The organism is Bacillus sp. ISL-51, from assembly GCF_018613535.1.
GTDB lineage: Bacteria > Bacillota > Bacilli > Bacillales > Bacillaceae > Bacillus.
Genome location: NZ_JAGGQB010000006.1, coordinates 1 through 57,067, shown reverse-complemented (window position 1 = coordinate 57,067; position 57,067 = coordinate 1). Strand labels below are relative to the sequence as shown.

General features: G+C 45.7%; 57 protein-coding genes, 5 pseudogenes and 1 other annotated feature (1 of these 63 cut by a window edge). Of the genes and pseudogenes, 21 read left to right on the top strand and 41 right to left on the bottom strand.

Annotation, left to right across the window (positions count from 1 at the left end; all coding sequences use genetic code 11):
* Window positions 1–1,574, bottom strand: the 5' portion of a protein-coding gene (gene ezrA, locus J7E26_RS08945; RefSeq protein WP_214803984.1) for a septation ring formation regulator EzrA. Its footprint begins 118 nt before the window's first position; the window shows 1,574 of its 1,692 coding nt (coding positions 1–1,574); it begins with the start codon at window positions 1,572–1,574; the stop codon falls past the left edge of the window.
* Between the two features lie 196 nt (window positions 1,575–1,770).
* Here ezrA and hisJ point away from each other — a divergent pair, with 196 nt between their 5' ends.
* Window positions 1,771–2,583 carry a histidinol-phosphatase HisJ gene (gene hisJ, locus J7E26_RS08940; RefSeq protein ID WP_214803983.1) on the top strand — a complete coding sequence of 271 codons (813 nt, stop codon included), beginning with the start codon at window positions 1,771–1,773 and terminating at the stop codon, window positions 2,581–2,583.
* Here hisJ and refZ read toward each other — a convergent pair.
* Window positions 2,573–3,196 (bottom strand): forespore capture DNA-binding protein RefZ, encoded by a 624-nt coding sequence (refZ, locus tag J7E26_RS08935; protein ID WP_214803982.1) that lies wholly within the window; start codon window positions 3,194–3,196, stop codon window positions 2,573–2,575. The genes hisJ and refZ overlap by 11 nt on opposite strands.
* A gap of 126 nt (window positions 3,197–3,322) precedes the next feature.
* Between refZ and J7E26_RS08930 the strand changes: the two genes are divergently transcribed.
* The gene (locus tag J7E26_RS08930; protein ID WP_214803981.1) at window positions 3,323–3,805 is read left to right on the top strand and encodes a GAF domain-containing protein; all 483 of its coding nucleotides are present in this window, start codon (window positions 3,323–3,325) and stop codon (window positions 3,803–3,805) included.
* Window positions 3,806–3,843: 38 nt separating this feature from the next.
* Here J7E26_RS08930 and J7E26_RS08925 read toward each other — a convergent pair whose 3' ends face one another.
* The gene (locus J7E26_RS08925; RefSeq protein WP_214803980.1) at window positions 3,844–5,586 is read right to left on the bottom strand and encodes a sensor domain-containing diguanylate cyclase; all 1,743 of its coding nucleotides are present in this window, start codon (window positions 5,584–5,586) and stop codon (window positions 3,844–3,846) included.
* A 293-nt stretch (window positions 5,587–5,879) separates the two neighbouring features.
* On the opposite strand from J7E26_RS08925, the gene rpsD reads away from it, so the two are divergent.
* Window positions 5,880–6,482: a 30S ribosomal protein S4 gene (gene rpsD, locus J7E26_RS08920; protein ID WP_214803979.1), complete on the top strand. Its 603-nt coding sequence runs from the start codon at window positions 5,880–5,882 to the stop codon at window positions 6,480–6,482.
* A gap of 354 nt (window positions 6,483–6,836) precedes the next feature.
* Here rpsD and hmpA read toward each other — a convergent pair whose 3' ends face one another.
* The 4 genes and pseudogenes from hmpA to J7E26_RS08900 all read right to left on the bottom strand — a co-directional run bounded on the left by hmpA (window position 6,837) and on the right by J7E26_RS08900 (window position 9,424).
* Window positions 6,837–8,027 (bottom strand): NO-inducible flavohemoprotein, encoded by a 1,191-nt coding sequence (gene hmpA, locus J7E26_RS08915; RefSeq protein WP_214803978.1) that lies wholly within the window; start codon window positions 8,025–8,027, stop codon window positions 6,837–6,839.
* A gap of 262 nt (window positions 8,028–8,289) precedes the next feature.
* Window positions 8,290–8,463 carry a hypothetical protein gene (locus J7E26_RS08910; protein WP_214813257.1) on the bottom strand — a complete coding sequence of 58 codons (174 nt, stop codon included), beginning with the start codon at window positions 8,461–8,463 and terminating at the stop codon, window positions 8,290–8,292.
* Window positions 8,464–8,799: 336 nt separating this feature from the next.
* Window positions 8,800–9,105 carry a DUF2568 domain-containing protein gene (locus J7E26_RS08905; RefSeq protein ID WP_214804038.1) on the bottom strand — a complete coding sequence of 102 codons (306 nt, stop codon included), beginning with the start codon at window positions 9,103–9,105 and terminating at the stop codon, window positions 8,800–8,802.
* A 42-nt stretch (window positions 9,106–9,147) separates the two neighbouring features.
* Window positions 9,148–9,424, bottom strand: a pseudogene (locus J7E26_RS08900) (putative quinol monooxygenase).
* 410 nt (window positions 9,425–9,834) lie between these two features.
* On the opposite strand from J7E26_RS08900, the gene J7E26_RS08895 reads away from it, so the two are divergent.
* Window positions 9,835–10,110 (top strand): hypothetical protein, encoded by a 276-nt coding sequence (locus J7E26_RS08895; protein WP_214803977.1) that lies wholly within the window; start codon window positions 9,835–9,837, stop codon window positions 10,108–10,110.
* A 443-nt stretch (window positions 10,111–10,553) separates the two neighbouring features.
* The gene (locus J7E26_RS18460) at window positions 10,554–10,682 is read left to right on the top strand and encodes a hypothetical protein (RefSeq protein ID WP_285289002.1); all 129 of its coding nucleotides are present in this window, start codon (window positions 10,554–10,556) and stop codon (window positions 10,680–10,682) included.
* A gap of 61 nt (window positions 10,683–10,743) precedes the next feature.
* Here J7E26_RS18460 and J7E26_RS08890 read toward each other — a convergent pair whose 3' ends face one another.
* Window positions 10,744–11,544, bottom strand: coding sequence for an SGNH/GDSL hydrolase family protein (locus J7E26_RS08890; RefSeq protein ID WP_214803976.1), 801 nt, complete (start codon window positions 11,542–11,544; stop codon window positions 10,744–10,746).
* A 255-nt stretch (window positions 11,545–11,799) separates the two neighbouring features.
* Between J7E26_RS08890 and J7E26_RS08885 the strand changes: the two genes are divergently transcribed.
* On the top strand, window positions 11,800–12,033 hold the full coding sequence (locus J7E26_RS08885) for a hypothetical protein (protein WP_214803975.1): 234 nt from the start codon (window positions 11,800–11,802) through the stop codon (window positions 12,031–12,033).
* 36 nt (window positions 12,034–12,069) lie between these two features.
* Here J7E26_RS08885 and J7E26_RS18615 read toward each other — a convergent pair.
* The 4 genes and pseudogenes from J7E26_RS18615 to J7E26_RS08870 all read right to left on the bottom strand — a co-directional run.
* Window positions 12,070–12,144, bottom strand: a pseudogene (locus tag J7E26_RS18615) (hypothetical protein); the annotation flags it as partial.
* Between the two features lie 257 nt (window positions 12,145–12,401).
* Window positions 12,402–12,950 (bottom strand): GNAT family N-acetyltransferase, encoded by a 549-nt coding sequence (locus J7E26_RS08880; RefSeq protein ID WP_311379534.1) that lies wholly within the window; start codon window positions 12,948–12,950, stop codon window positions 12,402–12,404.
* A 278-nt stretch (window positions 12,951–13,228) separates the two neighbouring features.
* Entirely contained in the window at window positions 13,229–13,555 is a 327-nt protein-coding gene (locus J7E26_RS08875) for a hypothetical protein (protein WP_214803974.1), read from the bottom strand.
* A 111-nt stretch (window positions 13,556–13,666) separates the two neighbouring features.
* Complete coding sequence (locus tag J7E26_RS08870) at window positions 13,667–14,539, bottom strand: cation diffusion facilitator family transporter (RefSeq protein ID WP_214803973.1); 873 nt, start codon at window positions 14,537–14,539, stop codon at window positions 13,667–13,669.
* Between the two features lie 228 nt (window positions 14,540–14,767).
* Here J7E26_RS08870 and J7E26_RS08865 point away from each other — a divergent pair, with 228 nt between their 5' ends.
* The 3 genes from J7E26_RS08865 (at window position 14,768) to J7E26_RS08855 (ending at window position 16,699) form a co-directional block, all read left to right on the top strand.
* Window positions 14,768–15,574: a TrmB family transcriptional regulator gene (locus J7E26_RS08865; protein WP_214803972.1), complete on the top strand. Its 807-nt coding sequence runs from the start codon at window positions 14,768–14,770 to the stop codon at window positions 15,572–15,574.
* Window positions 15,575–15,647: 73 nt separating this feature from the next.
* A complete protein-coding gene (locus tag J7E26_RS08860) occupies window positions 15,648–16,379 on the top strand; it encodes an AzlC family ABC transporter permease (protein WP_214803971.1) in 732 nt (243 codons plus the stop codon).
* The gene (locus J7E26_RS08855; protein ID WP_214803970.1) at window positions 16,376–16,699 is read left to right on the top strand and encodes an AzlD domain-containing protein; all 324 of its coding nucleotides are present in this window, start codon (window positions 16,376–16,378) and stop codon (window positions 16,697–16,699) included. The genes J7E26_RS08860 and J7E26_RS08855 overlap by 4 nt, the downstream gene beginning before the upstream one ends.
* A gap of 67 nt (window positions 16,700–16,766) precedes the next feature.
* Here the strand turns inward: J7E26_RS08855 and sr7p are convergent, their stop codons facing one another.
* The 3 genes from sr7p to acsA form a co-directional block, all read right to left on the bottom strand.
* A complete protein-coding gene (gene sr7p, locus J7E26_RS18455; protein ID WP_285289001.1) occupies window positions 16,767–16,892 on the bottom strand; it encodes a small protein SR7P in 126 nt (41 codons plus the stop codon).
* 117 nt (window positions 16,893–17,009) lie between these two features.
* A complete protein-coding gene (gene tyrS / locus J7E26_RS08850; RefSeq protein WP_214803969.1) occupies window positions 17,010–18,275 on the bottom strand; it encodes a tyrosine--tRNA ligase in 1,266 nt (421 codons plus the stop codon).
* Between the two features lie 49 nt (window positions 18,276–18,324).
* Window positions 18,325–18,557: a binding site (T-box leader), on the bottom strand.
* Window positions 18,558–18,608: 51 nt separating this feature from the next.
* A complete protein-coding gene (gene acsA / locus J7E26_RS08845; protein ID WP_214803968.1) occupies window positions 18,609–20,327 on the bottom strand; it encodes an acetate--CoA ligase in 1,719 nt (572 codons plus the stop codon).
* Window positions 20,328–20,486: 159 nt separating this feature from the next.
* Between acsA and J7E26_RS08840 the strand changes: the two genes are divergently transcribed.
* Genes J7E26_RS08840 through J7E26_RS08830 form a run of 3 tightly spaced genes read left to right on the top strand, consistent with a single transcriptional unit; the run spans window position 20,487 to window position 22,953 of the window.
* Entirely contained in the window at window positions 20,487–21,119 is a 633-nt protein-coding gene (locus J7E26_RS08840) for a GNAT family N-acetyltransferase (RefSeq protein ID WP_214803967.1), read from the top strand.
* Between the two features lie 26 nt (window positions 21,120–21,145).
* The gene (locus tag J7E26_RS08835; protein WP_214803966.1) at window positions 21,146–21,790 is read left to right on the top strand and encodes an acetoin utilization AcuB family protein; all 645 of its coding nucleotides are present in this window, start codon (window positions 21,146–21,148) and stop codon (window positions 21,788–21,790) included.
* Window positions 21,787–22,953 (top strand): acetoin utilization protein AcuC, encoded by a 1,167-nt coding sequence (locus J7E26_RS08830; protein ID WP_214803965.1) that lies wholly within the window; start codon window positions 21,787–21,789, stop codon window positions 22,951–22,953. Before J7E26_RS08835 ends, J7E26_RS08830 begins: the two co-directional genes overlap by 4 nt.
* A 13-nt stretch (window positions 22,954–22,966) precedes the next feature.
* Here the strand turns inward: J7E26_RS08830 and motS are convergent, their stop codons facing one another.
* From motS to J7E26_RS08770, 12 genes are all read right to left on the bottom strand, one after another.
* Window positions 22,967–23,659, bottom strand: coding sequence for a flagellar motor protein MotS (gene motS / locus J7E26_RS08825; RefSeq protein WP_214803964.1), 693 nt, complete (start codon window positions 23,657–23,659; stop codon window positions 22,967–22,969).
* The gene (motP, locus tag J7E26_RS08820) at window positions 23,649–24,464 is read right to left on the bottom strand and encodes a flagellar motor protein MotP (RefSeq protein ID WP_214803963.1); all 816 of its coding nucleotides are present in this window, start codon (window positions 24,462–24,464) and stop codon (window positions 23,649–23,651) included. Before motP ends, motS begins: the two co-directional genes overlap by 11 nt.
* A 70-nt stretch (window positions 24,465–24,534) precedes the next feature.
* The gene (gene ccpA, locus J7E26_RS08815; protein WP_214803962.1) at window positions 24,535–25,539 is read right to left on the bottom strand and encodes a catabolite control protein A; all 1,005 of its coding nucleotides are present in this window, start codon (window positions 25,537–25,539) and stop codon (window positions 24,535–24,537) included.
* Window positions 25,540–25,818: 279 nt separating this feature from the next.
* A complete protein-coding gene (locus J7E26_RS08810; RefSeq protein ID WP_214803961.1) occupies window positions 25,819–26,895 on the bottom strand; it encodes a bifunctional 3-deoxy-7-phosphoheptulonate synthase/chorismate mutase in 1,077 nt (358 codons plus the stop codon).
* A gap of 235 nt (window positions 26,896–27,130) precedes the next feature.
* On the bottom strand, window positions 27,131–27,457 hold the full coding sequence (ytxJ, locus tag J7E26_RS08805; protein WP_214803960.1) for a bacillithiol system redox-active protein YtxJ: 327 nt from the start codon (window positions 27,455–27,457) through the stop codon (window positions 27,131–27,133).
* Between the two features lie 24 nt (window positions 27,458–27,481).
* Entirely contained in the window at window positions 27,482–27,895 is a 414-nt protein-coding gene (locus tag J7E26_RS08800) for a YtxH domain-containing protein (RefSeq protein WP_214803959.1), read from the bottom strand.
* Between the two features lie 32 nt (window positions 27,896–27,927).
* Entirely contained in the window at window positions 27,928–28,350 is a 423-nt protein-coding gene (locus tag J7E26_RS08795) for a DUF948 domain-containing protein (protein WP_214803958.1), read from the bottom strand.
* Window positions 28,351–28,505: 155 nt separating this feature from the next.
* Window positions 28,506–29,804 (bottom strand): UDP-N-acetylmuramate--L-alanine ligase, encoded by a 1,299-nt coding sequence (murC, locus tag J7E26_RS08790; protein ID WP_214803957.1) that lies wholly within the window; start codon window positions 29,802–29,804, stop codon window positions 28,506–28,508.
* Window positions 29,805–30,045: 241 nt separating this feature from the next.
* On the bottom strand, window positions 30,046–32,655 hold the full coding sequence (locus J7E26_RS08785) for a DNA translocase FtsK (protein WP_214803956.1): 2,610 nt from the start codon (window positions 32,653–32,655) through the stop codon (window positions 30,046–30,048).
* A 168-nt stretch (window positions 32,656–32,823) separates the two neighbouring features.
* Complete coding sequence (ytpR, locus tag J7E26_RS08780) at window positions 32,824–33,429, bottom strand: YtpR family tRNA-binding protein (protein WP_214803955.1); 606 nt, start codon at window positions 33,427–33,429, stop codon at window positions 32,824–32,826.
* Window positions 33,430–33,443: 14 nt separating this feature from the next.
* Complete coding sequence (locus tag J7E26_RS08775) at window positions 33,444–34,253, bottom strand: DUF1444 domain-containing protein (RefSeq protein WP_214803954.1); 810 nt, start codon at window positions 34,251–34,253, stop codon at window positions 33,444–33,446.
* Window positions 34,254–34,268: 15 nt separating this feature from the next.
* Window positions 34,269–34,592: a thioredoxin family protein gene (locus J7E26_RS08770; protein ID WP_061523137.1), complete on the bottom strand. Its 324-nt coding sequence runs from the start codon at window positions 34,590–34,592 to the stop codon at window positions 34,269–34,271.
* 201 nt (window positions 34,593–34,793) lie between these two features.
* On the opposite strand from J7E26_RS08770, the gene J7E26_RS08765 reads away from it, so the two are divergent.
* Window positions 34,794–35,240: a YtoQ family protein gene (locus tag J7E26_RS08765; protein ID WP_214803953.1), complete on the top strand. Its 447-nt coding sequence runs from the start codon at window positions 34,794–34,796 to the stop codon at window positions 35,238–35,240.
* Between the two features lie 35 nt (window positions 35,241–35,275).
* Here J7E26_RS08765 and J7E26_RS08760 read toward each other — a convergent pair whose 3' ends face one another.
* Complete coding sequence (locus J7E26_RS08760; RefSeq protein WP_214803952.1) at window positions 35,276–36,349, bottom strand: M42 family metallopeptidase; 1,074 nt, start codon at window positions 36,347–36,349, stop codon at window positions 35,276–35,278.
* Window positions 36,350–36,507: 158 nt separating this feature from the next.
* Between J7E26_RS08760 and J7E26_RS08755 the strand changes: the two genes are divergently transcribed.
* Window positions 36,508–36,825 carry a PepSY domain-containing protein gene (locus tag J7E26_RS08755; RefSeq protein ID WP_214804036.1) on the top strand — a complete coding sequence of 106 codons (318 nt, stop codon included), beginning with the start codon at window positions 36,508–36,510 and terminating at the stop codon, window positions 36,823–36,825.
* 54 nt (window positions 36,826–36,879) lie between these two features.
* On the opposite strand, the gene J7E26_RS08750 is transcribed toward J7E26_RS08755, so the two are convergent.
* The 3 genes from J7E26_RS08750 to trmB form a co-directional block, all read right to left on the bottom strand.
* Window positions 36,880–38,577, bottom strand: coding sequence for an NAD-dependent malic enzyme (locus J7E26_RS08750; protein WP_214803951.1), 1,698 nt, complete (start codon window positions 38,575–38,577; stop codon window positions 36,880–36,882).
* Between the two features lie 78 nt (window positions 38,578–38,655).
* On the bottom strand, window positions 38,656–39,501 hold the full coding sequence (locus J7E26_RS08745; RefSeq protein WP_214804035.1) for a YtnP family quorum-quenching lactonase: 846 nt from the start codon (window positions 39,499–39,501) through the stop codon (window positions 38,656–38,658).
* 58 nt (window positions 39,502–39,559) lie between these two features.
* Window positions 39,560–40,213 (bottom strand): tRNA (guanosine(46)-N7)-methyltransferase TrmB, encoded by a 654-nt coding sequence (gene trmB / locus J7E26_RS08740; RefSeq protein ID WP_214803950.1) that lies wholly within the window; start codon window positions 40,211–40,213, stop codon window positions 39,560–39,562.
* Window positions 40,214–40,396: 183 nt separating this feature from the next.
* On the opposite strand from trmB, the gene J7E26_RS08735 reads away from it, so the two are divergent.
* Window positions 40,397–40,675 carry a YtzH-like family protein gene (locus tag J7E26_RS08735; protein WP_214803949.1) on the top strand — a complete coding sequence of 93 codons (279 nt, stop codon included), beginning with the start codon at window positions 40,397–40,399 and terminating at the stop codon, window positions 40,673–40,675.
* Here J7E26_RS08735 and J7E26_RS08730 read toward each other — a convergent pair whose 3' ends face one another.
* The 4 genes from J7E26_RS08730 to thpR all read right to left on the bottom strand — a co-directional run bounded on the left by J7E26_RS08730 (window position 40,676) and on the right by thpR (window position 44,209).
* The gene (locus J7E26_RS08730; protein WP_214803948.1) at window positions 40,676–41,473 is read right to left on the bottom strand and encodes a phosphotransferase family protein; all 798 of its coding nucleotides are present in this window, start codon (window positions 41,471–41,473) and stop codon (window positions 40,676–40,678) included.
* Window positions 41,474–41,716: 243 nt separating this feature from the next.
* Window positions 41,717–42,646: a YegS/Rv2252/BmrU family lipid kinase gene (locus J7E26_RS08725; protein ID WP_214803947.1), complete on the bottom strand. Its 930-nt coding sequence runs from the start codon at window positions 42,644–42,646 to the stop codon at window positions 41,717–41,719.
* 52 nt (window positions 42,647–42,698) lie between these two features.
* Entirely contained in the window at window positions 42,699–43,631 is a 933-nt protein-coding gene (locus J7E26_RS08720; protein ID WP_214803946.1) for a hypothetical protein, read from the bottom strand.
* A 26-nt stretch (window positions 43,632–43,657) separates the two neighbouring features.
* On the bottom strand, window positions 43,658–44,209 hold the full coding sequence (gene thpR / locus J7E26_RS08715; protein WP_214803945.1) for an RNA 2',3'-cyclic phosphodiesterase: 552 nt from the start codon (window positions 44,207–44,209) through the stop codon (window positions 43,658–43,660).
* 96 nt (window positions 44,210–44,305) lie between these two features.
* Here thpR and cysK point away from each other — a divergent pair, with 96 nt between their 5' ends.
* The gene (gene cysK, locus J7E26_RS08710) at window positions 44,306–45,271 is read left to right on the top strand and encodes a cysteine synthase A (RefSeq protein WP_214803944.1); all 966 of its coding nucleotides are present in this window, start codon (window positions 44,306–44,308) and stop codon (window positions 45,269–45,271) included.
* Between the two features lie 37 nt (window positions 45,272–45,308).
* On the opposite strand, the gene pepV is transcribed toward cysK, so the two are convergent.
* The gene (gene pepV / locus J7E26_RS08705; RefSeq protein ID WP_214803943.1) at window positions 45,309–46,700 is read right to left on the bottom strand and encodes a dipeptidase PepV; all 1,392 of its coding nucleotides are present in this window, start codon (window positions 46,698–46,700) and stop codon (window positions 45,309–45,311) included.
* A 95-nt stretch (window positions 46,701–46,795) separates the two neighbouring features.
* Between pepV and J7E26_RS08700 the strand changes: the two genes are divergently transcribed.
* A complete protein-coding gene (locus J7E26_RS08700) occupies window positions 46,796–48,100 on the top strand; it encodes an NCS2 family permease (protein ID WP_214803942.1) in 1,305 nt (434 codons plus the stop codon).
* A gap of 34 nt (window positions 48,101–48,134) precedes the next feature.
* Here J7E26_RS08700 and J7E26_RS08695 read toward each other — a convergent pair.
* Window positions 48,135–49,291, bottom strand: a pseudogene (locus J7E26_RS08695) (ABC transporter permease).
* Window positions 49,288–49,993, bottom strand: a pseudogene (locus J7E26_RS08690) (ABC transporter ATP-binding protein). The pseudogenes J7E26_RS08695 and J7E26_RS08690 overlap by 4 nt, the downstream one beginning before the upstream one ends.
* Window positions 49,994–50,273: 280 nt before the next feature.
* On the opposite strand from J7E26_RS08690, the gene J7E26_RS08685 reads away from it, so the two are divergent.
* Window positions 50,274–50,495: a DeoR family transcriptional regulator gene (locus tag J7E26_RS08685; protein ID WP_214803941.1), complete on the top strand. Its 222-nt coding sequence runs from the start codon at window positions 50,274–50,276 to the stop codon at window positions 50,493–50,495.
* A 133-nt stretch (window positions 50,496–50,628) separates the two neighbouring features.
* On the opposite strand, the gene J7E26_RS08680 is transcribed toward J7E26_RS08685, so the two are convergent.
* Together J7E26_RS08680 and J7E26_RS08675 are read right to left on the bottom strand one after the other, a co-directional pair.
* Window positions 50,629–51,348, bottom strand: a complete 720-nt coding sequence (locus J7E26_RS08680; protein WP_214804234.1) for a pseudouridine synthase — start codon at window positions 51,346–51,348, stop codon at window positions 50,629–50,631.
* A 57-nt stretch (window positions 51,349–51,405) separates the two neighbouring features.
* Window positions 51,406–53,043, bottom strand: coding sequence for a putative polysaccharide biosynthesis protein (locus tag J7E26_RS08675; RefSeq protein ID WP_214804233.1), 1,638 nt, complete (start codon window positions 53,041–53,043; stop codon window positions 51,406–51,408).
* Window positions 53,044–53,246: 203 nt separating this feature from the next.
* Between J7E26_RS08675 and J7E26_RS08670 the strand changes: the two genes are divergently transcribed.
* Both J7E26_RS08670 and opuD read left to right on the top strand, forming a co-directional pair.
* Window positions 53,247–54,512, top strand: coding sequence for a BaiN/RdsA family NAD(P)/FAD-dependent oxidoreductase (locus J7E26_RS08670; RefSeq protein WP_214804235.1), 1,266 nt, complete (start codon window positions 53,247–53,249; stop codon window positions 54,510–54,512).
* A gap of 178 nt (window positions 54,513–54,690) precedes the next feature.
* Entirely contained in the window at window positions 54,691–56,229 is a 1,539-nt protein-coding gene (opuD, locus tag J7E26_RS08665) for a glycine betaine transporter OpuD (RefSeq protein WP_214804232.1), read from the top strand.
* A 33-nt stretch (window positions 56,230–56,262) separates the two neighbouring features.
* Here the strand turns inward: opuD and J7E26_RS08660 are convergent, their stop codons facing one another.
* Complete coding sequence (locus J7E26_RS08660) at window positions 56,263–56,445, bottom strand: sporulation protein Cse60 (protein ID WP_214804231.1); 183 nt, start codon at window positions 56,443–56,445, stop codon at window positions 56,263–56,265.
* A 243-nt stretch (window positions 56,446–56,688) separates the two neighbouring features.
* Here J7E26_RS08660 and J7E26_RS08650 point away from each other — a divergent pair.
* A pseudogene (locus J7E26_RS08650) lies at window positions 56,689–57,062 on the top strand (family 4 glycosyl hydrolase); the annotation flags it as partial.
* Window positions 57,063–57,067 lie beyond the last annotated feature (5 nt).

The following is a 57,067-nucleotide window of genomic DNA, read 5'->3' as shown; positions in this document are numbered from 1 at the left end:
GCTTCTTTCAGCTGTTCTGATAATATGTGATTCTGGCTTCGGAAACGATTGCCGAACTGGATGATTCGTTCAATGAGTTTTACCTGAATCACAAGTTCTTCCGCTTCCTTGCTGACCTCAGTGACGATGTTTTCCGCCTGCTCCAGATGTCTGCCGGCTTCCTCCATATTTAACGGAAGCTCTTGCAGCTGGTTTATGGTTTCTTCTATGTGAAGATGTGCCGTCTCCAGCTTGTCTTTCACATGTTCGGGGATGCCCGGAATATTGCTTTTTTGCAGCATCCTTGACGTGTCAGAAATGATTTTCCGCAGCCGCGTGAGCGTCTCTCTTGCCTGCAGCTCCTCTTTCCTGAGCGCCTGAAGATTTTGGCGGTATTCGGCATGTTCTTTCTGAACCTCTTCCATCTGCTTCTCTATGGCGTCAACTTCTTCTATTAACAGGGAGTAAGCGACATGCTCCCCGTCCAGCTTTTCTCTCGCCTGCTCAAGGAGCCGGCCGATTGTTTCCATACGCTTTTCAAACGCATTTTGTTTGCTGAGCTCTCCCGCTGTCAGCTGATAGCTTTCCTTAACAAGCTCCGTTTCGGCTTTGGTGCGGTCCTTTTCTTCCTCCAGCTTCTCATATGCAATGATCAGCTCCGGCATTTTGCTTAATACCGACTGCCCTGCCTCCACTTCGCCTTCAAGCTGTTCATACATGGACTGGATCGTTTCATCAATCAGCTGAAGCACGGACGATGCTTCATCGACGTCCAGCTCCTCTAAAAGCGCGTTCTCCGCCCGTTTTAATTGATTTGACAGTGTATCCAGTTCTTTTTCAATTTGAATATGCTCCAGTTTGTAGCCTTTTTCCGTCATTTCACGGTAGCCGTCTTTCAGCTTGGCAATTTGGTTCGGCACGGTCTGCTTACAGTCCGCGAGCAATTTCGGAACGTCATTTATGTATGTTTGAAGCTGATCGAGCCTGCGGTCCTGTTCAAGCAGCACTTTTCTCGCCGCAATATAATTTCCGCCTTCCGTCTCTTCTTCGAACTGTTTTATTCCGCTCCAAATCTCATCCAAATCTGTCTCAAGGCTGTTATAAAGCTCTCCGTAGAGATGGCTGTATGCCAGAAGGTTTTTCCGCGCTTTTGAATACTGCTCGCGCACCTGTTCGATCTCTCCGCGGCTTTTTTCCTCGCTTGTCACAAGGTCGCTGATCTCGCGAAGAATGCCTTCTATATTCGATTCGGCCGCGGTCAGGAGATCATCAATATGGACAAGGACCTGGTTCGCTTTTTTAAAACGGTATTTGTCCGCGTTCTCCTCGGCATCGTAAAGGAGCTCTTCAACTTTCGGCAAATGGGCTGTCACAATTTCATCCCACTCATCGCGCCATCTTTCAAAGAATTCTTCCGTCTGCCCGGTCATTTTTAGATGTTTAATCTTGGACATTTCTTCCACAATCGAACGGTTTAAAATTTCAATTTTCCATGACTCCAGCCGATCAATTTCCGTATAGATTTTTTTCCTGAAAAAGTAGCCCGCCGCAAACAGAACGAGCAGTATAATCAATAACCCAATGACTAACTCCATAATGAGCCCCCTTGTTGTTCAACTTAATCTGTCAGGGTGTTTTATGTATTCAGAAAGATTTCAATATATGTATTGAGAAAATCTGTCGTTTTCATTGTTATTATGATACCATGTAACCAACATTTTTTGACCAGAAATCAAAAACTTTTTGCATAATTTCGGCAGGATTCTGCAATTTTTAAACGGAGTGACATAAATGAAAAAACGAGACGCGCATATTCACACGCCATTTTGCCCTCACGGCTCGAAGGACGAGCTGGCACAATATGTTGAAAAAGCGATTGAAAAGGGCTTTGACTCCATCACATTTACAGAGCACGCCCCGCTCCCTCCGTCTTTCCAAGACCCTGTGCCGCTTCAGGACAGCGCGATGGCTTCAAGGCAGCTTGAAGCCTATTTAGATCGGCTTTCGCAATTAAAAAAGGAGTATAAAGGGCAAATCAGCATCCTTACCGGGCTTGAAACAGACTACATCACGGGTTATGAAGAGGAAACCGCGGCATTTCTTGACACATACGGCCCCTCTCTTGATGACAGCATTTTATCCGTCCATTTTCTGAAGGCGGGCCCGGCCTATTTCTGCCTCGATTATGATGAGCATACATTTAAAGAGCTGATTACGCGCTTTGGAAGCACAGAAGCCGTGTATGAACAATACTATCAAGCCGTTTATTCCTCAATTGTAACACCGCTTGGCCCCTATAAGCCAAAACGGGTCGGCCATATTACGCTTGTTAAAAAATTTGTGCGTCTTTTCCCTTACCGCATGTCACCGCATATAAAGGATCTCGTGTCCCGCTGCCTTGACGCTGTGAAAGAACACGGAATGGAGCTTGATTTTAATACATCAGGTCTCAGAAAAAAATTTGCCGGGGAAGCGTACATGGAAGATTGGATGGCGGATCAGGCGAAGCAAAAAAAAATCCCGCTCATATTCGGGTCGGACGCCCATCAAGCGGAAGATGTCGGCTATTCATATGAGACTTACAGAAGCACGGTTAATTCATAAGCGCGGCATCGTTTTGATGGAACACGCTTTTAATCCAAATTGTCACTTCTTCAAAATACCTTTTATAAAAATACGGCTCGTGAGGCTGCATATAGAGCACTTCCGTAATATATTGAGGCTGAAGATACGGCATCATCAGAAGAGATTTTAATTGCAGGATGAAATGCGGCACGGGCAGCGTCAGCCGTTCATGGCGTTTTTGCCCATCCTCGATCATCAGCTGCAAAATATATTTTTCTTTCATTAGATAAGTAGACATGATTTCCCTGATGAGCGTGGAATCAATCGTCACTTCCCGGTAAACAAACCGCGTTAATTGACGGTTGTCGTGCTGATAGGATAAAATATCGAAAATCACCCGCAGGATGCGCTCCTGTGTGTTTTCGCCGATCATACTGTCTGCGGCTTTTTCAAGCGTCTTGCTGTAGCCTTCGTAAAACTCGGAAACTAAATGTTCCATTAAGCCGCCTTTCCCTTTAAAATAGTAGGAGATGTGCGCTACATTTACATCAGCTGACTTTGCGATTTCACGGACGGACGTGCCGGAAAAGCCTTTTTGGTTAAAAAGCAGGACAGCAGCATTAATAATTTTGTCTTTGGTGCTTACTTTCATACGGCTCACCCCTTTATTACTTAACAATTCAAGCAGAAGGGCCCCGTTCCTGTAAGAACTTCTCGACAAATGCCGCCAGAACGGCCGGAACTTTGTTTTATATTATAGAAAAAGTGAGGGTTTTCCATGTTTCATGTCGAAAAACAATCCGAAGATAAAGAAAAAAGTTATCAGCTTCTGCTTAAACAGCTCGAAGCCATGACAGAAGACGAAACTGATGCGATCGCAAATTATGCAAACGCGTCTGCGCTTATATACCATTCGTTATCAGAAGTTAATTGGGCTGGATTTTATTTCGCCAAAGAAGGCGAGCTTGTGTTAGGACCGTTTCAGGGCCTTCCCGCTTGCGTGCGCATCCCGTTCGGAAAAGGCGTATGCGGGACTGCCTTCTCAGAAGGCGCCGTACAGCGGATTGCCGATGTGCACGCATTCCCGGGCCATATCGCCTGTGATGCTGCATCCCGGTCTGAAATCGTGCTCCCGATCCGCGTAAACGGTGAAGTTATCGGCGTACTGGACATTGACAGCCCCGTCAAAAACCGCTTTGATGAGACGGATGAAGCCTATTTAGCACAGTTTGTCGAAACGCTTGAAAAAAGATTAGGATAAAAAAAGGAGTTCGGCCATCAGGCCGGCTCCTTTTTTTGTCAGGGTGCTGTTTTATGGACGATCAGGCGGTTTTTGCCGGTCCGCTTGGCGGTGTAGAGCGCTTCATCCGCATGCTTGACCAGCATTTTTAACGGCATCGGCTCGGTCTTTGTCCAGCAGGAAACGCCGCATGAAATCGTCACCCGGGGCTCCGTATTTTCCCGCACGGCGCGAACGAGCCGCTTAGCGATGCGTTCTCCGGATGCCACATTGACATTCGGCAAATAGATGGCCAGCTCCTCGCCTCCCCAGCGCGCGGCGACATCATGTTCCCTGATATGGTATTTCATGACGGAGGCTACTTGAATTAATATAGAATCCCCCGTCTGATGCCCGTATGTATCATTAATGCTTTTGAAATTATCAATATCAACGAGAATCAAAACCCCCCGTTTATTAATTTTCATGCTGTATTGGATTTTCTCATCCAAGTATATTCTTGAATACAGCTCCGTCAGCTGGTCCGTCTGCACAAGATGCTCAAGCCGGTCACGCAGCATTGAATTCGTCACAGCCAATGTGGCGTGATGCATAAGCGCTTGGAACAGCTTGTACATTTCAAACGTAAAAGCATACAATTCCTTTTTCAGCAATATTGCGAATCCGAACACGGCATCGTTTTCTATCATCGGCACTGCCATCAGCGATCCGTAGCCGTCTTCGCCGAACAAAGCTCTGCCATTGCCGATAAACACACCTTTTTCTCCTTCAAAGAGCTTTTCTTTTACTGCATTGATGTACTTGTCTGCACAATCTGTCTCAAAAAAAGCCGTATGTCCCGGCAGGCGGTTTTGCGCTTCAAAATGATCTATATGAAAAAAAGCCACTTCTTCTGCGTGAAACGTTTGAGTCATAATGGCGGCGAGCTCCCGCATCGTATCCGTCAGCCTGAGCCGCTGATTAAGCTGGCGCGACGTTTCATTAATCAGTTCCAGGTTCGCAATGCTTTTTTTCGATTGCTCGTAAAGCTGCGCATTCTCAAATGCTTTTCCCGCGGCGCTAGCAAGCAGCAGCATTTCGCTCAGGTGGCTGCATGATAGCACGGCCTCCTGCATTCCTTCAGCCTTCAGAACCCCGTATGTCCCCTGCTGGCCTTTGATCGGCAAATATGCGGATGTTTTCCCCTTCCTCTGCATTCTGCCGGACAAATAAACCTTCAGGGCATACGGATCCGCATCCTTTCCTTCCATATGCAGTTCTTTTGCGAGAAGCTGTCTGTCCGTATCCTGATCCTGTGAGATGAACAGTAAAAAACGGAAGGACTGAAAAGCCGCGCTCAAGCTCGCCTGCAGTTTTTCAAGCACCTCATTTTGATCCAGCAAAGAATGGAACATTTCTGTCATCCTGTGAATTTTCCGCTGATGCTTTGTCTTCTCAAACAGTCTGCTCTGCCTCACAGATTGATTGATAAACTGGGTAATAAGCTCAGGCAGGCACTCAGGAATCGCCAGTCCGCTTTCCGAACAAAGAAAAAAACATCTGCCGGACGTTTGATTTTTTATGATAAACGATGTGTCACTCTCTTTTAGCGGAGCATAATTCGGTTCATCTTCTGATTTTATGGTGAAATGGGATGATTCAGCCGGTGAAAGGGTCAATGAAAGAGATGCAAAGCAGGATTCAAGAGCTGAGGCCAGCCATAACAGCGAGTCGGACAGTGAGACGGATTCAGATTTCGTTAAGAAGAACATCAGCATCTTCTGTTGAAAGGCCGTCACTTGATCGGTTGTTTGTTTTTTCATTTTTTATCACCTAAACATGTACTGCTCATTTTTTGTTCATTATATCATAAACCTTTACTCTTCATGGAGAAATGGTTGACGGCAGGAAAGAAAAATCATATAATGTTCTTTGTGTGAAATATTGCAGCCTTTTTGTTCAGCTTCTGTGTTTTCATTTTGTTCCTTAGCTGTAAGGTGTATCGTGTAACTCTCTGCTGCTGGAGCGAGGATACATGAAAACATAATGTGCACGGTCGAATAGAACAGACGGTTTTTATTTTCCACAAAAATAAAACCAAAGGAGGAGTCACATTATGGCTCGCTATACAGGTCCATCTTGGAAACTGTCACGCCGTTTAGGAATCTCTCTAAGCGGAACAGGTAAAGAATTAGAAAAACGCCCTTACGCACCAGGTCCACACGGTCCGGGACAACGTAAAAAACTATCAGAATACGGTTTGCAATTGCAAGAAAAGCAAAAACTTCGTCACATGTACGGTGTAAACGAACGCCAATTCCGCACATTGTTTGACAAAGCTGCAAAAATGACTGGTAAACACGGCGAAAACTTCATGATTCTTTTAGATTCACGCCTTGATAACGTTGTGTACAAGCTAGGTCTTGCGCGCACTCGCCGTCAAGCACGCCAATTGGTAAACCACGGTCACATTCTTGTTGACGGAAGCCGCGTTGACATCCCGTCTTACCAAGTAAAACCTGGTCAAACAATCGGTGTTCGCGAAAAATCAAGTAACCTTTCTATCATTAAAGAATCTGTAGAAGTAAACAACTTCGTTCCTGAGTACCTTACTTTCGACGCTGAAAAGCTTGAAGGTACATTCACTCGTCTTCCAGAGCGTTCTGAACTTGCTCCGGAAATTAACGAAGCGCTTATCGTTGAGTTCTACTCTCGTTAATTAAAATGCTCTTTAAAGAGCATTGAATTAAACCCTAGAAACGTTGTTATATCAACATTTCTAGGGTTTTTCTTTTGGGTTCTGATATGTATTTTCCCTTATATAATTGGGGGGAGATTTAAAAATGATGTTGTTACGTGAGTTACCAGCAGGAACCCCTCATGATCTGCCGGGTGGGCATCGGTGTAGGGCGTAAAATAAAATCAGCAGGTATGTAAAAACCCCTCTCTAAGGGACTGGGCCTCATGAGAGGGATTTTAACTTTATTTCAGTTTCAAGTTTTTCTTTTGTTTTCGGTCCCCCGAAAATCAAAAATACTTTTGGTGTTACGATGAGAGTGCTGAATTTAAACAATCATGCCATGCTCAGCTGAGGTTCAAATAATTCGTAATGAATTGATTCAGGTACGGCATTTAATTCAGAAATCAGTTTTTGCATTTGTTTAATAAAAGACGGTGACCCGCACAGATAATAATCAGCATCTTGATTTACGATCACTTCTTTTAAAAACTGTTTGTTAATCTGCCCTTCACGGAAACGAACATTACCTGAACGGTCTTTCTCGGATGGCTCACTATAAATAAAGACAGATTCAACTGATGAATGTTCTGCAGCTTCCTCTGCTTCATGCCGCAAAGCATGATATTCACTATTCTTCGCAGCATGGATAAAAAGAATGTTTCGTTGCGGTTGATTCTTAACAGCTGTTTTTAATAAGCTTATCATCGGCGTAATACCGACCCCGGCACTAATAAGAACTAAATCTTTTTCAGAAGACGAATCCAAAATAAAATCTCCGGCAGGCGCACTAATTTCTATTGAATCCTTCTCATTTAATTGATCATGCAAATATGAGGAAACGATCCCCTCTTTTTTAACTGAAATACGGTAATATTCCTTACCGGAAACATCTGATAAGCTATACTGACGAATATGGGTATAACCTGATTCCGGGATAAAAATTTTCACACTGATATATTGCCCTGCTTCAAACTCGGGCAGAGGTTGTCCATCTTTCGGCTTTAAATAAAAAGATGTAATTTCTTTACTTTCCTGAACCTTTTTCTCAATACTGAACGCCTTATATCCTTTCCATCCTCCTTTTTGTTTTTCTGCTTGTTCATACATTTCCTTTTCAATTCCGATAAAAGCATTTGCGATGACGCCGTATGCCTCTTCCCATGCCTGGATAATTTCAGGAGTTGCAGCATCCTTTAAAACATCCTTAATGGCAATTAATAAATATTTCCCCACAATTGGATAATGTTCAGGTTTAATTCCAATACTTCTGTGTTTATGACTAATTTGTTTCACAACAGGAATAATATTTTCCAGACGGTCAATATTAGCAGCGGCTGCAATCACAGCATTTGCTAAAGCAGTACGCTGCGTTTTTTTCTTTTGATTTGTTTGATTAAATATGTTCAAAAGCTCAGGGTGATTTTGAAACAACAGGTCATAAAAACGTCCTGTAATTTCTTCCCCGTGTTTTTCTAATACCGGTACGGTGCTTTTAATAATTTCAATTGTTTTTTCTTTCAGCATCCTGTTTACCCCCCAAAGATGTATATTGTATACATCTTTAAATTAACGCTTTTTCCGGACAAAAGATATATTTAAAATGAATCTTTAAAAGAATTGACACAAATTTGTTAATTAAATGGTATTTTCAACTCTTTTTTATAAAATTCCCTGTATAACAAGAGGCTAATCGACCCAATTTAAACCTTCAAAAAGAAAAATTTACAGATGATATCAGGATAAAAGCAACAAATAAACAAATAATAAAATTCGTTTAGTCATTCCTTTAAACCGCAGCGTTCAATCGGCACGACTTCAGCACGCCGTTTTTATCCGCGCTTCTTTCTGGATGCCCCTCACAGTTGTGACACTCTAAACAGATCATCTCACGCTTATCTTGATCAAATGCTCCCACATCGTAATAAAATGGTGAACCGTGTCCCGCGGCTCCGGCATTCACAACCCAAATAGCCGTCCCTGAACAGAACGGCTTTTCTTACTCGCTTCCAGCGTGCAGTATTATAGATGTTGTTTCATTCGTCTCGTTGTCTTGCCTAACTTATTCCCGATTCGGTTTAACCGAATAGACCGCACATGATATAAAGCGCAATAAACCATGACGCTGCCGCCGTACTCAAGCTGTTAACCGCCGATTGCACACCCCGAGATGTACCGGATGGAGTCTGCAAAGCACATAAAAAAGCACCCTGATAAAGAGTGCTGAATTTGTAATGCTCTATTGGTTTAAAAGCCATTTTATCCGCTCATGTGAAGCGATGCAGTGCAGCATGATAAGTCAAAAAAAGATGAAGCCGGCTAAATGACTAAAATACAGCGCAGCAGCAGCCGCTGCGAAAATCAATAACTTGATAATCAATCTAGTCATCCCGTTTACAGCTATTACAGTTTGACCGCTTCGGCTTGGATCATCGGGAACTGCAAACACGGGCCAGATAACCATTACCGCAATTGGCAGAACTAAAGTTAAAACAAGTCTAATATAACCATTGAAGTGAGTCCAAGTAAATAACACTAAGACGATCAGTGCCGCGACTTTAAGTGAGAATCTTAAAAGCAAATTAATTTGATTCAATGTTTTCAGCTCCTGCTGTATAAAAGCACCCCGCAGCATGGTTTTGTTTTTTTAATTCACGTTACTTTTAAATAACCATTCTACTTCCGTTAATTTTTGTTTTTGAACATTTTTTGTGAGGTTTGGTGAAATGGGCTTTAACAGCTTCTTCGTTCTCCCAAATCTCCCAAAGCATTATTTTTCTTTCTGATGGTTCAAGAGGATAAGCATGGAATGCAATACATCCTTCTTCTTTGTTAGTTGCTTCCTCAAGCTTTTTGAATTCCCCCATTATTTCATTAAGGCCCTTATCACTAATAATGTTCAAGCATGCAGTTATGTAATGCATCGAATCCCCCCTCTTTCAATTTCTATCTTTTCATTATACCGTTTCTTTGAACCACTTCAGTCATTTGCAGAATTTTCCGAACGATAGCAGTCCTTCATAAGGGTGACGGACTTCATACAAAAAAGCACTCCTTCGGTGACCTGTGTTACTTAACCCGCTCTCTAATATTATCGGTTACAAAACTTTTTAAAGTTTGTAAACCTTTTGACTTTCTTGGAGAGATTATCCCCAGTTTTTCTCCGTTATCAATCCACGGCTATAAAAAAACAATATATTAAAAGTTTTCCTTGTAATCTCAATTGGCTGCCTTCTTTTCGTGTTCACAAAAAATCAACATAAATTTACATAGACAAATTTAACAATATATGTAATAATACAACCGTATTAAAAAGGAAAAAGGAGTGTTTAAAATGAACTTCAAAAAAGTTTTAACTGGTTCCGCCCTGTCTCTGACATTACTTGTTTCTGCTGCTCCTGCTTTTGCTGCCGGTCCTGCTAATTCATCCATCACATCAACACAAGCAGAAGTTTCTGCACAATTGATTAAAGATTCTTTCACTCAAGATTTTGTTTACAGATCAAATATCCCCAACGTAACGATTAAAAACGGATATAAGTATTATCTTAAATCTGTAGAAGTTGTAGAAGGGTTTTATCGAGCGACTTATGAAGGCTGGATCGACTAAAGAAGGGGCTTCCCCCTTCTTTTTTTCAGAAACTTACTTCTCTCCTATATTTGCCGCAGCGCTTCTGAGTGCAGAGACAAGACATCAGATTAACCCCAGATCCCTTATGAGAGCAGGAGAACTGGGGTTTCTTTTTCATCGGCTATGTTTCTTGCTAGCAGATTTATAATAAAAAAGACTCATAGAGCAGGCTCTTATTCACTTCAGCGAAATATAAACTCCTGTTTGATTACGATCAAATGAAACTTGGTATGAATCTTGATCTGAAGTGACCCCCACCTATGTGGCCGCTGTAAGAATGATTTATCCGGCCAGTCACTTCCCCCCGAATAAAAAGTAAACAAAACACGATCGCTTAGACCTATTCTCCCCTTCATACAACATAAGTAAAATATATAAAGAGCTTGCGCTTTGGCTTTCCATTACATGAAGGGGGTCTGCTTGTGTGGATCATTATTTTGCTGCTAATCATTTTAATCGGTTTTACCGGAAATATTGTATCGCTTTTGAGAGCGCTAAGACATACCAATCAAAGAATCATGGAGCTTTTAGAAGAGAAGAAAAATAAGTGACCTCCCCAATGGGGGCTTTTTTTATTCCGGTTTTTGTCAATAAATTATTCATTCGCACTTCTCACCCGTAATAGTAAAAATAGTTTCTGCAGATTTCCTGAAAAATGATTTGGTGCCCTATTTCGTTCGGGTGAAGGCCTTCTGACATGCACATTTTGCGGAATGCCGGATTATAAGGGTCAATTAAATCTGTATAAAACAGGTCAGCATACGGCACGGAAAGCAGCGTGCAGGCTTCTTTTTGGGCATCCACATAGTCGGCCAGCGTCAGCCCTAATTTATTTTTATCGGTATCGCGCCGGACAATCTTTCCCTCTGAGATTTTCGCCTGCCTCGTAGCGGTCACGACAATGATGCTGCACCCTTTGTTTCTGCTGCGCAGCTGCTGAATGACTTGGCAGAACCCTCCGTAAAATGTGGTAATATCCTTTTCGTCTTTGCCAATGCCGATATGGTTGCACCAATCGTCATCCGTTCCCTGCACAATAATGACTTCATTGCCGGACGTCTTAAGCGCCTGCTGATAGATGTTATTTTTTCCGTTGTTGCTCATATTGACGCCGCTGACAGAAAGATTCGTAATCTCGGCCTTTGTCCGGTCTTTCAGAATATCAGCGAAGCCGTATTGTGCGCGCAGGCCCCGGGCGACGCTATCACCCAGAATAGCGATTTTCTTAGCGTTTCGGAGCCCGCTTTTTTGGATAAAGTCAATGCTTATATGCCCGCTGTCCGTGATATGTAAAAGCTGGCTGCTGATATTTGCATGGGCTGTTTCTGAGGAGAAGTGATTAATGGCTTCCTCTGTTTTTTCAAAGTTCGTATTGAGCGCTTCTTCTGGTAAATTTTTATTCAGATGAAACATAATATCATCCTTTCGTTTCTATGATCCGGCATAACCCCGGTCATTTATTTGGCCCTGAAAGCAAAAACGGACACCAAACAAACAGCGCAATGTTGTAAGTTCAGTGTCCGCAGGCTTTCCTTCCTGGAGTTTATTGGAAGTTCTTTCTTTATTCAATTATAGCAGATCACGTTCCTTATTCGCATCCGTTAAACATAGGAGATTCCATGTTTAGCATTTAAAACAGCGTTTGCGTGAAGAACGTTTTGTACGTTTATGGCTGCGAGAGCGGCGAGTGCGTCTCGTACGTCTGAAACTGCGGGAGCGGCAAGTGCGTCTCGAGCGTCTGAAGCTGCGGGAGCGGCGAGAGCGCCTCGTACGTCTGAAGCTGTGAGAACGGTGAGTGCGTCTCGTACGTCTGAAACTGCGAGAACGGCGAGTGCGTCTCGTACGTCTGAAGCTGCGAGAACGGCAAGAACGATGGGTGCGATGGTGCTTGCGCTTTTTTGAACGGCCCGAACTTTTTCGGGAAACCGGTTCTTGGTGTAAATAATCTCCTAAACCTTCTCTATGAGCAACAGCAACTCCCTGTTGAATATCGTTATGAGAAATACTGTTCATTACTTTCACCTCCTAGAGAAAAAGGAATTGTTTCCCTTTTCCCATAACATAACGTATGAATCCTCCCCCTCAGATGTATAAGCTACTTGCTGATTTCAAAAAAAATAAGTCATCTATATTAAGAGTCACAAGGATATCCGCCCTTAGTTTTACTTTATTTCAAAGAAATGTTGGTTCAAATCCGTTTGAAGATTTTGACTTGTGCTACCGCCGCAAAAAAAGAGACCCTCTTTGATGGGCCTCTTTTTAGGAATGTATTAAAATATCGAATACCAATACAGCACAGCTTCATTTGCATGTTTTTTTATCCCTTTATACAGGCAAAAGTCAAAACCGCCAATCTTAAAACCGCAGCTCTCATAAAATTGACAAGCCTTTACGTTTACATTTTGTGTTTCCAGCATGATGCCCGGCATCTTATGTTCCTTTGCCCATTGTATGACCCGTTCTATTAATGTCCTGCCGATTCCTTGGCGCCTGTGCTTTATATCGACTTTCATATCTTCAATATACGCATATTCATTCCAGTTGCGTTTTACCGTAACATACCCCGCAAGCTGATCGTCTATATACGCTGCATAAACCGCCTGATTCGGGTGATCAATATATGCCGGGAAGTCGGACGATTCTTCAAGCTGTTCGCCGTCCTTATAGCTTTTTATATAGCCGGGGATATTTTCAACCGTATACTGAATTTTATTTTTATCCATAGAGAGGACGAGAATCGAATCTACTGTAAACCTGTCATCAATTTCAATCAGCTGATCCTGATCCTCCTTTGCCATCTTTCTTATGGTCAGCTCCACGTATACTCTCCTCCTAGGAACATTGCTTGATTTTCAATTTGCGCTTGAGAGAGCGTCTTTTTTGAATTTTTATGATTGAAAACTCCTTCTGACTTATGTTCCTCCGCATGCCTGAAACTCCTCGGTATGAACAGTCCTGAATTTCTTAAGAGAGGCCGAAAGTATTCCATAACGGGATTGATGACATCTGTTTTCCTCTTATCTATCGTTCACCTCAAATAAAGTCAGCCTGACATCATGTCAACCGCGAATAAAAAACACCCCCGAGGGTGCCTTTATCAGTAAATTTTAATGATTTCTTTCAATTTATTTATTAAATAGTTGTTGTACTGGCTTTTTTTATAATAATTATGCAGCTCTTGATTGTATTTCTTTTCAAGCTCGTTTGCTTCTTCGGCCAAATCATCGTAATAAAAATGGGCCTTAAAGCCGTCTCTTTCCTCTGCTGCATACTCATTTGCTATCAGTTCCAGCATTTCTTTACGTGAATTTTTTTGTAAAAATTCCTTTTGAACCGCCTCGAATTTTTTTCGCAATCGTTCATTGCTTTCTTCAATTTCAGCAATCCATTTTTTAAACGTTTCGATTGATTCTGCAGCTTTCACTGCCTTTCACCCCCTGCCTTTATTATGAGTGAAAGGGAGTTGGCCAGGGAACGGTTTGCACATTTTGTCGAACGATTAAACACCGGAAACGGCTGTCCGGCGTCATCGCTTTCATTTTTTCCTTTCGCTTTCTGGCTCAGGATGAATCAGCACTTGAGCGTTTTTAAATTCATTTGTGATTTCCTTTTCGATACGGTCGCATAGGCCGTGCACCTCTTCTATAGTAAAGTGAGAGGATACGACTAAGTGGAAATCGATATACTCCTGCGGCCCTGAGCGCCTTGTACGAAAATCGTGTATTTCAATATATTCGCGCTTGAAGGAGGTAATAATCTTTAGGATTGTCTCCTCCTCCTCGCCGGATAAACGAGTGTCAATCAGCGGAGGGAATGCTTCTTTCATTAATTTAAAGGCTTCAAGCATGATGTAAACCGCAAGCACCAGGCCTATGACCGGGTCAAGTATGTACCACTCCGTTAAAGCAACAAACAGAAGGCTTACTGCAACGCCTAACGATGTGTACACGTCCGTCAGTAAATGCAGGGCATTTGATTTCATGGCCACGGAGTTGACCTTTCGGGCTTCTTTTCCCACCATTTTCGATACGATAAAATTAATGACCGCCCCTGCAAGCATCACAATGATCCCCAATACAGGCAGGTGAACAGGCTCCGGGTTCACCAATTTCTGCACGCATTCATAAATCATCCAAATACCCGCCGCAAAAATTAAAATCGTCTCAATGGTTCCAGATATATTTTCCACTTTTCCATGCCCGTACGGATGCCCGGAATCAGCAGGCTTTTTAGAAATCCTCACAGAAATAAAGGCGATAAAGGCAGCTATTAAATCTAAAAAAGAATGGATGGCCTCAGAAAGAATCGCGACCGAACCGGTTAATATTCCGACGGCTATTTTAAGAAATACGACCAAAGAATTGCTTACCACTGATAAAAAGGCAATTTTAGAGGTGTTTTCCACCATGATCCTCCTCTTCTGTTTCCATGAACATATCGTATCAAACCTTATTTGTTTGGGTCTACAGCAACGTTTTTCACAACAGCCATACATGTAACTCGCCCTAAAATATGTTGGAAAGCAACAAAAAATAGGCTTGCATCCATTCTGAAAGACCCTATAACACGGTCCCATTGACAAAAATAACCGCTTACATTATAGTGGTTTAATGAATAACCACTACGGAGGTTTTTTATGGAGGATGTACTGAAAGAATTACAAAAATTCGGTTTTTCTCAATATGAATGCAAGGCATATATCGGTTTATTAAAACATTCACCTATTACAGGTTATGAGATAAGTAAACGGTCTGGCGTCCCGCGCTCGATGATTTATGAGGTATTAGGAAAGCTGGTTGATAAAGGCGCTGTCCATATCGTGCCTTCTGATCCGGTTACATACGCTCCGTTAGCGGGAAGGGAATTAATTGACCGGCTGCGGCACGATTTCGAGAGCTCCTTCGGCTATCTTGAGGAAAAACTATTGGCGCTTGAAAGTGAGCAGGAAATGAACGTCATCCGCCGCATCAGCACCAATGACCATGTAATTAATGAAATGAAGGATATGATTGAAAAGGCAGAAGAAGAGCTGTGGCTGTCCGTTTGGGAGCAGCAGGTTCCTTTTATTCAAGAAGCCATTAACAAACGCGTCGCAGGAGAATTGCCCGTTTTTTCGATTGTATTCGGTCCTCCGGAGATGAAGCTCGGGCTTACGACACATCATAATATGTCTCCTGAAGTGGCTGAAAAACGCATGGGCGGGCGGTTAACAATTGCTGCCCGCGATAATAAAGAAGTATTGATCGCTAATTTTTCACCTCAGACAAATGCGTGGGCCATCAAATCAGAAGATCCCGCCCTCGTTCTCGTCGCCATGGAATATATGAGGCACGATCTGATGTTTGCGGAGCTTGTGAAAGAGGTTGGCGCTGAAAAGGTAGAAGGGCTGATGAAACAAAATCATTCCTTATTTCATGTAGTAACTGGAAATCGGTTCATATAAATGTGAACCGTATTTTCTTTGATTTTTTCATTAGTAGTTATCATTATAATCTCTAAAAAAAGGAGCTTACACAATGATTAACACGGAAGTTCAAAAAACGGTTTCACAGGAAATCAATGATGATAGTTTTTTACAAGGGGTGAAGGATTGTGTGCCTACATTGCTCGGCTATATGAGCATCGGCTTTGCTTTCGGCATTGTAGGCGTTTCCTCTCACCTTAGTATTTTGGAAATCTCTTTATTATCCTTGTGTGTATATGCCGGGGCTGCTCAATTTATTATTTGCTCGCTCCTTGTGTCCGGGAGCCCGATTTCAGCCATTATTTTAACGACGTTTATCGTCAATTTGCGTCATCTTTTACTGAGTCTGACCCTCGCGCCGTATTTTACGAAGTACTCTTTAACGAAAAACATCGGCTTCGGCATTTTACTCACAGACGAATCGTTCGGGGTGGCGATTAACAGGCTGGCTAAAAACGGCAAGCTTTATGACAAGTGGATGAACGGCCTTAATCTTACAGCTTATCTGTGCTGGGTGATCTCTTGCGTGCTGGGGGCGCTGCTCGGGCAGTGGATCTCCAATCCTGAAGCGCTCGGTTTAGACTTCGCATTGCCTGCCATGTTTGCGGCGCTGTTGGTGCTGCAAATGCAGACGTCCGCATCAGAAAAGCTGAAGCACAATCTTTCTTTGATTGTCTGCATGGTGATTTTTATGATCTTATTATCGTATGTTGTTCCGTCACATGTCGCTGTTATCGTCTCAACCGTGATCGTCGCAACTATCGGGGTGGTGACGGATAAATGAGCATCAGTATGCAAATGATCTGGATTATACTTGGCTGCATGATTGTTACGATCGTGCCGCGCATTCTGCCGTTTATATTTGTGCGGAACATCCAAATGCCGGAGCTGGCATTAAAATGGCTTTCTTTTATTCCGCTTTGCATCCTTACCGCCTTGGTAACCGAAGGCATGATCGTGAAAACAAATCACGCTTTGGGCTTTGATTGGAAATCAATCATTGTTCTTATCCCGACATTGCTATGTGCGATGTGGACCAAAAGCTTATCAGTCACTGTGATAACAGGAGTTGTGCTTATGGCCGCCGTCAGACTGATATGGTGATGGAATATATTCAATAAGCCCCCATTTCGTTAAATGGGGGCTTATTCTTTAAACGCTTACATACAGGTTATGACGTCGTCTCTTCCTCTTTTTGCTCCGGTTCATCTGCAGGGGTGTCGGCCATATTGTTTTGCTGCTTTTCCCAATAATCCCTTTGCAATCTTTCTTTAGCGATGGTGCACATGAAATTCACGGCGCAGCGCTCCTTCCCGATATTTGTTTATACCGTGTAATGTACTCATTTCCCGAAACGGTATTCACAAAACATAAAAACAGCCTGCCGCGGAAAACGGCAAGGCTGCTGTTCGTTTTAGTAAGTGATCAGGAAGTATTTTTTCTTTCCGCGGCGCAGAACAGTAAATTGATCTTCGATGCGGTCCTCTGCAGAAAGAATATGGCCGATATCTGTTTGGCGCTCGCCATTAATGTAAACGGCTCCGTTTTGAATGTCTTCGCGGGCTTGCCGTTTAGAAGGCGACAATTTCGATTCTACGAGCACGTCTACTAAAGCAGATTCTTCATTGCGGTCTTTTTCAAGCGAAGGCACGTCTTTGAAACCTACCTTGACGTCTTGAGCTGACAGTTCTTTAATATTGCCGCTGAACAGCGCTTGAGAGATATGAACGGCCTGCTCCAATGCTTCACGTCCGTGAACAAGAGCCGTTACTTCTTCCGCAAGGCGTTTTTGCGCTTCCCTTTTCTCAGGAGCCGTCTCGGTTTTTTCAGCGTATTCTTCAATTTCCTCTTTTGATAAGAACGTGAAGTATTTTAAGTATTTAACGACATCGCGGTCATCTGTATTGATCCAGAATTGGTAGAACTCGTATGGGGACGTTTTTTCTTTATCAAGCCAGATCGCGCCGCCTTCCGTTTTACCGAATTTCGTACCGTCTGCTTTAGTGACGAGCGGAATGGTGAGGCCGAATGCTTTCGCCCCTTCTTCTTCCGATTTTCTGATCAGCTCGAGGCCGGCCGTGATGTTGCCCCACTGGTCACTGCCGCCGATCTGCAGCTTGCAGTTCTTTTCTCTGTACAGATTTAAGAAATCGTAAGACTGCAAAATCATGTAGCTGAATTCCGTGTAAGAAATACCGGATTCAATTCTTGAGCTGACGGTATCTTTCGCAAGCATGTAGTTGATTCCGAAGTTTTTTCCGACATCGCGAAGGAAATCAATGATGCTCATTTTTCCGATCCAATCAAAGTTATTTGCCATTACGGCAGGGTTTTCCCCTGAATCAAAATCTAAAAATCGTGAAAGCTGATTTTTAATTTTTTGCGACCATTCCACAACGATATCCTGAGTATTTAACGTGCGTTCCGCTTTTTTTCCGCTCGGATCGCCGATCAGTCCCGTCGCGCCCCCTACAAGCGCAATCGGATGATGGCCTGCGAGCTGGAAGCGGCGCAGCGTCAAAATCGGCAAAAGATGGCCGATATGGAGGCTGTCAGCCGTCGGATCAAACCCTGAGTATAAACGGATTTTTTCTTCGTTCAGCTGTTTGTTCAGCCCTTCCTCATCTGTCATTTGCTGTATTAAGCCGCGGAAAGATAAATCTTCTAATAAGTTAGTCATTTTGTCTGCTCCTTTTTTTTATGAAATAAAAAACGCCCCTTCGTTTACACGAAGGGACGATATAATCGCGGTACCACCCTACTAATAAAAGCTTTTATAAGCCTCTATCACTCTTCTTGATAACGGACTGCGTCCGTTCTTTCACTACTGAAAGCCTTTAAGCGGCTTTGTTTGCAAAAGCGGTTCATGAGTGTATTCGGCATATCTTATGTGCTGATTTTCACCGGCCATCAGCTCTCTGGAACATTCGGATACCCTACTTGTCTCAATCTCAACCTTTTCCTATTTAACTTACTCATTTTTAACATAAATAAAATATGATGTCAACTGCCTTTAATCTTCCATCGTGGACAAGTCGCCTGCGGGTAAATTCAGCTCCCACGCCTTCAGCACCCGCCGCATGATTTTCCCGCTCCGTGTTTTCGGCAGCTTATCTTTAAATTCAATTTCCCGCGGCGCGGCATGGGCAGCGAGCCCCTGCTTCACAAAGAGCCTGATGTCCTCTTTCAGCTTATCTGACGGCTCATGTCCTTCTCTGAGTGCGATGAAGGCTTTAATGATTTCACCGCGGACAGGGTCGGGCTTACCGATGACACCTGCTTCGGCGATTGCCGGATGTTCCACAAGTTTGCTTTCGACTTCAAACGGACCGACCCGCTCACCCGATGTCATGATGACATCATCAACTCTGCCTTGGAACCAAAAATAGCCGTCTTCATCCATGTACGCTGAATCTCCGGAAACGTACCAGCCGCCCGGCATGAAATAAGAATCATACTTTTCCTTATTATTCCAAATGGAAGCCATCATGGACGGCCAGCCCTTTTTAATGGCGAGATTCCCCATGCGGTACGGCGGGAGCTCGTTTCCTTGGTTGTCGACGATTGCCGCTTCAACACCCGGGACCGGTTTTCCCATTGAGCCCGGTTTTATTTCCATACAAGGATAATTACAGATCAGCTGTCCGCCTGTTTCCGTCATCCACCACGTATCATGGATGCGCTTGCCGAATACTTTATGCCCCCACTTAATAACCTCCGGATTCAGCGGCTCACCGACACTCAGTACGTGACGAAGGGAAGTAAGGTCGTATTTGGCCGCCATTTCATCCCCCGCTCCCATGAGCATCCGGAAGGCCGTCGGGGCGCTGTACCATACGTTGACACCAAGCTTTTCAATCGTGCCGTACCAGTTTTCCGGGCTGAATCTTCCGCCGACGATCACATTCGCCGCTCCGTTCAGCCACGGAGCAAAAATACCGTACACAGTTCCGGTCACCCAGCCGGGATCTGCGGTGCACCAATAGATGTCGTCTTCTTTAAGATCAAGCACCCATTTGCCTGTCTGATATTGCTGAATCATGGCTTCATGAACGTGAAGCACTCCCTTAGGCGTTCCGGTAGATCCGGACGTATAGTGGAGCAAATAGCCGTCCCTTCTGTCCATCCACTCAATTTCCAGCTTTGTGCTTTCCTTTTTTGCCGCTTCGTCATAATGAATGACCTTATCGCCGGCTGTCCCGGAGCCGCCTACGATGAATATATGCTGCAAGTCAGGCAGGCTGTCGGCCGGAATCCGTTCCGCCAGCTCAGGCGTTGTCACGACCACTTTTGCCTGGCTGTTTAACAGGCGGTCTTTTACGGCGCCCTCCATAAACGCTTCAAATAAAGGGCCGGCAATGGCGCCGATTTTAATCGCGCCGAGCATGATAAAATAGAGCTCCGGCGAGCGCGGCATGAAAATAAAAACGCGATCCCCTTTTTCCACATTTCCATACCATTTCAGTACATTTCCGGCTCTGTTGGATTCCTCCATCATTTCTTTAAAAGTGTATTTTTCTTCCCGCTTTGCATCCTGGTAATAAAGCGCCACTTTGTTTTTGCGAAATGATTCGGCATGGCGGTCAATCGCTTCGTAAGCGGCATTCAGCTTCCCTGTTTTATGCCAGGAAAAGTCCGCTTCGACTTCTTTCCAATTGAATTGACGGTATGTTTCTTCATAATTTTTTAAATGATAATTCCCCTTTTCAGCTGGCAACGCTTTCAAATTCATGCAACATCCCCCTTTGCGTAACTATAGACCTTATTATAGTAGAAGTTCACAGTTTTCTCAATTTTTAAAATATAAATTGTTCCGCTATTGAAAACGCTTTATATTTTGTTATCCTTAAGGGAGACATGTTTTTATTAAGAATTGACAGGCGGTGAATCAGTGAAACATCATAAAACATACCATTCTTCAGACATTCAGACAGCAGCCGGCTCTCTTTTGATAGAAGGGCCCGTTCCTCCAGAGGACTTAGCAAAATATGAGTTTCATGAAGGTCTGACAGCCTTTCGCCTTCCTCACGAGCAGCACAAAGCGTTAATTGAGATAGCCGGGCTTCCCGAAGGACGGATTATTATCGCCAGAGACGGGCAGACCATAATCGGCTATGTGACATATTTATACCCTGATCCGCTTGAAAGATGGTCTGAAGGGAATATGGAAGACCTGCTTGAGCTCGGCGCAATCGAGGTCGCCCCGGGATTCAGGGGCTGTTCCGTCGGAAAAAACCTGCTGACAGTCAGCATGATGGATGAACAGATGGAACGGTATATCATCATGACGACGGAATATTACTGGCACTGGGACTTAAAAGGGATGAATAAAGATGTATGGGCCTACCGAAAAATGATGGAAAAGATGATGAATGCCGGGGGCCTCGTCTGGTTTGCAACGGATGAACCGGAAATCAGTTCCCACCCGGCGAATTGTCTGATGGCCCGCATCGGAAAGCACGTCAGTCAGGATTCAATTGAACAGTTCGACAGGCTTCGTTTTTATCAGCGTTTTATGTATTAACTGACATAGACAAAGGGGATAAAAAGATGATTGCAGAACAAATCATGAAACGGGACGTCATCACCGTCACAAAAGCGGATTCCATTGAAACGGCCATTCACAAAATGAAAACGCATCATATCCGCCATCTCCCGGTCACAGACGAAGAACGGCATGTCATCGGTATAGTGACCGACAGGGATATCAAACGGGCAAGCCCGGGCATCTTTGAACAGAAGCATCGGAGCACTTATCTCACAAACAGGGTAGAAACCATTATGGAAGAGGATGTCATCTGCGCTCATCCGCTTGACTTCGTTGAAGAAATATCGGCATCCTTTTATGAGCACGGAATCGGCTGTCTGCCAATCGTTATGAATCAGAAGCTTTCGGGCATTCTGACCAAAACGGATGTACTGCGCACGTTTGTCCGGCTGACAGGCGCGGGGCAGCCGGGGTCACAAGTTGAAATCAAGGTGACTGATATCACAAAGAGCCTTGCTGACATAAGCTGTATGTGCCGTGATCTTCAGCTTCATATCCTGAGCGTGCTCGTCTATCCTCATGATGCTCCAGCATCAAATATACTCGTCTTTCGCATTAAGACAATGAACCCGCTTCCTTTTGTCCGCGCCGTTCATGAAGCGGGATATCACGTCTTGTGGCCGAAGCACTTGAGGGATCAGCTATGAGAGACAGTGTCTTTATTTACTCGCCTTCTTATCAAACTTATCAGTTTCATCAGGAACACCCGTTTAATCAGCAGCGAGTGCTTTTGACACACGACCTGCTTCAATCGCTGCATGCATTTGAAAACGGAGATATCGTTCCTCCCCGTATGGCATCAAAAGAAGAGCTTTCTCTCGTTCATACGGAAGATTACATACAGGCCGTTGAACTGGCCGGGGCAGGACAGCTCCCGGTTGCAGAAGGAGAAAGCTACGGGCTGGGCACAGAGGATACACCCGTTTTTGCCGGTATGCATGAAGCGGCATCGCTTCTGGTCGGCGGAACCTTAACCGCGGCTGATTATGTCATGACGGGACAAGCCAGACATGCCTGCAATTTAGGAGGCGGCCTTCATCACGGCTTCCGCGGCAAGGCGTCGGGCTTTTGCATCTATAATGACAGTGCCGTGGCTATTCAATACATCCAAAAAAACTATGGAGCAAAGGTGCTTTATATTGATACGGACGCCCATCACGGTGACGGTGTTCAATTTACGTTTTACGACAGCTCCGATGTCTGCACCGTTTCTTTTCACGAAACCGGACGTTACCTATTTCCCGGAACGGGGCAGGTGCAGGAAAAGGGAAGCGGCCAAGGCTACGGCTATTCCTTTAACATTCCGCTGGACGCCTTTACTGAGGATGATTCTTTTCTTCACGCTTACGAAACAGCCGCCTCCGAAATTGCGGCCTTCTTTAAGCCGGATATCATCCTCACCCAAAACGGAGCGGATGCCCACTACTATGATCCGTTAACGCACCTGTCTAATACCATCTCCATTTATCGTGAAATCCCCCGGCTTGCCCATTCGTTAGCCCACAAATACTGCAGCGGAAGATGGATAGCAGTCGGCGGAGGGGGCTACGATATGTGGAGAGTCGTCCCCAGGGCGTGGAGCCGCATCTGGCTTGAGATGAAAGGAATTGACCCGGGAGACTGCATACCGCAGGAGTGGATCAATAAATGGCAGAAACATTCTCCCGTCACTCTGCCCGCTTTTTGGAATGATCCGGGCCATTTATACCCGCCGATCCCCCGCAAAGAAGAAATCACCGAGAAAAACGCACGAACCGTAGAAAAGGCGCTCTTTGCCATTCGGTCTGAGCGCCGGCATAAAACAAATTAAAAAAACGACCTCTTCATGAGGCCGTTTTTTTAATGACAATTTCCACGCGGCGGTTTTCCATCATATGCCCGGCTGTTTTGTTATCTTTCACCGGCTTTGTATCTGCATATCCGACGGAAATAAACCGTTTAGCGGGAAAATCCTCTTTTACGGTAAAGTACTGAATGACGCTCGCGGCTCTCGCAGATGACAGCTCCCAGTTCGACGGGTACTTAAAGGTGGAAATACGCCGGCTGTCCGTATGGCCTTCTACCTGTATCGCATTCGGAATCGTTTTCAGCAGCACTGCAATCTGGTGCAAAAGAGGCTCCGCATTTTTCAGCACCTCTGCTTCGCCTGATTGAAACAGGACGGCTTCCTGTAACACGAGAACCACCCCGCGCTCATCACGTTTGGCCGTCATTTTCGAGTGCAGATGATGAGTTTTTATGTATGTATTTACGTTTTGTAACAGCTTATCTTGTTCGTCTTTGCCGGTTGCAGCGTGTGATGATGCCGATTCAGCATCCTGTCTGCTCCCGCTGCTGTGAATGGACTTGACGGCTGAATTGAATTTTTTTGAGTCAATTTGCGACATGGAAAAAAGTAATATAAAGAACACCAGAATCAGCGTGATCAAATCAGCAAACGTCACCATCCATTTTGGTGATGCATTGCTTTTTTCCGTTTTGCTTCTTCGTTCAAACCGTTCTTTTCTAAGCTTCATGGACAGCGCCCTTTTTCTTGTTCACAGGCTGTCCTTTGCGCCAATCTTCCCTGGAACTGAAAACGACGAGCTGACTTTCAAGGTTGCGGGGGTTTTTTCCGGATTGTATGCCGACAATCCCTTCAATCATCACCTGTTTGATGAAAATCTCGCTTTCCGTCTTTTCTTCAAGCTTTGCGGCAATCGGAATAAAAACCATATTGGCAAGCAGCGCACCGTACAGCGTCGTCAATAACGCAACCGCCATATTCGGTCCGAGCGCGCCCGGATCATTTAAATTTCTAAGCATCAGCACAAGCCCGACGAGTGTTCCGATCATTCCCCATGCAGGCGCAAAATCCCCGGCTTTTTCAAAGACACGCCTTCCTTTTCGATGCCTTTCTTCCATTGCAGCGATTTCAGAATCCATCACAAGGCGGATCGTTTCCTCATCCCATCCGTCTATCGCAAGCAAAAGCCCCTTTTTTAAGAAAGGGTCCTGTAGGTCACGCGCCTGTTCATCAAGAGATAATAACCCCTGTCTGCGCGCTTTTTCAGAAAGCCCGACGAAGACTTTGACAAGTTCTTTGACATTGTCATCCTGGCGGGAAAACACCTGTTTCAATACCGAAGGCGTTTTCTTTAAATCTCGCGGGGGAAAACTGATAAAGACAGCCGCACAAAGCCCGCCTGTTACAATTAAAAAAGAAGTCAGATCCAGGAAAGAGCGAATGCCCGTGATTCCCGAGCCTGAAAGAATGCCGATTGCGACAATGGCGCTTCCTAATACAAATCCAACGGGTGTCAGGTAATCAAAACGTTTCATATCTTCTCCTCACTCAAGTAAAAAAGCAAGGATTCACCCCTTAGAGTGAAGCTTGCTTTTTCCGTTTTTCTTATGACTTGGTTGATTGTCTCAATTCAATGCGGTGAGGCAATTCGACAATATGCTCCTCAACAGGCTCTTTGTTCATCAGCTTTGTCAAAAGTCTCATGGCCACGGCGCCGATATCGTACGTAGGCTGCACGACTGTTGAAAGCTGTGGGCGGACCATCAGGCTTAATCTCGTATTATCAAAACCGATAATATCAAGGTCGTCAGGAATTGACAGGCCTTGGTCTTGAGCCGCATGAATAATGCCAAGCGCCATTTCGTCCGTCGCAGAAAGAATCGCCGTCGGTTTTTTATCAAGGCTCATTAAGCTTTGAAGTGCTTCCATACCGGAATCATAGGTGTAATCGCCTTCGGCTGTGAATTGCTCGTTAAACGGAATACCCGCTTCTTCAAGCGCCCGTTTATAGCCCTGAAGTTTTTTCGAGCGGTTAATCGGCTCTGCCATCGGCCCGGAAACAAACGCGATGTCACGATGCCCTTTTTCAATGAAAAGCTTTGCAGCATCATAAATCGCCTGCTCATAATCAATGGCGACAGAAGGCGTTTTGCCCTGCTCTTCCACTGAAGCCGCAAGCACGATCGGCACAGGAGAACGTTTAAATTCCTCTACATGCTCGTCCGTAATATTGCCGCCCATAAACACGATGCCGTCCACTTGCTTGCCGAGCATCGTATTTAACAGGTGCAGCTCCTTCTCAAGGTTTTGGTCTGAGTTGCTTAAAATAATGTTGTATTTGTACATCGTTGCAATGTCTTCAATCCCGCGCGCAAGTTCTGAATAGAAAATACTTGAGATATCCGGGATGATAACGCCGACCGTTGTCGTTTTTTTGCTTGCCAAACCTCTCGCCACTGCATTCGGGCGGTAGCCGAGACGGTCAATGGCTTCCAATACTTTCTTTCTGGTTGTCGGTTTTACATTCGGGTTGCCGTTTACGACGCGGGAAACAGTTGCCATACTGACATTTGCTTCTCTGGCCACATCGTATATCGTAATGTTGCTCATACTGAAACCACTCCTTTTACTGGATACACTTATCCTTATCTATAGCATAAACACTTTATGTAAAGAAATGTCGTACGATTTCGCATTCTGTCGTTTATGATTGTAAGCGTAAGTCAGTAGTGTACATTATTTTTCATTATTCATCAAATTTAATTACTTCTCATGAAATTATACACGTTTTTGCCAGCAATGAAAACGTTCACTTCATTTTATAATTAAATAAAATGAAGAAATAAAAAAGGCCGCACAAGGCGGCCAACAAAGAACTAAAACACTGTATTATGCTTTTACTTTCACCATCGGCTTTAATTCATTCAGCCATTTTTCGAATTCAGGAATATCCATTTGCTGCGCAGAGTCGGAAAGCGCAACGGAAGGATCAGGGTGAACCTCAGCCATAACGCCGTCAGCACCGATTGCAAGCGCAGCTTTCGCTGTCGGCAGCAAGAGGTCGCGGCGGCCCGTTGAATGCGTAACGTCAACGAAGACCGGCAAGTGTGTTTCCTGTTTCAGAATAGGCACTGCAGAAATGTCTAATGTGTTTCTCGTTGCTGTTTCGTACGTTCTGATTCCGCGTTCACAAAGGATAATCTGGTCGTTTCCTTGTGCCATGATGTATTCAGCCGCATTGATGAATTCTTGAATCGTTGCAGCAAGCCCCCGTTTTAACAGAACCGGCTTTTTGACGGAACCAGCAGCTTTCAGCAATTCAAAGTTTTGCATGTTCCGTGCACCGATCTGAATGACGTCAATGTAGTCAATGGCTTGCTCTATATGAGCCGGCGTAACGATTTCACTGATAACAGCGAGATCATATTCATCAGCTACGCGTTTTAGAATTTGAAGGCCTTCAACGCCGAGGCCTTGGAAATCGTAAGGGCTGGTACGCGGTTTAAACGCGCCTCCGCGTAAAATTTTAATGCCTTGTTTTTTCGCAGCCGCGGCTACCTCCGCCACCTGCTCATAGCTTTCTACGGCACAAGGTCCGACGATAAATCTTTGATCGCCGTCACCGACTTTTTCGCCTTTAATGTCCACAATGGTATCTTCTGCTTTTTTCTTCCGGGAGACGAGCAACGCTTTGCTGTGATCCTCTTCTTGAAGCTCCAGTCCGGCTTTGAAAATTTCTTTGAAAATGTGCTGAATTGTTGAGTTTTCAAACGGGCCGTCGTTATTTTCGATAATGTTATTGAGCATTGTGCGCTCTCTGACAGGATCAAATCGGTTGACACCCTGCGCTTCTTTCGCTTTACCGATTTCTTTTACAACGGCTCCGCGTTCATTGATTAATTTCAGAATTTGTAGATTTAGTGAGTCTGCCTGCTGTCTTAGGGTCTCTAACTCCGTGTTGCTCATCTTTTTCATCCCTTCTGTGCAATTGTTTTATTTTAATGGTTAACATGCATCTTACTACAGTTATGCGAAAATAGGAACATGATATAATAAATTTTTTCACATTTTACTTTATCGCCCAAACGCTTTTAAGCTTTTATGCGTTGAAGTAATGTATAATGCTATCCTACATGATATGGCTGTAAAGTTCAATAGTTTTTTCAAAAAAAAGCCGCCAGTTTTATCTGGCGGCTTACAATTAAGAAAGATGCTGTTCAATTGCATTTTTTGTAATTTGTGAATGGGAGGCGTGCCACTTCACTTCTCCGTTTTGTATGACGAATACTTGCGGGCTTTCGTGTTTCACGCCGTATGTTTCAGCGATGCAGTCAGAAAGCGGCCGGCTTTCCTGTACCTGAAGGTAGTAGGAAGGCACCTCTGTATGCTCTGACGCAAAGGCGTCAAATTCGCGAAACGCGGCTTGGCTGATCGGGCATGTTACACTGTGTTTAAAAAACACAAGGGTGTTTTCTTTTTCAGCAGCGTTTTTGAATTCTTTCTCTGATGATATCAGCTGTTTTGTCATGTTAGTAACACTCCTTATTGAAGATCAGCGATTGATTTGGCCGGCCTTTTCTTGAGCGTCTTTCGCTTCGTCTTTTATGCCGTCTGCCGCACTCTGCATTTCGCTTCTCGTCTCTTCGGCTTTCTCATTTAGTGTGCTCTTTGAACGGTCTTTTAAATCCTTCACTTTATTCATAATCTGGCCGGACTGATCTGCAACAATCTGCGTGATATTTGATGTCTTATCTTTTGCGATGCTGACGTACTGAGAGCCTTTTTCTTTCGCATCGGCTGTCATTCTGTCCGTTTTATCTTTTAACACTGAGGCCTGGCTGCCGAGATCGTCGCGCAGCTCCTTCCCTGATTTAGGCGCCAAAAACAAAGCTGTTGTCGCGCCGACAATTCCCCCGATCAGAGTCCCGATTAAAAAATCCTTACTATTGATTCCATCTTTGCTCATTATGATTCCTCCTTAGTGGATTTTTCTTATGGTTAAAGCGATGTTTTTTTCTTCTGCTTCCACTTATCCCAAATCTCCATGGCGGCTTGGCTCCAAGTGACAACCTGATTAATCTTATCCTGATTCTCTCTTACCGAAGCAGAAACGGAACCGGCTGCCTGTTTTATGGATGTATTGAACTGCTGAACGGAAGTTCCCACTCCCTGTACAGCATGGACAACCGTATTTAATTTCTCTGATTTTTCCTGAATGTCCTCCGCGAGACGATTTGTTTTATGTAACAGCTCTGCGGTTTCTGCGGTGATGCCTTTCATCTGCCCCTCAAGGCCGTCCAAAGTAGACGCTACGTTGGTTAAGGTCACCTGCAAGGACTTTAATGTTTTCGACAGAAAAATGACAAGAATAAGAAATGCCACTGCGATGAGTGCGACGCTTAAGTAAAGAATGATGATCATCTAATACCTCCTTATTGCAGGATATAATGGTATATACCCATTTGTTAAAATCATAAACATATATAAAGGGCTTGTACATATAATTATTCTCCGTTTGTCACTGAATCCCTTTGCGAACAGCACAAAAAAGCAGTGAGAGACCCACTGCTTTTTCGTTACGCTATGACGTTTTCATAGGCCCTCATATATTTTTGAATGTCTCCGGCGCCCATAAAGATCAGTACAGCGTCCTTATGTGCTTTTAAAACGGTTGTATCATTTTCTTCAATCAGCTTTGCGTTATCTATTTTTTCCTGCAGATCCGTGATGGTCAGCTTACCGACATTTTCACGGGCAGAACCGAAAATATCGCACAGATACACACGATCTGCGGCGCTTAAGCTTTCTGCAAACTCATCAAGGAAGGACTGCGTCCGTGTAAAAGTGTGCGGCTGGAATACGGCGATAATTTCACGCTCCGGATATTTTTGCCGCGCCGCCTCAATGGTGACTTTAATTTCTGTCGGATGGTGGGCGTAATCGTCTATCAGCACCTGGTTGCCGATCACTTTTTCATTGAATCTGCGTTTGACGCCGCCGAATGTTTCAAGGCCGAGCTTAATCATGTTCACGTCAATCTCTTCATAATGGCAAAGCGCAATGACCGCTAAAGAATTGAGGACATTGTGGTGGCCGTATGCCGGTATATAAAAAGTGTCGTAAAACGTATTGCGGACAAAGACGTCAAAAGTCGTCCCTTCCGTATTTTTCACGATGTTTCTCGCCTGAAAATCGTTTTCTTCACCCGTTCCGTAATACACGACAGGCACATTCGCGTGAATTTTCGGCAAATACTCATCGTCACCGCAAGCAATGATGCCTTTGTTGACTTGAAGAGCCATGTTTTGGAAAGCATCAAACACATCGTCAATGTTGGCGAAATAATCAGGGTGGTCAAAATCAATATTGGTCATGATCGCATAGTCAGGCTGATAGCTTAAGAAATGGCGGCGGTATTCACACGCTTCAAACACAAAGTACTCGCTGTTTTCATTTCCTTTGCCCGTTCCGTCGCCGATTAAAAATGAAGTCGGCTTCGCATTTTGCATCACATGAGCCAAAAGACCCGTCGTTGACGTTTTTCCGTGCGCGCCCGTTACAGCGACACTTGTATATTTTTTCATATAATCGCCTAAAAATTTATGATATCTGATTACAGGAATTCCTTCAGCTAGCGCCTTTGCAATTTCCGGATGAGAATCCGGGAACGCGTTTCCGGCAATTACCGTCAAGCCGGGCTTGATGTTGTCGGCGCTGAACGGATAGATTGGGATATTTCTTTTTTCAAGGGCAGCTTGGGTAAAAATCTGCTTTTCTATATCAGACCCCTGCACCTGATACCCTGTATCGTGAAGGATTTGAGCGAGCGGGCTCATACCTGTCCCTTTTATTCCAACAAAATGATAAACAGTCATAATCGTACCTCCAACAAACGTCTATCTGTTCCCCAGTATATGACGTTCATTTCAATTTGCGACCGCTGCGGGGCAAAAAGCCCGCCCAGCGGTATCTTTCATTTATTTTTACGTTATCGTCAGTATCTGTAACTTTCTTTTTGATTAAACCTGCCGCATGATTTTCACCGCATAACAGCGCTGCAGTTTGAATGATCCATCCATTATCATACCATGTTTGTGAGAAAAATGAACGATATTATTATTCCTGCGAAATGTCAGCGGCCGTAATCAGCACTTCACGAGGCTTGCTGCCCTTCGCTTCTGATATCATGCCTTCCGCTTCCATCATGTCAATCAGCCTTGCAGCGCGGTTATATCCGATTCGGAACCTTCTCTGCAGGCTTGAAGTGCTCGCGCTGTTTTGTTCCACGACGAATTCGCAGGCTTCCGGAAACAGCTCGTCCTCTTCCTTTAAGGCAGTCCCTTGTCTGATCAGCTCTTCCTGTTCGAATAAATAAGAAGGCGGCAGCTGCTGTCTGACATGGGAAACGACGCGGTCGATTTCTCTGTCGGACACAAAGTTACCCTGCAGGCGGACCGGTTTTCCCGTGCCGTTTTCCCAAAAGAGCATGTCCCCTTTTCCGAGCAGCTTTTCCGCACCGGCCATGTCGATAATAGTTCTGGAATCAACCTGGCTTGATACGGAGAACGCGATCCGCGTCGGTATATTCGCCTTAATCATACCTGTAATGACGTCCACCGACGGGCGCTGTGTGGCGACCAAAAGATGAATTCCGCAGGCTCGCGCTTTTTGCGCGATTCTGGCGATGCTTTCTTCTACATCGTTTGGCGCCACCATCATTAAATCTGCAAGCTCGTCAATGACGACTACGAGATACGGCAGCTTTTCACCTGTCTTATGGTCGGCTGATAACTCGTTAAAGCGGCCGATATCCCTTACACCTGAATGCGCAAACAGTTCATATCGCCGCTCCATTTCTTCCACAACCCATTTTAAAGCGGCTGTAGCGGCTTTTGCGTCAGTGATGACCGGGCTGATCAAATGCGGAATTTGATTGTAAGGCGCAAGCTCCACCATTTTCGGATCGATGAGAAGCACTTTAACATCGCTCGGGTCCGCCTTATAAAGCAGGCTCACCAAAATGGTGTTGATGCAGACGCTTTTTCCCGATCCCGTCGCACCTGCAATCAGTCCGTGCGGCATTTTTTTCAAATCGATGACGACCGGATTTCCGGAAATATCAACGCCGAGCGCGGCTGTAAGAGGCGACGGATTCGTCCTGAAAGCGGCGCTTCTGATCATCTGCCGTAAATCAACCACCTTGCTCACCCGATTCGGGACTTCGATCCCGATGGTATTTTTCCCTGGAATCGGCGCTTCGATCCGAATGTCCTTGGCAGAAAGGCTCAGTTTTATATCATCTGCTAAATTTGTAATTTTGTTTACTTTCACACCGGGCTCAGGATGCACTTCAAACCTTGTGACCGAAGGCCCTTGTGTGACATGGACGACATGGGCGCGCACATTAAAATTTTTCAGCGTTACATTTAAAAGCTCGCGCTGCTCTTCAATCCACGATTGGTCGTCCTGTTTTTGCGCGGGCGGCACGTCAAGCAGGGAAACATTCGGAAATATATAGCTTGTGCCGCCTTCAGGAAGCTTGCTCTGTTTATGCTTATCGCTTTTCAGCATCATGACGTTAAACGGAACGCTCCGCTCTTTCGGCTGTTCTTGTTTTTCCGGCGCTTTCGGCAATGCCCTTTTCATATGCATGTGCGGTGATTCAGACTGCTCTGTATTTCCCGCATTATCATCAGACTGAGCCGCCGGGAGTTCTTCAGTTTCTTCCGCAGGCTGAGCTGTTTCGCTGTATGCAGGCTGCGGTTCTGATTCTTTTCTGTTTTCAACAGCGAGTATTTCTTCATTTTCGTGCCGGTCTGTTTGCGGCTGTTTTCGCTCATATGGCTGAGCTTCCTTACGGTATGCAGGCTGCGGTTCTGGCTCCTCATGCACTGAATCTTCTGCGATTCCAGCAGGCAAGGCTGCTTCAGGCTCTTGCTGAATATATTCTTCCTGCTGTTCCTCTTCCGCAGGCTCAGCTTCGCAACTGTATACAGAGTGCAATTCTGACTCCTCACGCACTGGTTCTTCTGCATTTTCAGCAGGCAGGCTTGTTTCGGGCCCGTGCTGAATATATTCTTCCTGCTGTTCTTCAAGCTGAGATTCTTTACTGTATGCCAGCTGCGGTTCCGACTCCTCATAGACCTGCTCTTTTGGAGCCGCCGGGATCTTTTCAGCCTCTTGTTCATCATGTTCTGTTATGCCGTGCTGAGCAAAGCCTGGCTCTTTTTCCGGTTCAGGCCGGGCCTTTGGCGGAACAGCTTGTTCTTTTTTGATTTCCTCTGACAGCAATGTTACGCTTTCTTCATTTTGTTTCACGGGCTTGGCGGCCTTTTTTTTGCTGTGCTGCGATTGAAAGCCGTGGACCGGTGAAGGGATGGATGTCGGTTTAAAAGGCTTTTTCACCGCCTCAGGCTCTTTGTATGTATGCTCTTTCTGTTCTGTTTGCTCCTTCCGCGCGGTATAACCGCCGGACGGGGCACGGCGGCGTTCCTGCCTCTCCGTCTGTCTTTGTTCTGTGCGTTTGTATCCGTCAGGAACGACAGGAAAGCGAAAATTCCCTTTCGGATATTCATAATATATTTTAGGATCTTCCATGCGCGTTATTTTGCCTTCTGGCTGATCCGGTGTCTGCTGTTTCTGGACTTGAACATGCGTGTCTGCTTCCCGTTCATGTTCTTCTTTTTCACCTAAAAATAAGTCAAAAAATTTATTCAGCCAACTCATGTTTAATCACTCTCTAACTCCCTTTATATTATTCTGGGACGATATTTAGTATACCATTGCTCGCCGGCTCAGAAAAGATTAAGCTCGCAACAGAAGAAAGCCGTTAAGCAAGTGGACTTAACGGCTTTCTTTCACATCATTCGATGCTCTGCGCTTATTTATGGGAGTCTAGAATTGAAATGCTTCTCCGGCCTCGCGGCTGTCTTCCAGCACAAGGATGCCTTTTTCCTGAGGTGCATCCGGCAAAGCGAGTTCTTTAGCGGAGCAGATCATGCCGCTTGACGGAACGCCTCGCAATTCAGCGTCTTTTATGACAAGGCCGCTCGGCATAACCGCACCGACTTTAGCGACGACGACTTTTTGCCCTTTGTCCACATTCGGCGCACCGCAAACGATTTGAAGGGTTTCTTCTCCTACGTTCACTTGGCAGATGTTCAATTTATCGGCATTCGGATGTTTTTCTTTTGATTCCACATAGCCGATAACAAACTTCGGAGAAAGATCAACAGTCAATGTTTCTGAGACGCCGTTTCTGTTCAGCATTTCATTCACATCTTGAATAAAAGTCTCAGACAAAGCGACGGGTCCGTTATCATCAATTTGCAAGTAAGAAGACACGTTGAAAATATTAAACCCCGTCGTTTCTTTTGTTTCCTTGTTAAAGATTTTCACGACATCGCCTGCTTTTTCAAAGCCGATTTCTTCGCGCGCTGCGTCTTTAAGGGAGATCAGAAGCGTATCTCCCACACCTTCTTTATTGTAAAAAGCGTTCATATGAAAAATCCTTTCTAATCCTTTTTCGTCCGGCTTTTCGCCATGATAAACACAGGTTCCAGTCTGCCTTCATTGTATAAAAATGAAAGGGCCGTTATCGGCACCGTGCCGCTTGCAAAAAAGCTCATGGACATTTGCCCTAAAATATCATAACCCGATTCATTTCGAATGTCAGCAAGTATTAATACGTCCTGATGCGGAACTGATATGGCTAACTCGCCTTCTGCGGCCTGTTTATATTCATTAAGAATCGTTTCATTGAGAATCCGGCTGGCATCGTAGCCGTCATTCGCTCTGAAAAAGTAAAAACAGTTGCCCGCCACTGTATCTTGCTTTACGACGGCCGGAAGTGAGCGCAGATTAAATGAAGCCGTTTCTCTGATCCGCTCTTTTGTCCAGTTTTCCTTCTCAAGCATCCGGCTGTCAATCAATCGGTACGTTTTGCCGAGGTCGAGCGCATAATAGATTCTTGTTTCTGCTGTGTGGTCATCAAACACAAGCGGAATGTCATCGCTTGTCTTGTCAGGAAATGACGTGGAGCGGATAACCGGATAAATTCCCGCTTCCTTCCCGGTCATTTCCTGCCCGCTTCCTTCCATCGCCGCCATCGCTTCTGAAACATAATATACGATTTCGTCTATAGCTTCTTCTTTCTTCGTTTCCCATTTGGCGATAATCGGCGGGATCTCCAGTGTAATGCCTTTTTTAGTCATTTGATCCTCAACACGGAGGGTGTCTTTTTCTCTGTCAAAAAAGAAGGATCGGTTCTCGTGCTGCAGGCGCTGTTTTAATATATCCGACAGCTTCCTTGACGTCATTTTCAAAGCCCGCGGCCTCCTTTATGCTTTAGCAAGGGAATCGGTTAAAAATTGCTCAATTTCTTCTTTCGTTTTGCGGTCTTTGCTCACAAAACGGTTTACTTCTTTTCCGCTGTTATAAACAACAAAGCTCGGAATTCCGTAAATTTCCCATTCCGCACATGTATCTATGAACTGATCGCGGTCAACGTAGTAGTATGTGAATTCCGGGTAATTCGCTTCGAGCTCAGGCAAAAACGGCTCCACAAAGCGGCAGTCCGGGCACCAGTCCGCTGAAAACATAAATACTGCCCAATCGTCCTGTACCGCTTTTTGCAATTCTTCCGTGCTTTCAATTTTTTTCATTGTGATTCCTCCATCTGATTATGATGATTTTTGTTTGTATGCTGATGTTTGTCCACTTGGATCATACCAAACTGTTTACAGCAAGACCAACTATATGCAATATCATTATCATATTTCATTTGCATTATCAAGCAAGTTTCGTTTACCATTTTGCTATAAAGGCAGACGAAGGTCAAAACGTTTACATAAGGAGGAACAGATATGCAGTATGTCGTATATTTGGCGGGTGAAATCCACAGTGATTGGCGGGGTGAAGTAAAGAAAAAAGCGAAAGCATTAAACTTGCCGATCACGTTTGTCGGCCCGATGGAAAACCATGAGCGCTCTGATAATATCGGAGAAGAAATCATGGGAGTGCAGCCTAATGCCGTTCTGAAAGACGCCAGAGCTTCTGATTTCAATAATTTCCGGACTGAGGTTTTAATGGAGAAGGCTGACTTTGTCATCGCCCTGTTCGGAGAGAAATATAAACAATGGAATACGGCGATGGATGCTTCGTATGCGATCGCAAAAGGAAAACCACTCATTCTCATCCGCCCGGAAGCGCTGCATCATCCATTAAAAGAGCTTTCAGGCAAAGCGAATATTACCGTCGAAACCGTGAATCAAGCGATGAAAGCACTCTCCTATTTGTTTGAGACAGAATAAGCAGGCCGCCTATGGCGGTCCTGCTTTTTTAAATATTAAACATTTTCTCTGATGGTTTCCACTGTCTGTTTGTCGCTTGCCATCACCAGCTTGATCAGCATTTCTTTTGCGGCGGCATAGTCATCAACGTGTATGATGGCGGCGTTTGTATGAATGTATCTTGAACAAATGCCGATAACTGCAGACGGAACGCCGCTGTTTGAGATGTGGACTCTTCCGGCATCGGTTCCTCCTCCTGAAGCAAAATATTGATAAGGGATGTTATGTGTTTCCGCCATATCAAGAACGAATTCCCGCATACCGCGGTGCATGACCGTTGTTCTGTCGAGTATGCGAAGCAGCACCCCTTCACCGAGCCGGCCAAACTGGTGCTTATCGCCGCTCATATCATTTGCCGGACTTGCATCAAGGGCAAAGAACAAATCCGGTTTAATCATGTTGGCGGCTGTCTGCGCCCCTCTTAAGCCGACTTCCTCCTGCACGGTGGCGCCGGCGTAAAGGTTGTTCGGCAGCTCTTTGCCGTGCAATTCTTTTAACAGTTCAATGCTTAATCCGCAGCCGTAGCGGTTATCCCACGCTTTAGACAATATTTTTTTCTCATTCGCCATCGGGGTAAACGGGCCCACCGGCACAATTTGCTGTCCCGGTTTAATGCCCAGCCGGATTGCGTCTTCTCTGTCGTCGGCTCCGATGTCAATCATCATATTTTTAATATCCATCGGTTTAGTGCGCTGCGCATCTGTTAAAATGTGCGGCGGAATGCTGGAAATGACGCCGATGACAGGTCCATTATCCGTCTGCACTTCTACTCTTTGGGCAAGAAGCACCTGGCTCCACCAGCCGCCGAGCGTCTGGAATCTCAGCATGCCGTTATCTGTAATCTGCGTCACCATAAATCCGACTTCATCCATATGCCCCGCCACCATAACGGTCGGCGCGTCCTCGGCGGCGCGCCTGAGCCCGAAAACACTTCCCAGCCTGTCCTGCACGATATCATCCGCGTATTTCGCAAGCTCTTGTTTCATAAAAGAGCGAACTTGGTGTTCATTCCCCGGAGTACCGGGAAGCTGCGTCAGTGTCCGGAAAAGCGCTTTCGTTTCCTGATTCATGTTTTTCCCTCATTTCTATGTAGTCCTTTTATTTTATTAGAAAAACAGTTGTTTTCCAAGCACCCTGAATGAATGGGCTGTAAAACCGCCGCTTTACTTAACACGGTTTGGCATCTTCTGTATAATGAAAAGTACGATATATTTGGAGGTGCTTCATGTTGAAATTACGTCATTTTCTCTTAGGTGCAGGACTAGGATTATGCGCTGCCGTTGCAGTGAAAAAGTATGTGATGAAACCTTATATTTCATCAGAAAAAGCGCTCCGCATCGTGAAAGCTGCTTTTAAGCAGCGCGGACCGATTGACGGGTCGTGGATTTACACTGAGCCGGAGCCTTACCATGTAAACGGAGAAACCATTCACGTATACAAAACCGGTGTGACGCGCTCGGCATTCGGCGAACTGGAGCAATATGAAGTCATGGTCAATGCAAGAACAGGACAGATTGTCGATGTCATTGATTCTGTCGCCTCTTAATCGGACAAGCAAAAATAAAGCCCAAAACCTTCAGCGTTTTGGGCTTTATTGCACTTACATCGGCCGGATCGGCTTATATACAGGATGCCACATCGCGTCCTGCACTGTTTGAATCAAATCCTCAGGCTCTGATTCTGCCACACCGTCTTTTATCGCGGCTTTCGCTACGGCTACGGCAACAGTAGCCGACACAGTCCTGAGATCCTCAACTTTCGGCAGCATCGGCGCGCCCGGCTTCCCGGCATCCACCATACCGGCTATGGCATTGGCGCAGGCAACGAACATACTGTCTGTAATCAGCCTCGCCTTTGTCACAATCGTTCCGAGCCCAAGCCCCGGGAAAACGAGCGCATTGTTCGCCTGCCCGATATGATAGGTCACACCATTATATTCGACAGGCGGAAACGGGCTTCCTGTCGTGATAAGCGCACGGCCTTCTGTCCATTTAATTAAATCCTCAGGTTTTGCTTCTGATAAAGTGGTCGGGTTTGACATCGGCAAAATAGCGGGCCGCTTGACATGAGAAGCCATTTCTTTGACGATTTCTTCCGTAAAAGCGCCTGACACAGTGGATGTTCCGATCAGAATCGTCGGCTTTGCCTGTCGCACTGTCTCCGCCAGATCAATAGATCCGCCTTCACCGCCGCGGCTGTACTCTTTTACTTCTTCAGCAGGGCGGGCGTATGGAACTTGGAAATCACGCAAGTCCTTCATATCATCGGTTAACAGCCCGTTTTTGTCGATACACCAAAAACGGCTGTACGATTCTTCTTCACTTACCCCGTCGTGCACCATTGCCTCGCGAAGCTGCTCCGCGATTCCGATCCCTGCCGTTCCTGCTCCGAAGATGACGACTTTATGTTCTTTTAATGGCATTTTCGATGCTTTTGCGCAAGCTAACACAGCGGCAAGCGAGACCGCGCCCGTTCCTTGAATGTCATCGTTAAACGTACAAACTTTATCTTTATATCGTTTTAAAATGCCGCGGGCATTAGCTGTGCCGAAGTCCTCCCAATGAAGCAATGCATTCGGGAACGTTTCCCTTGCAAGCGCGACATACTCATCAATAAATTGATCATACTTTTCCCCGCGGACCCTTGAATGCTGGTTTCCGACATAAAGCGGGTCATTTAAGAGGCTTTCCTGGTTTGTGCCCGCGTCTAATACAACCGCGAGCACTCTTGACGGATCAATTCCCGCAGCTGCCGTATACACCGCAAGCTTTCCGACAGAAATGGCGATGCCTCCGACACCCCAGTCACCGATTCCTAAAATGCCTTCCGCATCCGTCGCAACGATTAAATCAATGTTTTCATTTTTTCCGAACTGCTTAAACGCCGCACGCATTCCCTCAGGGTCATCAATGGATAAATACAGCCCGCGCGGCTTTCGGTACTCGTGGCTGTACCGCTGGATGGCCGTACCGACTGTCGGAGTGTATACGATCGGCAGCATTTCGCCTAAATGGTCATTTAAAAGCTTGTAAAATAGTGTTTCATTCCGATCATGGAGAGCGGTCAAGTACACGTTTTTGCTTAATTCATCAGGCTGAGAACTGAACTGCTCGTATGCCCGCTTCGCCTGCTCTTCAATGGTTAATATCTTCGGCGGCAGAAAACCTTCCAGTCCGAGTTCTTTTCTTTCCTCCTGTGTAAAGGCCACCCCTTTATTTAAAAAAGGTGTAGAAAGCACTTCTAATCCGCGTAAAGATGTTTTGATTTCTCCATCTGATGTCACTTGAAATTGATTCACCTGTCTCTTCCTTTCAAAGCAATTTGTCTTTAGGTTTGCTTTTATTCCCGAAATTCATACAGGCAAATCAAATTCAGCCTATTGTCTCTCCCGTTTGACGGATGCCGTGATTTCGCCGTCTTCTCCCCATTTTACGGCTCTGTATATCGCGTCATGATAAAAGATCAGCCACGCGTCTTTTTCCTTGGCGAAGGCCTGCCATTTTTGCTTTTGCGGAATGGAGGTCATCGGATAATCGTCATACGCCAAAACCCATAACGGATTTTTGTGGGCATTTGTCGGCATCAGATCGGCAAAATGCACAGCGGTTTCTCCCTCGTCTTCTAAGACGATGACGCTGTGGCCGTCACTGTGGCCGCCGGTATGATGCATGGTGATGCCCTCTGTCAGCTGATGCTCATGATCAAAGGTTTTGACCTGGTCTTTTACCGCTTCCCAATTTTCTTTCCAGTATGTACTTTTTGATCTGATATTGGGATGCCGCATTTCATTCCATTCTGTCGCGGATGCGATGATGCTGGCATTCGGAAAAACAGAGACGAGCTCATCCCCGCGGTATTCCGTCAAACCGCACGCATGGTCAAAATGAAGATGGGTCATCGCTGCAATATGAATGTCCTCGCAAGACAGGCCAAGCTCGGCAAGGGATTGTTTCAGATTGGATTCCTGTGTCACTCCGTAGTTTCTTTTCTGTTTTTCTGAAAACTTTCCTGATCCGATTCCCGCGTCAACTAAAATATTCAGGCCGTTCTTTTGAATCAGAATCGGGTCTGTTCTCAATTCAATTTGGTTCTTGTCATTTACGGGGTATTTTCTTGACCATAAGGGCTTCGGAACAACGCCGAACATCGCCCCTCCGTCCATATGCGTTACGCCGCCGTCAAGCCATGTTAATGAAATATTGCCAATATACATTTTCTCCATCATAATCCCTCCTGATGTAATGGTAGCAAATGGCGCCATAAAAAAACAGACTCCCGTATCAGAGTCTGTCTTTTGTTCTCCATTCAGCTTCTGCGCGGTAAATCGGCTGGCCGAGCGCGGAGAATTTCTCTTCGTATTCTGTCATGATATTGCCTTCGGGATTGCTGTTGTGCAGATCGAGACTGACTTCCGTCAGAAGAAGGCCGTACTCGGAAAAACTTTTCAGGGAGTATTCAAACAACCCGCGGTTATCCGTTTTGAAATGAATCGCGCCATTCTCGCCCATCACTTCTTCGTATTTTTTCAAGAAGCTTTTAAACGTTAAGCGGCGTTTTTCATGACGGTTTTTCGGCCAAGGGTCAGAAAAGTTTAAATATACGCGCTTGACTTCTCCCCGGTCAAATACATCACTCAGTGTTTCAGCGTCTATATTTAACAAACGGACATTGTCTGTCCCGCTGTCTTTTACTTTTTGGACTGCCGTTACGATGACGCTTTTAAACAGTTCAATTCCAATATAGTTAATATCCGGGTTTTGTTTGGCCATTCCGGAAATGAATTGCCCTTTTCCCGTTCCTACTTCGATATGAATCGGATTGGCGTTGCCAAAGACTGTGTCCCATTTCCCTTTATACTGAGCCGGATCACTGATGGCAATGTGAGCATTCTCTGCCAAAAAGTCATTTGCCCAAGGTTTATGGCGCATTCTCATATGATTGACACCTCTATCTATAATTTCGAGTAACAACATACCATGAAACAAAAAGAGCCGCAAGCGCGTTTTCAGGCCCGCCAGCATAAAAAAAGAGGTTCCCCGGTCCGGAACACTCATTTGATGCATAAAACCGCACCGCTTTGCACAATGTATGACACAGAAGGGATGTGTATATGAATCATGGGCTTAACAAGCGAACATCAGGTTCGGTTATTAAAGGACATATTAGCCGACCATCAATTGGATTGCTGCGGAACGGTTGCCGAATACGAACAGCTTGAACGCGTCATCAAATCATTAATGGCCAATACCGGGCTTGATTCAAATATAAAAAATGTGCTTGCGGATGTGTACCGTTACAGCCAATCCGGCATCACGGCCGATTCCATCGACACGCATATTCAGGAGCATCGAAATCACTTGTCCCAATGGATGGAGCAAATGGATTCGTACTCCTGACTACTTGACAATCCGCTTCATCAGGGCATGAAGCTCTTCCATGGCATCATGACACCCTTTATCGTTTCCTTTTGATTTGTGCCAGGCGATGAAGGTGATGGTTTCTGATAAAATGTACCAAGCCATGCGCAGACGCAAACCGTCCGTGAGCTTCATGCCGTACATTCCAAGCCAGCTGTCCCACGCTGGCTCTTCAACGTAATGATACAACAAAGGGCCGAGATCCATGGCCGGGTCGGCTATCATCGCGCCGTCCCAATCTATTAAATACAGCTGGTTGTCTTCAGACAAAAGCCAGTTATTATGATTCACATCACAATGGCAAACGACTTTCTCACCGAATTGCACCTCATCTGCATGCGCTTCTAAATATGCGAGGCCCTCTTGAATAAGCGGCGAAAATTGCTGCACGGCAAATACGGCCTGCTTCAGCTGAGACAAAAGAGCGCCCGGATTGAGCGGTTCTTTTCCAAGTCTTCTCAGCATGTCCAACAAGGCTTTAGATGTGTGGATTTTGCGAAGCAGCTCAGCCACCGGGCGTCCGCTCATATCCTTCGGCTTCAGCTCTCTGCCCGCCATCCAATGCTGAGCCGTAATGACATCGCCGTTTTCCATCCGTTTCGTCCAAACCAGCTTCGGAACAATGCCTTCGGCGGATAACACGGCTAAAAAGGGCGAGCTATTACGTTTTAAAAAAAGCTGTTGGCCGTTATGTTTCGCATAATATGCATCTCCTGTAGCTCCTCCGGCGGGGAAGATCTCCCAATCGCTACCTAGTAATTGTCCCAACCAGTTCATATCAATGTTCAACCCATCATTTCTTAAAATATTTTAGAATAGACCTCCGCCTTTTTCAGCAGCAGATCGGCCTGTCATAAACAACTTCATGAGAAATAAAAAAGACAGCTATTGAGAGTCTCATATGCTAATCAATAGCCGTCTTATAAATTTTAGCGCTAGAGCACAAACTTCGTCAAGCAAAACTCGTAAGAACGCCGTGTGAATTCTAAGATTTATATGATGACGGGTTTCATTTGTTTCCTATGTTTTTATCCTTAAAGGCGCTGAACCCGGCGTTAAACGGAACGGTGTGGTTCCGATCAGCTCGCCGTCTGCATGAAACGGAATTTTCCCTGACGTTTCAAAAGTGATTTCTTTTTCCTTTAAAACCGTGACGCCGTCCATGTTGATATGCCTGCCAAAGCTCATCGCGAATAAAAATCGATACAGCGAGACAAAAGACAAATGCTCCGCAATGACAATATCAAAGTTGGTTTCACGGGGACTTGCAGAAGGCGCCGCTTTCATACCGCCGCCGTAATAAGGATGATTTGCCGCGATGACAAACCAAACGTTACGGAATTCGCGCCTTTCTCCGCCTGCCGTGCAGACAAACGTGAACGGCTGAAATGTGGCCGCCGTATATAAATGCGCAAGCGGATAAATCAGAAAACGGAGACGCAGAAATCGAAGGAAGCGTGAAAACGGAAAGTTCACGGCCGCCTTCAGTACGCAGGCGTCAAATCCGACAGAAAGATGATTTAAAAAGTAAAGATATTGAGCTTTATCATGGAAAAAGTTGACGTTTCCCGTATAAAATTTCCGTGTTAACGGACGGTGCTGCCGTTTGATTTCTTGCAGAAGAGCCGCCTTTTTGACGGCGAACCCTTTGGAGAAATCATTATACGAACCGGCAGGCACAAAGGTCAGCTCCATTTGGCCGATTCCTTTCAGCCCGTTAATGACCTCATGCATCGTACCGTCGCCGCCGATCACAAACAGACGCTTCAGCTTGTGATCCTGCATCGTTGAAATCTGTCTCGCCAGCACCTCCGCATGCCCCGGATGTTCGGTCAAAAAAGAACGGTGTTCCACTCCCCGTTTGGACAGCTCTTTTTGAACGGACTTCCAGACACGCCGGCCCCGGCCGCGCCCGGCGGCCGGATTAATAATAAAGAACCATTGACTCATCGTTTGTTTTCACCTGCTTCATATATGAGAAAACTGCCGGGAAGCGTCCTGCTTAATCAAGCCACTCCTGCCTCCGCCTTGAATTGGACAGGCCGTAAGAAAGCAGGGCATTTGCCGCCTTCAGCTGATGATGCTTGATCGGCGCCGTATTTTTCTGCTGCTTTTGCAGCCACTCCCCGGCAGTCCGTTTGTCCGCTATGTCCAGTCCGTACGGCGGTTCGGGATAATCAATATACGACGTTTTGCTGAGGAGGAGCTTTTTGACGGGAATGTCAGCCCCCTTCTCTTTGACGATTTGCGAGACGACAGAGCCTGTCCGGTTCAGGCTGAGAGCCGGATTCAAAACCGGACGCGCGCCGCCGGAGGTTTTCTTTTCCCAAAAACGATTTTTCGATCCGATATACACGCTGTCTTCCTCAGCTTCCAAAAAAGCAACGCAAAAAATCTCCAGCGGGGAGATAATGATGGTGCTTAATTCGACAGATGCCTGCTGAATTTGAAGAACGGGATGATACATCACGAAATAAGAATCAGGAAGCTTTTGGGTCAGCATTTTTAAAATCCCGTCCCGCTTGACCTGATAAGAAAGCTCAGACATCTCGGAAAGCGTGGAGCTCGCCCACTTTAATTGAAATTCATACAATTGATTTTTAAAGAAAAGGGCGAGCTCATCCCTATGAGACGGAAGATTCAGCATCAGCGCCTCCTCCCCGTCCGTCTCCTCAAACCATTGATGCCTCTTTTCATTTATATCGGACGAAATCTCCTCTTTTCTCTTCTTTAAGAAAAATTTTTTTCTGCTTGGCTCGGGAGCCGTTTCGCCCGATGCAGCCATTTTTGTTTCTTGTTCCTCCGTTTTTCGGTCAAAGGCTTCCAAGAGAGCTTGCCAGCGTTCTTTTTTCAAACGGATAAACTGATTCATATAGTGATAAGGGTCTAGCTCATATCTTGATATACAGTCGTGAATTTTGATGATCTGTGCCATGTCATTTCCCCACTCCGAATATTTGTTTATGTCAGTTGAAATTGTGCAATTTCTTCGTACTTAGGCGACCGGTCAAGATGGGTTTGAAACAAGGAAAACCGGGTGACGGCGCTTGAAACCCTGCCGCTTTCAAACGGAACATGAGGCGGGAACGGTTTATCTCCGCTCCATTTCCGCGCCATCGTCATGTGAGGATGATACGGACGCTTTTCCACTTGAAATCCGGCTTTTTGTACAGCCTGCTTTGTTTTTTCCCGTAAATCGAACAGATAATCATTCGATTCCGGCTCTAAATGCAGCACTCTCGGCTGCTCGCGGGCGCCGAAAATCTCAAGGCTTTGAAATTGAACGGTAAACGGCTTTGTAAGAGCTGCGATTTCCGCAAGCATGGGCTTTAAGCTTGTAAGCCGCGCTTCATCCGCTGCGCCGAGAAAGATTAAGGTGATATGATAATCAAGCGGATGCACCCACTTTTTAAATGTTAATACAGGTTCCTTTCTGGCTGCTTCCCAAATCGGTTCAGCAATACCAGCCGGAATCGGAATGCCGATAAAATAATGCGGCAATGAAGCTTTCATACGAGGGACTCCCTCCTTAGGTTATGGTGTTATTATAAAACGGATAAGCGGGAAGGAGAACCCTGTCCGCTTATATGATAGGATATTATGTACCAAATGTTTTATACAGAGAGGAATGAGACGGGCTTGAAAATCGTTAACAACACAGCGGATTTGATCGGCGATACCCCGATTGTAAAGCTGAACCGCCTGCAGCCTGCGGACGCAGCGCAAGTCTATTTAAAATTAGAATCTTTTAATCCGAGCGGCAGTGTCAAAGACAGAGCGGCTTACAATATGATCATGGAAGCCGAGAAAAACGGACGTTTAAAACCCGGCTCTGTGATCATCGAGCCGACCAGCGGCAATACCGGCATCGGCCTGGCCATGAACGCAGCGGCACGCGGATATAAAGCCATCCTTGTCATGCCTGACACGATGACGAAAGAACGCATCAATCTGCTTAAAGCGTACGGCGCGGAGGTTGTGCTGACACCGGGAGCGGAAAGAATGCCCGGCAGTATCAAAAAGGCGAAAGAACTTGCCGAACAGATCCCGGGAAGCTTTATACCGATGCAATTTGAAAACAGCGCAAACCCTGATGCACACCGGAAAACGACCGCCGCAGAAATTTATGAGGCGGTTCAGCAGCTCGGCAGACCGCTCGGCGCTTTTGTCGCCACGGCGGGAACGGGCGGCACGATTACGGGAACCGGAGAAGCGCTGAAAGAGCTTTTCCCGGATATGACCGTTCATGTCGCGGAGCCTGCGGGTTCACCCGTTTTATCCGGCGGAAAACCCGGCGCCCATAAGCTTGTCGGGACAAGCCCCGGTTTTATTCCCGATATATTGAATCAGAATGTTTACGATGAAATCATAAAAATATCTGATGAGGATGCATATACGACAACACGGCGTCTTGCCGCTGAGGAAGGTATTCTCGTCGGTCCTTCGTCAGGCGCAGCATGCTTTGCGGCTGTTGAAACAGCAAAACGCCTGCCTTCTGACCAGATTGTCATCTGCATGACGGCAGATACGGGGGAACGTTATTTATCTGCGGATTTATGGTCATTTGAATCATAAAAAGGGATGCCGCAAGCGGCCCCCCTTTTTTGTTTTATCATTTTGCAAGCTCATAGATAGCCTGAGCGTATAAAGCCGTTGCCCGCAGGAGGTCATCAATTTCAATGTACTCGTCCTTTTGATGAGCGCTGTCAGGACGGCCCGGGAACAGCGGCCCGAACGCGACGCCTGCTGAAAGGGATCTCGCGTACGTTCCTCCGCCAATTGAAATCAAGTCTGCTTTTTTGCCCGTTTGGCCTTCGTATACCTTTTGGAGTGTCTTTACTAACGGATGATCGGCTGATACGTGGTGCGGTTTGCTGTCTTTGAATTCTCCAAGCTGAAAATCGTCTGCCGCCATAAAAGCATCACGAATCACTTTGCTGTCTGATGTGACGGGATAGCGGATATTGATGCCGAGTTCTCCCCCCAGATCCTTTTCATATGTAAAGGTGCCGACGTTCAGCGTAAGCTCACCGCTGATGTCATCTTTACAGTCAATGTTAAGCTTTTTCCCTCGTGTATCATGTAAAAAATAATCGGCAACGGTTTTTATAAAATGATTTCCGGCTTCATCAAGCTCAGCCCCCTGTAGACATTCAGTGAGCTTTAACCCGGCATTCACACCGTTATCCGGCTCCATCGCGTGGCATGATTTTCCGTAAACCCTCAATGTCAGCCTGCCGTTTTCCGCCTTCGCCTCACCCTGTGTATTGGATTCTTCCAGCCATTTGCTGAAATAGGTGCTTACAGCGTCAATATCGGTTCCTTCAATGACGGCTTCCGCCGCATCCGGAACCATATTTAACCGCAGTCCTGAACGAAACGAAACAAGCCCGTTTTCGGCTTCACGGCCGGCTACTTTTGATTCAATGCCCAATGACGCGTCAATGATTCCCTTTTCCGCATTGATAATCGGAAAATCAGCGTCAGGAGCAAAGCCGATATCAGGCATTTTTTCATGCTTGAAGTAGTGCTCCACGCATCTCCAATCACTTTCTTCATCAGTCCCGATAATGATCCTCACGCGTTTGGATAAAGGCAGCTGCATATCTTTGACGATTTTCAGCGCGTAAAGCGCCGCCATCGTCGGTCCCTTATCGTCAATTGCCCCTCTTGCGTATATCCGTCCCTCACGAATGTCGGCGGAGAAAGGATCACTCGTCCAGCCGTCTCCGGGCGGCACGACATCCACGTGGCAAAGCACGCCGACGATCTCATCCCCCGTTCCCCACTCAATATGGCCTGCATAGCCGTCAATATTTTTTACGGTAAAGCCTTCCTTCTCACCGAAATCAAGCAAAGATGTGAGACACTCATTGATGCCTGAACCAAACGGCCGGCCGGGACGGGCTGTTGATTCATCCATCACACTGTTAATTTGCAAAAACTTCTGTGTATCACGGATCAGGTCTTCTTTTTTTCTGATTACTTCAACTTCCCAGTTCATCACAATCCCCTTTCTTTATAAACGACTTGCAAAATGTTGATAAAACGAATAATATAGATGATGTTTTGAAAAAACGTTCGTCATTGGAGGTACTTATGTTTCATCTCGACAAGCATCAAACGACAATAAAAAGAGAAATTACTGCGGGACTGACCACCTTTTTTACAATGGTTTATATCATTGTGGTCAATCCGGTGATCCTCTCGAACGCGGGGGTTCCGTTTGATCAGGTATTTACCGCGACGATTATCGCATCGATTGTCGGAACGTTGTGGATGGCTCTGGCTGCGAATTATCCGATTGCCATTGCTCCCGGCATGGGTTTAAATGCGTATCTTGCGTTTCATGTCGTCGGCGCCGGCGCCGGCATTACGTACCAGACAGCTTTCAGCGCTGTGTTTATCGCAGGAGTCATCTTTATTATTTTATCGTTAACTCCTTTAAGAAAACAACTGATAGAAGCGATTCCGGACAATTTAAAATACGGGATTACGACCGGCATCGGTTTATTTATAGCGTTTATCGGCTTGCGTCAGGCGGGAATCATCACAGCTGACAAGTCTAATTTAGTCGCCCTCGGCGATCTTCATTCGCCCGTTGTCATCTTAACGCTGATCGGGCTTATCATCAGTATTGTACTGATGGTGCTGAATGTAAACGGAGCATTATTTATCGGCATGGCGCTGACTGCCATACTCGCCTTTATCACAGGGCAGATTCATTTCACGAAAGGATTTATCTCTTTCCCGCATCTGCCGGAAGGGCTCTTGATTTCAAATCCGTTCGCCGCCTTCGGTGATGTCGTTCACCACGGCCTGTATGCCGTTGTCTTCTCCTTTCTTCTCGTCACCATTTTTGACACGACAGGCACGATGATCGGCGTTGCCGAACAGGCGGGATTGATGAAAAACAATCAGCTTCCGAATGCCAGGAGAGCGCTATTGGCTGATTCGACCGCTACGACGGTCGGCAGCATCTTCGGCACAAGCCCGACGACCGCGTTCGTGGAATCTTCAGCAGGGGTTGCAGCCGGCGGAAGAACGGGGCTGACGGCACTGACAATCGCAGTCATGTTTGCCGTTTCCATGTTTTTCAGCCCGCTTGTCAGCGTCTTATCCGAGGTTTCTGCAATTACATCACCAGCGTTGATTATTGTCGGCAGCCTGATGATGGGAGCAGTCTCTAATATCCGCTGGAATGAGCTTGATGAAGCTTTCCCGGCGTTTCTGGTCATTTTGGCCATGCCTTTGACATCCAGCATTTCAACAGGAATTGCACTCGGATTTATTTCATATCCGCTTGTTAAAATCGCAAAGAGAAAGTGGCGCGATATTCATCCTTTGGTCATCATCTTTGCCATCCTGTTTTTTATTCAGCTCTTTATACTGAACGGACATTAAGAAAAATCCCTCTCCGGAAAAGGAGAGGGATTTTTTACATATAAACAGCAGAAAGGACCGCTGCAAGAAGGCACCAGCCGACGCAAACGAATTGAATGGTATTCAAAGCGCCTTTTTTCGCCCGGAAATAATCGTCACTTTCTTTATCAATGCCGCTTACTATCGGTTTGTCCATGATCCGGTCAAAGAGAAGCGACAGCACATATCTGTTGACTCCGGTAAACAACATTAAGACGATCAGCTTCAGCCACATCAGCAGAACGACAATGAGAGCGGTGAACGCCGCCATAAATAGATAAAGCCGGCGGACATACTCACTGTTTCTGATCAACACTTTGAAAAACAATTCCTTCCATGCTGTAAGCGCCGACCGTTTTTTAAAGATACGCTTTGACTGAGGGTAAAGCAGCGGCTTGCTCCGTCTTTTATCTTTTACATTCGGCAAATGCACATCCTGACTCAGCATCATGACAGAGGCGGCAAATGAAAGCTTGCGTTTTTTCTCCTCAAGCACCTCTTCATCAAACGCTGACAAAGACGCTGTTTCTTTCAAACACGATATGACTGAACAGACGAAAGATATACCCCCTAACAGCCAAAGCCAATACCATTGGGCAAATCCGATAAAAACGAGTGAAACGACAATCAGGGCGGCCCCTGACAGCCAGCCGGCCATTTGATTTACGAGTGTCTTCCGCTTTCTTTTCCATTTATCGTTTACCGCAATCACCGCGCAATGGAAGCCAAAAAGGCAGATAAATATTCCCGCATATACCGATGGAGAACTTTCACCGTATTGACGCCATAACGGATATAACAGCACAGCGAGCAAACTCCACTTTATACATGATATGAAGACCGAATACAGAAGAGCATATCGTTTCAGCTGTAACAGCAGGTGTTTTGTATGCATAAAAAAACCTGATCCGCCTCAAGCAAAAAGGTATGGATAAAGCCTGTGCATAATAGCAGCGCACTGAACACATAGAGCCAGTTCCAGCCCAGAATCCCCGCCCCTTCAAATAAAAGCCCCTTCCCCTTCATCCACTCCGTATACTGATACACCAAAAAGCCAGCTGCCGGAAGAACGATATACAAAGCGACCGTCCAATCAATAACCGTGCGGGACACCCTCCATTGATACCGCCAATACTCATAAAGCCTTTGAAAAAATAAAGCACGGCCGGTCATTGATGACTGCCCCGAACCGCCAAATAAAAGCAATCTAACAGTGAGCGGCTTCCCGTTTCATCCTGAAGCTCCTTCAGGGTGCCTTTGAGGAGCAGAGAGCCTTTATCCATTAAATAAAACCGGCCGCAGATTTTTTCCGCGGTATCAAGAACGTGGGTGCACATGAGAATGCCCGCCCCTCTTTCTTTTTCGAAGATCAGCATGTCGGTAAACAGCTTGGTCGAGATAGGGTCAAGCCCGATAAACGGCTCATCAATCACATAGATATCAGGCTTTGCCAGAAACGCCTGCACCAGCATCAGCTTCTGCTGCATTCCTTTCGAAAAAATCGAAGGCAGGTCATGTTTTACAGACGTCAAAGAAAATTCATCAAGCAGCAGATCGGCCCGCTTTTGGTATTCTTCTTCTCGGATGCCCCGCAGTGAGCTGATCAGCTCGATATACTCCCAAAGCGTCAGTTCATCATAAAAGTTCGGCCGTTTCCGGTATGTAAGCATAGGAGGAGTTGTTCCACTCGATGTGACCCTCCATATCCCGGGACAGCCCGAGAATCGCCTTTATCGCCGTGCTTTTTCCTGCGCCGTTCGCTCCGATTAAGCCGACAATCTCCCCGGCTCCTACAGACAAAGAAACATTTGAAAGCACCTTCGGCCTGTCAGCGTAGCCCGTGCAGATAATATTCGCATTCAATAATTCTCCCATGCTTCTCCCTCCCTCATTTATATACGGGGACGTATAAAAAAAGTTTCAGTTTCCATAATATTAGGAGCGGGTCAAACATAGTAATGCACAAAGCCTGCCGCCAATTGGTAAAAATTATCTGCGCTTATTCCTAGATTCATGTCCTCTATATCGTGTATAATAGAGGCAGCAAAAAAGAAAAAACTTAAATGTCTGCCTTTGTTACTTATTCGTACGAAGTTTTAGAGTCGTGAGTTGTGGTATATCAAGTCCATCCGATCTTATGATAGGGAGTGGTTTTTTGAAGCCTTCAACAAACCGTATGCTAACTCGGATCAAATCAGTTTACATGTTCATTCAAGAAAAAGGTCTTGTGACAACACAGGAACTGGTTGACGAATTCGGTATTACACCAAGAACCATTCAGCGAGACTTAAATGTGTTAGCATACAATGATCTTGTTCACAGTCCTTGCCGAGGCAAGTGGGAGACAACACGAAAAAAAGTTAAAATTACATCATAAGCGAACAATTACATAGGACCGTACGTCTGGTCTGATATGCTGCAAGGCAAAGCAGCCTCTTTGCCTTGCTTTTTGTTCCTCCATAGATAAAAAGCCCAAAACAGATCTGTTTTGGGCTTTTCTGATTTCCGTTTTACGTTTCCGTTCCTGTCAGCGCTGCCAGCTCTTCTTCAGTCAGCTCCCGGAACTCACCCGGAGCAAGCGCCGGGTCTAAAGAAACCGCGCCCATTGAAAGCCGCTTTAAATAGGTCACTTCGTTCCCGACGGCTTTTGCCATCAGCTTCACCTGATGATATTTGCCTTCTGTAATGGTCAAATGAATCACCATATCATCCGGGCTTTGTGTGATGGTTTCAACGGCTGCCGGTTTTGTCTTGTAGCCGCCTTCAATGATGACGCCTCTCTCCAGATCGGCGATTTCTTCCCCCGACAGCGGCAATTTCAAATGGACCTCATACGTTTTCGGAACATGCTTTTTCGGAGAGAGCAGACGATGAGCGAGCTGACCGTCGTTTGTGAGAAGCAGAAAGCCTTCCGTGTCTTTATCCAGACGCCCTGCCGGAAACGGTTCAAACCGCTGCTCTTCCGGTGTCAGCAAATCAACAACCGTTTTTTGCCGGCTGTCTTCGGTGGCGGACAGCACCCCTTGCGGCTTATTCATCATAATATAAATAAATTCGCGATAGTCTGCCGGCTCGCCGTACACAGTAATATCCTGCACATTCGGGTCCACATGCGTTTTAACATCCTTCGCCGGCACCCCGTCAATCATTACCGCTCCTGCCTTGACGATTTTTTTCACATCTTTTCTTGAGCCGAATCCGCTGTTGGCAAGCAGCTTGTCAAGTCTCATTCTATCCTCTCCTTTAATAAGAAAAGCCCGCAAAAAGCGGACTTTCTGTCACATATTTTAATGGGCGGAGTGTCTGCCTTTTCTAAAAACGCGCGGCAGACGGTTTCCGAACATTTTCTGTAAAAATCCGATTCGGTAAGCCGCATACATATACACCGCACCGCCGACAACCGCACAGATAAAGACGACGATCGCCGCATGCAGCTGGCCGCTTTGATAAGTAACGAAGAAGCCGAGCAGCCATTGTGTCAATTTGACCGCTACCGCCATCACGACGGATAAAAGCGCCATTAAAATAACCCGTTTCAGCAGCACCGAGTATGAATAACCCGCATGGCGCTTGATCATGATAAATCCGTACAGAAGTGAAGCGATATAACCGAGCGCCGTTGCTAATATGGCCCCGTCTCCCTGAAACAGCTTAATCAGCGGAACGTTCAGCAGCACTTTTATGATAACACCGATAAAAAGGCTGACTACCGCAAACTTTTGTTTATTAATGCCTTGTAAAATCGCGGCATTAACGGTAAACAGAGAAAATAAAATCGCTACAGGCGCATACCAGAACAATATGTCTTGTCCGATATCAGGACGAAGGCTTTCAGAGCCATAAAAGAACGTATAGGCGGGTCCGGATAAAACGGACATGCCGACGACGGCCGGAATGACCAAAAACAGAATGATTTGCATCGTTTGGTTAATCTGCTGGTTTAACAGTTTGTAATTTTTGCTCGTAAATGATTCGGTAATGGTCGGGATTAACGTAAGACCGAAGGCGGTCGCCAGTGATACCGGAATCATGACAAGCTTCGGCACATACAGCGTGACTATCGCCAGCATGTCCTGGCTGATGTCTTTATGGCCGGCCGCAATCATTGCTTTATTAAACGTATTCGTGTCGATATACGAATACAAAGGGATAGCCAGTCCGACAAACACGTACGGAGCGGCATAGCTGAAAAGCTCAATGAACATTTTCTTATAGCTTAAGTCAGCCGACGGAACGAGATTCGGCTTCATCGCCAGTAAATCGCCCTTCCGTTTATTCCAGTAAATATAGAGGACGACAAGTCCGCCGAATGAACCGATCAAAGCTGCAAATGTCGCATAACCGACGGCTATGACAAGGCCTCCGTTTATCACTTTTAAAATGAGGTAGGTTGCTCCTAATAAAAAGATGATCCGTGCAAGCTGTTCGACAACCTGAGACACGGCTGTCGGCCCCATCATCTGATGGCCCTGGAAAAACCCGCGCACAAGACTCATGATCGGCACAACCAAAAGAGCCAGGCTGACCATACGGATGACATAAACGACGTGATCAATTGTCAGTCCGTTGTTACTCGTACCCCCAAGCGACGTTTCCGCAAAAAACGGCGCCGAAAGATAAAGAATCGTAAAAGCGATCATCCCTGTAACGAGCATGACCGACATCCCCGCTCTCAGCATCCGCCTGCTCGTCTCATAATCCCCTTTGGAATTATATTTCGAGACAAACTTTGATACCGCCGCGGGAAAACCCATCGTGGCAATGTTTAAAAATAATGTATATTGATTATATCCGTATTGAAACAAAGCTCCGCCCGTCGCTCCGACCATTGCGCCGAAAGGGATCAAATAAATCATACCTAAAATCCGCGATATATAGGTGCCGAGCGTTAACACGAACGTGCCCCTTAACAATTTGCTTGACATGTTTCCTCATCACCATTTTCTACGAAGATTCAACTTTTCTATTTTAACACAATTGGCCATTTAGACGGTAATAATTACAGCGGGAAACTTTTAGAAAGCTCTTAAAAAACAAAATACGTTTAAGGGAAACCCTTCTTTCGCTATAATAGCAAGAAGCGGACATTTCCGCCGATTACTATGTGAAAAGAAAGTTGTTGATGAAATTGAAACATTATGACGTGATTGTGATTGGCGGCGGCCCTTCCGGCTTAATGGCTGCGATCGCCGCGGGCGAACAAGGGGCAGACGTCTTGTTAATTGATAAAGGAAACAAATTGGGGCGGAAGCTGGCGATTTCCGGAGGCGGGCGCTGCAATGTGACCAACCGCCTCCCCGTTGAAGAAATCATTAAACATATCCCCGGAAACGGACGTTTTTTATACAGCGCGTTTTCTGAATTTAATAACGAAGATATCATTGTCTTTTTTGAAAAGCTCGGCATTCAATTAAAAGAAGAGGATCACGGGCGCATGTTCCCGGTGACGGACAAAGCGCAAAGCGTGGTCGATGCACTCTTGAATCGCCTGAACGAGCTCAGCGTCACCATCCGCACGAACGAAAAAATTAAAGAGGTTCGCTACGAGGACGGCAGGACGGCAGGTATTACGACAAACAACGGCGAACTGATTAACGCAAACGCCGTTATTATAGCGGTCGGCGGGAAATCAGTTCCCCATACCGGAAGCACAGGAGACGGCTATGCATGGGCTGAAGCAGCAGGTCATACCATTACGGAGCTGTTTCCGACAGAAGTTCCGGTCACATCGGCCGAACCGTTCATTAAGAAAAAAACGCTTCAGGGCCTGTCATTAAGAAACACGGCAGTCAGCGTGTTAAACAAAAAGGGAAAACCCATCGTTACACATGTGATGGACATGCTGTTTACCCATTTCGGCTTATCCGGTCCGGCCATTCTCCGGTGCAGCCAATTCGTTGTCAAAGAGCTGAAAAAGCAACCGGAAGTGAAGCTTCGCATCGACCTGTTTCCTGACATCAACGAAGAGGAATTGTTTCAGCGGATGTACAAGGAGCTGAAAGAAACCCCGAAAAGAGCGCTGAAAAACGCACTGAAGCCGTGGATGCAAGAACGGTACCTGCTCTTTTTGCTGGAACGGAACGGGCTTGACCCGCAAATGTGCTTTACAGATTTGCCGAAGGATCCATTCAGAGCCTTTGTCAAAGATTGCAAGCAATTTACGGTTTCTGCAAACGGCACGCTTTCTCTGGACAAAGCTTTTGTCACCGGCGGCGGTGTTTCCGTAAAAGAAATCGAACCGAAAAAAATGGCTTCTAAAAAAATGGAAGGATTATATTTTTGCGGGGAAATTTTAGACATTCACGGATATACCGGAGGATACAATATCACCTCAGCCCTTGTCACGGGGCGGCTGGCAGGTTTGAATGCGGGACTCTTCTCACGTTCGCTTTAAGGACGGTTTTAAAGCGCTTTTATCAGTAATCCGGTTGATAACTGTCCAAAAACATGATAGAGTTTTTTACGTTTTGTTTCACCTGATTGAGGGAACAGGAAGAAAGGAATGATCTGTAATCGTACGACCATACTAAACAAAAAAGGCGTACTGAAAAAAAGTCAGAGGGTGAGAACGTTTGAAGAAGAATAACATCTCCAGTGTTTTTTGGATTGTGATTGTTATCACAGCCGCGGCTGTTCTGTGGGGAGTATTGTCTCCGAAGAGCCTCCAGCGGGTTACTGATACAGTGCAAAATTTTATCACAAATTCTTTCGGCTGGTATTATTTACTGGTTGTTTCCGTGTTTGTGGGATTCTGTCTCTTTCTCATTGTGAGTCCGATCGGCAAAATAAAACTCGGAAAACCCGAGGAAAAACCTGAATTCGGTTTATTATCATGGTTTGCCATGCTGTTTAGCGCAGGTATGGGAATCGGTTTGGTCTTTTACGGCGCTGCGGAACCGATCAGCCATTACGCTATCAGCTCTCCCTCAGGTGAAACAGAAACGCCTCAGGCATTCAGAGATGCACTCCGGTTTACCTTTTTCCACTGGGGGCTTCACGCTTGGGCTATATATGCGGTCGTCGCTTTATGTATTGCATATTTTCAATTCCGAAAAGATGCTCCCGGCCTGATCAGCAGCACACTGACACCGCTTTTAGGCGATAAAGTAAACGGACCGCTCGGTAAAGCAATCGACTGTATCGCTGTGTTTGCGACCGTTGTCGGTGTAGCGACAAGCTTAGGGCTCGGCGCCACTCAAATCAACGGCGGCTTGCATTACTTATTCGGAATCCCTAAAACTTTTTCCATTCAGCTGGTTCTGATTGCCGTCGTGACCGTGCTTTTCTTAATTTCTGCATGGAGCGGCATAGGCAAAGGAATTAAATACTTAAGCAATACCAACATGGTGCTTGCGGGTATTTTGATGATCTTTATGCTGATTGTCGGCCCGACCGTGCTGATCATGAACTCATTTACCGATTCCATCGGTCAATATATCCAAAACATCGTGCAAATGAGCTTCCGCCTGTCGCCGAATGATCCGCAAAAACAGGAATGGATCAACAGCTGGACCATTTTCTACTGGGCCTGGTGGATTTCCTGGTCTCCGTTTGTCGGGATATTTATCGCCCGCGTGTCAAGAGGCCGGACCATTCGCGAATTTTTAATCGGTGTGTTAGTGACGCCTTGTATTCTGGCCTTTTTATGGTTTGCGATTTTCGGGGTATCGGCAATGGATCTTCAGCAAAAAGGCGTGTTCAATGTTGCTGGGCTGTCGACGGATACGATGCTTTTCGGCACACTCAGCCATTATCCGCTTACAATGGTGACATCCGTATTAACGCTTATCCTGATCGCTGTTTTCTTTATTACATCAGCCGATTCAGCGACATTTGTACTGGGAATGCAGACGTCTTACGGCTCGTTGGACCCGTCCAATCGCGTAAAAGTCACATGGGGAATCATCCAGTCGGCTATGGCTGCGGTTCTTTTATATTCCGGAGGCCTTGCCGCACTGCAAAACATGGCCATTCTCGCGGCGGTGCCGTTTTCTATCGTGATTCTCCTCATGATTGTATCCCTGTATAAATCATTGGCGAGTGAAAGAAAAGGACTCAGACAAATTGAGAAATATCAAAAGCCCAGAAGTCCGCGCGTCAAAAAAGCATAATACGAAAGAAGCCCGCCATCGGTGCGGGCTTCTTTATTTTCGGTATACAATTAAAGCGGAAAAGCAATAAAGCTGTTCACCTTCAGGATCACAGGCCGCCGCTACAGTATATTTAATATCAACGAGCTGTTCCTCTGAAATTCCTTTTAGAAATGAATTGACTTCAGTCTGCAAATCTTTTTCATGCTCCTCATCAAAAACCGCTACCTTCAGCATGTACTCCCCGCTCCTTTCTCTATCAATTTATTCGGGTTCAGACGAATTATGATAGAGAAAGCTGAATTCTTTCTGGCGTCTCTATATTACGTTCACGAACCAATGAGATCTGCCTCCGCATTTATTTTATTGAGTTTTCATCTGCTGGCACAATGGCCGTCTCAAATTGCCTTACAGGCGCATGTATCCAGCGCGACAGTATCAAGGATTTTAAATCGGGAGGACTCTCTGTCGTGAGGGAAGAAACAGTCGAAGGAATATGGCTCAAGAATCGCAGAAGCGATGAAAACCGACATTCGAAGGCAATGTGCTGAATACAGGGCACATACCGAATCTGCCGGCAAAGGCCATTGTCAAAGTGCCATGTGCAGCCGACAGAAAACGGATTACGCCTCTTGCTTTTCAGGGGAACTGCCGGAACGGCTCGCCGCTTTTACCAGAACCAATATTAATACACGGCTTCTGCCATCGAAGCGGCCTTCACATTAAAAGAGGAAACCGTCTATCAGGCTGCCATGCTTGATCCGCATACAAGCGCCGAGCTTTCCCTGCAAGACATCGCGTCTTTGTGCGATGATTTATTTGAAGCCCATAAAGACCGGGGACTGACCCCCTAGAATGA

Coding starts and splice junctions, on each gene's coding strand:
- hisJ (WP_214803983.1), top strand. CDS start 1,771: ATGAAAAAACGAGACGCGCATATTCACACGCCATTTTGCCCTCACGGC.
- refZ (WP_214803982.1), bottom strand. CDS start 3,196: ATGAAAGTAAGCACCAAAGACAAAATTATTAATGCTGCTGTCCTGCTT.
- J7E26_RS08930 (WP_214803981.1), top strand. CDS start 3,323: ATGTTTCATGTCGAAAAACAATCCGAAGATAAAGAAAAAAGTTATCAG.
- J7E26_RS08925 (WP_214803980.1), bottom strand. CDS start 5,586: ATGAAAAAACAAACAACCGATCAAGTGACGGCCTTTCAACAGAAGATG.
- rpsD (WP_214803979.1), top strand. CDS start 5,880: ATGGCTCGCTATACAGGTCCATCTTGGAAACTGTCACGCCGTTTAGGA.
- hmpA (WP_214803978.1), bottom strand. CDS start 8,027: ATGCTGAAAGAAAAAACAATTGAAATTATTAAAAGCACCGTACCGGTA.
- J7E26_RS08895 (WP_214803977.1), top strand. CDS start 9,835: ATGAACTTCAAAAAAGTTTTAACTGGTTCCGCCCTGTCTCTGACATTA.
- J7E26_RS08890 (WP_214803976.1), bottom strand. CDS start 11,544: ATGTTTCATCTGAATAAAAATTTACCAGAAGAAGCGCTCAATACGAAC.
- J7E26_RS08885 (WP_214803975.1), top strand. CDS start 11,800: ATGGCTGCGAGAGCGGCGAGTGCGTCTCGTACGTCTGAAACTGCGGGA.
- J7E26_RS08870 (WP_214803973.1), bottom strand. CDS start 14,539: ATGGTGGAAAACACCTCTAAAATTGCCTTTTTATCAGTGGTAAGCAAT.
- J7E26_RS08865 (WP_214803972.1), top strand. CDS start 14,768: ATGGAGGATGTACTGAAAGAATTACAAAAATTCGGTTTTTCTCAATAT.
- J7E26_RS08860 (WP_214803971.1), top strand. CDS start 15,648: ATGATTAACACGGAAGTTCAAAAAACGGTTTCACAGGAAATCAATGAT.
- J7E26_RS08855 (WP_214803970.1), top strand. CDS start 16,376: ATGAGCATCAGTATGCAAATGATCTGGATTATACTTGGCTGCATGATT.
- tyrS (WP_214803969.1), bottom strand. CDS start 18,275: ATGACTAACTTATTAGAAGATTTATCTTTCCGCGGCTTAATACAGCAA.
- acsA (WP_214803968.1), bottom strand. CDS start 20,327: ATGAATTTGAAAGCGTTGCCAGCTGAAAAGGGGAATTATCATTTAAAA.
- J7E26_RS08835 (WP_214803966.1), top strand. CDS start 21,146: ATGATTGCAGAACAAATCATGAAACGGGACGTCATCACCGTCACAAAA.
- J7E26_RS08830 (WP_214803965.1), top strand. CDS start 21,787: ATGAGAGACAGTGTCTTTATTTACTCGCCTTCTTATCAAACTTATCAG.
- motS (WP_214803964.1), bottom strand. CDS start 23,659: ATGAAGCTTAGAAAAGAACGGTTTGAACGAAGAAGCAAAACGGAAAAA.
- motP (WP_214803963.1), bottom strand. CDS start 24,464: ATGAAACGTTTTGATTACCTGACACCCGTTGGATTTGTATTAGGAAGC.
- ccpA (WP_214803962.1), bottom strand. CDS start 25,539: ATGAGCAACATTACGATATACGATGTGGCCAGAGAAGCAAATGTCAGT.
- J7E26_RS08810 (WP_214803961.1), bottom strand. CDS start 26,895: ATGAGCAACACGGAGTTAGAGACCCTAAGACAGCAGGCAGACTCACTA.
- ytxJ (WP_214803960.1), bottom strand. CDS start 27,457: ATGACAAAACAGCTGATATCATCAGAGAAAGAATTCAAAAACGCTGCT.
- J7E26_RS08800 (WP_214803959.1), bottom strand. CDS start 27,895: ATGAGCAAAGATGGAATCAATAGTAAGGATTTTTTAATCGGGACTCTG.
- J7E26_RS08795 (WP_214803958.1), bottom strand. CDS start 28,350: ATGATCATCATTCTTTACTTAAGCGTCGCACTCATCGCAGTGGCATTT.
- murC (WP_214803957.1), bottom strand. CDS start 29,804: ATGACTGTTTATCATTTTGTTGGAATAAAAGGGACAGGTATGAGCCCG.
- J7E26_RS08785 (WP_214803956.1), bottom strand. CDS start 32,655: ATGAGTTGGCTGAATAAATTTTTTGACTTATTTTTAGGTGAAAAAGAA.
- ytpR (WP_214803955.1), bottom strand. CDS start 33,429: ATGAACGCTTTTTACAATAAAGAAGGTGTGGGAGATACGCTTCTGATC.
- J7E26_RS08770 (WP_061523137.1), bottom strand. CDS start 34,592: ATGAAAAAAATTGAAAGCACGGAAGAATTGCAAAAAGCGGTACAGGAC.
- J7E26_RS08765 (WP_214803953.1), top strand. CDS start 34,794: ATGCAGTATGTCGTATATTTGGCGGGTGAAATCCACAGTGATTGGCGG.
- J7E26_RS08760 (WP_214803952.1), bottom strand. CDS start 36,349: ATGAATCAGGAAACGAAAGCGCTTTTCCGGACACTGACGCAGCTTCCC.
- J7E26_RS08745 (WP_214804035.1), bottom strand. CDS start 39,501: ATGGAGAAAATGTATATTGGCAATATTTCATTAACATGGCTTGACGGC.
- trmB (WP_214803950.1), bottom strand. CDS start 40,213: ATGAGAATGCGCCATAAACCTTGGGCAAATGACTTTTTGGCAGAGAAT.
- J7E26_RS08735 (WP_214803949.1), top strand. CDS start 40,397: ATGGGCTTAACAAGCGAACATCAGGTTCGGTTATTAAAGGACATATTA.
- J7E26_RS08730 (WP_214803948.1), bottom strand. CDS start 41,473: ATGAACTGGTTGGGACAATTACTAGGTAGCGATTGGGAGATCTTCCCC.
- J7E26_RS08725 (WP_214803947.1), bottom strand. CDS start 42,646: ATGAGTCAATGGTTCTTTATTATTAATCCGGCCGCCGGGCGCGGCCGG.
- J7E26_RS08720 (WP_214803946.1), bottom strand. CDS start 43,631: ATGGCACAGATCATCAAAATTCACGACTGTATATCAAGATATGAGCTA.
- thpR (WP_214803945.1), bottom strand. CDS start 44,209: ATGAAAGCTTCATTGCCGCATTATTTTATCGGCATTCCGATTCCGGCT.
- cysK (WP_214803944.1), top strand. CDS start 44,306: ATGTTTTATACAGAGAGGAATGAGACGGGCTTGAAAATCGTTAACAAC.
- pepV (WP_214803943.1), bottom strand. CDS start 46,700: ATGAACTGGGAAGTTGAAGTAATCAGAAAAAAAGAAGACCTGATCCGT.
- J7E26_RS08700 (WP_214803942.1), top strand. CDS start 46,796: ATGTTTCATCTCGACAAGCATCAAACGACAATAAAAAGAGAAATTACT.
- J7E26_RS08680 (WP_214804234.1), bottom strand. CDS start 51,348: ATGAGACTTGACAAGCTGCTTGCCAACAGCGGATTCGGCTCAAGAAAA.
- J7E26_RS08675 (WP_214804233.1), bottom strand. CDS start 53,043: ATGTCAAGCAAATTGTTAAGGGGCACGTTCGTGTTAACGCTCGGCACC.
- J7E26_RS08660 (WP_214804231.1), bottom strand. CDS start 56,445: ATGCTGAAGGTAGCGGTTTTTGATGAGGAGCATGAAAAAGATTTGCAG.